This is a genomic window from Tsukamurella sp. TY48 (assembly GCF_019656655.1).
In the GTDB taxonomy this organism is placed as follows: Bacteria; Actinomycetota; Actinomycetes; order Mycobacteriales; family Mycobacteriaceae; genus Tsukamurella; species Tsukamurella strandjordii.
On the sequence record NZ_BPMV01000002.1, the window covers coordinates 113,287 to 170,645 of the forward strand.

The window sequence follows — 57,359 nt, forward strand, 5'->3', positions numbered from 1 at the left end:
GGCGGATGGGTCGCCCAGCTTCGCACCGCGGCCGCGGGTGCGCGGGTCAGGATCGCCACGCCGTTGCGCCCCGGGATCGAACCGCAGTCCACCGCCGCGTGGAAGCCGGGGAACTCGCCCACCGCGTCGGGCGGGCAGCGCAGTTCCTGCAGCGCCACCACATCGGCGCCGCGCCCGGCGAGCCAGGCGTCGAAGCCGCGCCGTCGCGCCGCCCGGATCCCGTTGACGTTGAACGTGGCGACGGTCAGCGTCCCGTCGTCGGTGTTCAGGGCTCGGTGACGGTGCTCGACGGGTCGATGAGGATCTTCGCGTGCGTCTCGGGGTCGCCGAGGGCGTCGAAGGCCGTGGCCACGCCGTCGAGGCCGACGGTGCCGGTGATCAGCGGCTTCACGTCCACCTTGCCGTTCGCCATCATCTGCAGCGTGTCGTGGAACTCGCCCGGGTCGTAGCCGAAGACGAAGCGCAGATCGATCTCCTTGTTGCCCGCCATGGCCGGCTGGAAGGTATCGGGCTCCATGCACACGCCCACCACCACCACGCGCGACCGCAGCGGGGCGGAATTGACCAGCTGGTCGATCATGCCGGGGATGCCGACGCACTCGAAGACGACCGGTCCGGCCGGGGTCTCACCGAACTTCTCCGCGAGCCGGAAGACGTGCCACCACGGCACCGGCCCGGGGACCAGGCGCAGCTTGTTCATCGTGTCCACGCCGAGATCGAGCAGGTCCGAGACCGACCGCAGCTCGTTGCGGCCCGGCTCGTAGGCGTCCCAGGGCTGTTCGGTGCGCGGGTCGACCACCACGTGGGCGCCCATCTTCTTCGCCAGTGCGCGGCGGCCGGGCGAGAAGTCGCTCGCCACGATCTTCTTCACGCCGGAGGCGCGGAGCATCGCGATCACCGCGAGACCGATGGGGCCGCACCCGATCACGATCGCGGTCTGCCCACGGCCCACCTCGGCGCGGCGCACCGCGTGCCAGGCGACGGCCATCGGCTCGGTGAGGGCTGCCTCCTCATCGGAGAGCTTCGCCGGGACCTCCATGGCCATCGACTCCTGCACGAGGACCTGCTCGGCGTACGAACCGGGCGCCCGCTCGGACAGCCCCACGAGCTGGGGTTCGCTGCCGACCTTGATGGTGGGCAGCGCGACGATGCGGGTGCCCACGGCCCAGCGCTTGCGGCACCCGGGACCGTACTCGGCGACGGTGCCCACGAACTCGTGGCCGAGCACGACGCGCTGGTTCATCCGCATGAGATCGGGGTAGCCGGCACGATCCGCGAGATCGGCGACCAGGTCTGCGTGGTGCCGTGCGTGCAGATCGGAGCCGCAGATCCCGGTGCGGGTGACGTTGAGCAACACCTGCCCGCGCGCGGGGCTCGGGGCGGGCAGCTCCTCGACGGTGAGCCGACCCTCGGTGCAGACGACAGCTTTCATGAACCCACTGTATCCGTCGGTCCGACAGGCCCACCGGGCCCATGGCGGCCCGCCGGGCCCCGTTCGACCACGCCCACGGCTCCCGCTGAGCCGGAACCTGGGCGGCCGGGGAGGGGACCTGGTTCGATGAGCAGGTGAGCGCATCGGAAGAGTCCCGCATCGTCACCGCCTCCCGCGATATCGCGGCCGCGGCGGACGTCCTGTTCGAGTTCATCGCCGATCCGGCCCGCCAGCCCGAATGGGACGGGAACGACAACCTCGCCGAGTCGGCCCCCGGCCATCGGGTGCGGGCGGCCGGTGAGGTCTTCGAGACCCTCCTGACGAACGGGCAGGTGCGAGCGAATCACGTCGTCGAGTTCGAGGAGGGACGTCGGATCGCCTGGCGCCCTTCGCCGGTGGGGGAGCAGCCGCCCGGTCATCTGTGGCGGTACGAGCTGGCGCCGCTCGGCGACGGCGGTACCCGGGTCACCCACACCTACGACTGGACCGACCTGCACGACGAGCAGCGGCTGCCCCGGGCCCGGGCCACCACCCCGGACCGGCTCGCATCCTCGCTCGAACGACTGGCCGCGGTCACCGAACAGCGGTGACGGACCTACGCCGCAGCCTGGGGCTCGGCGATGCGGTCTCCGTCGGCCTGTCGGCGATGATCGGTGCCGGAGTCTTCGCGGTCTTCGGTCCCGCCGCGGCTGCCGCCGGATCGGCGCTCCTGGTCGGCTTGGCACTGGCTGCGGCCCTGGCCTACTGCAACGCCAGCAGTTCGGCGCGGCTGGCGGTGGTGTACCCCAGCTCCGGCGGCGCGTACGTCTACGGCCGCGAACGGCTCGGAGCCTTCTGGGGGCACCTGGCAGGGTGGAGCTTCGTCGTCGGCAAGACGGCGTCGTGCGCCGCCATGGCCCTCACGGTCGGGTACTACGCGTGGCCCGCGCACGCACATCCCGTCGCCGCGGGGGCCGCGGCGGCGCTGACCGCACTCAATCTGGCGGGTGTCGAGCGTTCGGCCTGGGTCGCGCGCGTCGTGGTCGCCGTGGTGGTGGCCGTCCTGGTCGGGCTGGCCGTCGCGGCCATCACGTCCGAGGCGGCCGATCCGGCTCGGTTGTTCGACGGTGCCGCCGGTGGCCCGTTCGGGGTGTTGCAGGCGGCCGGCCTGCTGTTCTTCGCCTTCGCCGGCTATGCGCGGATCGCGACGCTCGCCGAGGAGGTGCGCGATCCGTCCCGCACACTGCCGCGGGCGATCTTCCTGGCCCTCGCGATCGCGCTCGCGGTGTACGCACTGGTCGCGGTGGCGCTGCTCGCGGTGCTGGGCGCCGGCGGTCTCGCCTGGTCGCCCGCCCCGCTCGCCGATGCCGCCACCGCGGCGGGTCTGCCCGGCGCCGTTGCGGTGGTGCGCGTGACCGCCGGCGTCGCGGCGATCGGAGCGCTGCTCGCCCTGCTGCTCGGGGTCTCCCGGACCGTGGTCGCGATGTCCCGCGACGGCCATCTGCCGCGCGGACTGGCCGTCGTGGACGCGCGCCGGGGTGTGCCCGTGCGTGCCGAACTGGTCGTGGGTGTCGTGGTGGTGATCGCCTCCGCCACGCTGGATCCGGGGTCGGCGATCGGGTTCTCGTCGTTCGCGGTGCTGGCGTACTACGCGGTCGCCAATGCTGCGGCCTGGACGCTCGACGCCCGCCCGCGGTCGCGGGTGGTGCCCGCGGTGGGAACAGTGGGCTGTGTGCTCGTGGCGTTGTCGCTGCCGGCCACCGCGGTATCGGTGGGACTGCTGGTGCTGGCGGCCGGCGCCGTGGCCTACGCGGTCACCCGCTGATCACCGCGGTCACCCGGTGATCAGCAGCCCGTCTGCGTGAGCGCCTTGAGCCACCCCGCGGTCTGGTAAGCCCAGCCGTACACGGTGGCGCCGAGCGCTCTGCGCTCGGGGAAGTCGGTCATCTGCAGCGTCGCGACTGAGCAGCGTTCGAGGATGAATCGCGCGCGCTCCACGTGGGCGGTGGTGGTCACCACGATCACGCTCCGCCAGTTCCGTTCGGCGGCAAGCCGATTGAGTTCCTGTGCCTCGCCGCGAGTGGTCCAGGGCACGGGCAGGAAACAGGTCACGCTCACATCGCGGATGGGCCGATCGCACAGTTCCTGCATCGTGGAGTCCGCGGCGCCCACCGAATTCGACAGGACGACCTGGGGAGCCAGCCCGCGGGAGGCCAGCTCGAGGCCGTACTCGAAACGATCGTAGGGATTGCCGCCCAGGACCACGATGGCGTCGGCCCGGGCGAGCTGATCGGCGGTCCGTGGGGCGACGTACGCACGATCGACCATCGTGGCCACGAGTGCGAGTACCACGACGACCACGGCCGCGACGATCGCACCGCGTCGGCTCAGTCGGCCGCTCCTCACCGGTTTACCCACGACAGAAGTATCTCCGCGGCGGCCACGACACGCGGAGCCGGGTGGTCACTCGGCGTGCGACGGTCGCTCAGAGTTGCGCGTTCACCGCGCCGGGCCAGGTCGCACGCTCGAGGCCGTGCGTGGCGAGAAGGGCCAGCGCCACGCGCTCGATGCCGAAGCCCAGGCACGCACTGTGCGCCACCGCGCCGTCGACCGTGGTGATGCCGAACTGCGCGCCGAAATGGTCGCGGTGGTAGTTGCTCGACGCGACCGCCACGCCCGGCTGGTCGTCGCCGTAGATCCGCACCACGAGCTCCGTCTTGAGATCGTCCGCACGCTGATCGGCGGCCAGGGCCGCGCCACCACGGCCGAAGAACGGGTCCACGGCGGGGGTGCTCTCGACGGTGAGCCCCAGGTCGGTGAGCAGATCGGCGGCGCGAGCCACCCAGCTGTCGCGGTGCGCGATCGCCGCGCGTTCGGTGCCCACCCGGACGATCTCGTGCATCCGGAAGGTCTGCAGGCGCGTGGGGTCGGCCGACGGCTCGTTGCGGAAGCAGTAGCCGGAGACGTCGACCCAGGCGCCGTCGCGGGGGAGGGTGCCCGTGAGTGTGGGGAAGACGGGGTGGCACGCGGACGGCACCAGCGCCAGCTCGCTGGAGCGGAGGTAGCCGCCCCAGTCGTGGCCCGCCGCGCGACCGGCCAGGAGGAGGCGATGCTCGGCGTCGCCCCCGCTGTACGTGGCCACCGCACCCGATAGGTGCGGGAAGGAGGCGATGTAATCGGTGCTGTCGAGGATCTGTCGCGGCATCACCGGCGGGAAGGCCAGCACGGTGGCGGCTCCGCCGTGCACTTCGTGAATGGCGTCCGCGACGAGCGCGTCGACGGCGGTGACGAGCTTCTCGAACTCGGCGCCGCGGCCGTAGACGCCGTCGATGCCGGTGGGGACGAGGTGGCCGGCGTCGAACAGCGAGGTGCGGAACTGCTCGTGCAGCTCGTCCAGCGGGCTGATGCCGGACCCGCCGTGCTCGGCGATCTCTTCGGAATGGCGGGGTGCCGCGGTCAGAGTCATGTGCGTCGTCTTCCCAGGCCGGTGACTGTAACGCCACTCACGCTAGCAGGCCAACCGACACCGTGGAGCCGCACGGCTCGCGAATGCAAAGGTTGCGGGTCGGCGAGTCTCGGGCGTTCGATCGGGGAGATGTGTCGGCGAAGTTCACAACATGATGAGCAAATCTGGCTGCTATCAGCCCCGACCGGAATCGGCGCGCCGCTGATCCTGCTGCTCCGGCACCGCCCCGGTGAGCGCCGCGCATCACAATCGGCGAGAAATGTGATGTTCGCTATCGTGTCCCGATTCGCGATCGGGTTCCACGGCGAGTATTGGACAAGCAGACCTTCGCGACACCGGATCCGCCCGGGCTACGGTCGCGCAGTGTCCGGTGCCGCGGTCAGCGTCCCTTGCCGAAGACCACGGAGGCCACCGTGAGCAGCAGGATCTTGGTGTCCAGCCACAGGCTCCAGTTCTCGATGTAGAAGTTGTCGTAGGACGCGCGATCGCGGATGTCGGTATCGCCGCGCAAGCCGTGGATCGCGGCCCATCCGGTGAGGCCCGCGTGCACCCGGTGCCGCGACTGATAGGCGGGGATGTCCACGCGGAAGCGGTCGACGAAGTGCGGTCGCTCGGGCCGCGGACCCACCATCGACATATCGCCGCGCACCACGTTCCACAGTTGCGGCAACTCGTCGATCGAGTACCGGCGCAGGAAGGAGCCGAGCCCCTGGGCCCGGTCGGAGGACCAGTCCGCATCGGACACCTCGTCGGGCACGGGAGCCATGGTGCGGAACTTGTACAGCGTGAACAGGCGGCCGTCCTGGCCCACGCGGGTCTGCCGGAAGAGCACCGGTGCCGAGGGCTGCCCCAGCTTGATCGCGAGCGCGACAACCGCGAGGAGCGGCGAGAGCAGGAGAAGGCCGATCGAGGCGGTCGTCAGCGAGGTGATGCGCTTGACCCGCCAGTGGCTGGTGCGGAGCGCGAGCCGCCGCACCAGCACGAGCGGAATCGTGTGGATCCGGTCCATGTCCCGGTCCTGGTGCACGAACTCGTAGAGCCGCGGCACCACGTAGATCTCGCAGTCGAGCGTGTCGCACTCGCGCAGCGGCTCGACCAGAGTGGAATCCCGGTCCCGGGAGAAGGCCACGATCACCGTCTCGATGTCGCGCTCCTGGATCAGCCCGGCGAGATCGTGTCGCCGGGGGATCACCTCGGTGGGGAACACCATCGGGTCGAGCGGGTCGTCGTCCATCACCAGCACCGGGCGCAACCCGTACATCGGGTACTCGATCATCGAATGCACCAGTTCGCCGGCCACCTTGCCGCCACCGATCACCAGGGTGCGCGCACCGTCCTCCGGATGGGCGGCCCGCCGCTTGCGCACCACGGCGTAATAGGCGATCCGCAGGGCGAGCAGGCTCGCCCAACACATCAACACCTGCGGCACCAGGGGGTGGTCGTCGTCCCAGTGCAGGGTGATCGCGAGCGGGGCGAGCAGCCACCCCGCGATCACCAACTGCGGGAGCGTGTCGAGCGCGCTCAGCGTGATCCGCGCACGGTAGAGCCCGAACAGGTAGAACACGCCCACCGTGAGCGCCGTACCCAGAACCACCTTCGCAACGTGGGCCGACGGCGAATCGCCGGGGACGTAGGTGGAGCCGAGAAAACCCGCGACGGTCAGCGAATCGAGCATCGCGAGCGGCCAGGTGTGGCGACGCAGATGGCGGCCGCGAACGCCCCATCGTCCGTTCCCGCTCATGCACCCCCTCCACCGGCGACTGCTGTCGCAACACACCGAATATACCCACGACCCGCCGGTGCTCGTTGCGATCGTGGTGAGGCGGCCCTGACCTGGCCTTTGCCGAAACAGCACGAAATCTTGCCGAAATGTTCCCGGCGGGCGCACCGTGGAACCATGACGAACCACGAGCATGCGCACGGCCTACCGGGAGACCGCGACTGGGCGACGATGACGGCCGAGCTGGAATCCGAGGCGGAGGTTTACCTCCCGTACGTCATGGCGGCCCTCGACGATCTGGATGCCCGGCGGTCGGGAGCAGGACCGTCGCGCATCCTCGATATCGGATCCGGCCCGGGCGTGTTCACCGCCGAGTTCGCGCGCCGGTACCCGCGGGCGCAGGTGACCGCGGTCGACGGATCGGCGGACCTGCTCGCGCACGCCGCGCGTCGCGCCGCGCAGGGAGGGCATCCGATCGACACGCTCCGGGTCGACTTCCCGGCCGGGTTCGCCGCGCTGCCGCAGGCCGATCTGATCTGGTCGGCGCAGACCCTGCACCACGTGGGAGACCAGGCGGCGGCCGTCGCCGCGCTCGCCGGGAGGCTGGCGCCGGGCGGAGTCCTCGCGATCGCCGAGGGTGGTCTGCCCACCCGCTACCTGCCTCGCGACGTCGGCATCGGCCGCCCGGCCCTGCTCGATCGGCTCGACGCGCGGATCGCCGAGGGCTTCACCGCCATGCGTGCGGACCTCGACGATGCGGTCGAGCAACCCGAGGATTGGCCCGCCATCCTGCGCGCCGCCGGTCTGACTCAGGTGCGTGCCCGCACCTTCCTCGTGGACCGTCCCGCGCCGCTCGACGACGGTGCGCGGTCCGCGGTCGCCCGGATGCTGGGCCGCTATCTGCGGCTCGGTGACCGCCTCGATCCCGCCGATGCGCACACCCTGCACCGCCTGACCGACGCCGAGGACCCGGCCTCCGTCCTGCGCCGCGACGATGTCTTCGTGCTGGCTGCACGCACCGTGTACACGGGAATCGCAGGATAGGAGGGCCGGGCCCTCGGGATGAAAGGGTGGTGCTTCGGGCCTAGGAGACCGTCGCGACGCCGTCCTTGAACGTGATCGAGCCGTTCTGGAAGGTCTGCTTGATGGCGCCGTCCTCGGACTTCTCGTCACTGGTCGGGTAGCCGAGCTTGCCGCTCTCGTGGCCCTGCTCGCCCCACTTGGTGCCGATCACGCCGTGCACGACGTGCGCGCCGCTGGCCTCGCTCCAGTAGATGGTGCCGCCCTTGAGGGTGAGGAACTTGCCCTTGCCGTCCGGCAGGTCGGCGACCGGTCCGAGCGGACCGCCGAGGTGGCCCTTCTCGTAGCCGTACTGCGCGTACTCGGCGATGATCGGGGCGTCGGTGATGGTGACGGCGGCGCCGTCATCCGCCGCCGGGATGGTGGTCGACGGGACCACGGGTGCCGACTCGGAGGCGCCGGTGGGGGCGCCGGCCTCGGACGTGCTGGCCGCGGCGGCCGTGCTGCTCGCCGAATCGCCCGACGAGTCCTTGGACTGGTTGCAGGCGGTGAGGCTGACCGTCAGTGCGGCGGCGGCGACGACTGCACCGACCGTCCGGGTGGTCTTCGAGTTCATCTTTGCTCCTTCAATAGCGTGGATTGAACGTGAAAATGTAACCACAATGTCGCAATCGTGTCAGCGCGGTCGCACGGTTTGTATTTGATTGACCGTGCCGAAAGGCCCGTCGACGTCGTGAATCGTCGAGGTCGTGAGGCCGCTACCGTCGGTACCGGTCGACACCCGGGTGTTGAAACCCATGCGATCGCCAACAGGGTCCCGGAACAGGTGAGCGGTCAGATCGAGGTTGGGAAAGGCCACCTCGCGGGGGTCCAGACGGCCGGTCATGCCGTTGGCGATGTCGAGCAGGCGGGCGGCGCGGGCCACCGGACCGACCGGCTCGTCGTCGAGCAGGGGTACCGCGCTGTCGATCCAGTACGCGCCGTCGCCCGGGGCGAGCCGCACGCGCCGCGCCCGGGTGGAGGCGATGAAGCCGCCGGGCCAGACCGTGGTCGGGTCCCAGTCCGGCATCTCCTCGGCGGCGGGGATGGGGGCCAGCGTCGAGCCGGCGATGGCCGTCGTATCGCGACGATCGAGGAGCCAGGCGCGCAGCGTGAGGCCGACCCGGCCGCCGTGGCTCAGCCGCGCCTCGACCAATTCGATCGTGCGGCCCGGCCGGATCACCTCGACCGCCACCTCGACGACGTCCATCGGCAGCGTTCCGAGGATGTCGTAGGACAGGCGCGCGAGCCGCAGATCGTCGCCGCGGCGAGCGTCGCGGTCCTGTTCCACCACGTGGGCTAACAGCCCCATCGGGGGAGCGATGTGCTGTTCGGCGGTGTTCCATCCACCGGACACGTGCTCGGTGGGCCGGAACGAGGTGGCGGAGGTTCGCTCGAAGTACGGCATGGCGTGAGCATACGCCCGCCACCTCGGCATTCCGCCGATCGGGTTAATGGGTAGTAACCGTAATCGGGGTCGCGGAGAGACGCGGACGCCCCGCGTTCGGTGAGAAACGCGGGGCGTCCGGACTGCCGGTCGGTACTCGGTCGGTCAGTTCTTGACGTCGAACCGATCGGCGTTCGAGACCTTGGTCCACGTGGCGACGAAGTCGTTGACGAACTTCTCCTTGGCGTCGTCGGTGGCGTACACCTCGGCCAGCGCACGGAGGATGGAGTTGGAGCCGAAGACGAGGTCCACCCGGCTCGCGGTCCACTTCTTCGTCCCCGTGGCGCGGTCGGTGCCCACGTACGAGGTGTCGTCGTCCGATGCCGGTGCCCACTTGGTGGACATGTCCAGCAGGTTGACGAAGAAGTCGTTGGTGAGCGCGCCGGGACGGTCGGTCAGGACGCCCTCGGCCGACTCGCCGAAGTTGTTCCCCACCACGCGCAGGCCGCCGAGCAGCACCGTCATCTCCGGCGCCGTGAGGCCGAGCTGCTCGGCCTTGTCCACCAGCAGGTACTCGGCGGGCAGGGGCGCGCCCTTGGCCACGAAGTTGCGGAAGGCGTCCCACTTCGGTTCGAGCACCGAGAAGGAGTCGATGTCCGTCTGCTCCTGGGAGGCATCCGTGCGGCCCGGGGTGAACGGGACGCTCACCGTGACGCCGCCGTCCTTGGCGGCCTTCTCGATACCCGCATTGCCGGCCAGCACGAGGGTGTCCGCGAAGGAGACCTTCTTGCCCGTCTCGGCCGTGAAGGCCTGTGCCACACCCTCGATGGCGCGCACCGCCTGGGCGAGCTCGTCGGGCTCGTTGACCTCCCAGCCGGCCTGCGGCTGCAGCCGCAGGCGACCGCCGTTGGCGCCGCCGCGCTTGTCCGAATCGCGGAACGACGCGAACGCCGCCCAGGCGGTCTTGATCAGGCGCGACGACGACAGGCCCGTCTCCAGGACGCGCTGCTTGATCGCCTCGGCGTCCGCATCGTCGATCAGCGGATGATCCACTGCGGGAACCGGGTCCTGCCACAGCTCGGTGGTCGCCGGAACCAGTGGGCCGACGTACCGGGACACCGGACCCATATCGCGGTGGAGCAGCTTGAACCAGGCCTTGGCGAACTCCTCCGCCAGCTCCTCCGGATGCTCGAGCCAGCGCTTGGTGATCTCGCCGTAGATCGGATCGAACCGCATCGTGAGGTCGGTGGTGAGCATCGACGGGTGCGTCTTGCCGGTGCCGAAGGCGTCGGGCACCGAGTTGGCCCAGCCGTTGTCCTTGGGCTTCCACTGGTGGGCGCCCGCGGGGCTCTTGGTGAGCTCCCACTCGTTGCCGTAGAGGATCTCCAGGAAGCTGTTGTCCCACTTGGTCGGCGTGTGCGTCCAGGTGACCTCGATGCCGCTGGTCACGGCGTCGGGGCCGACACCGGTGCCGTTGCCGCCCTTCCAGCCGAACCCCTGCTGCTCGATCGGAGCGGCCTCGGGCTCGGGGCCGTTCTCGACGGGGCCGGCGCCGTGCGTCTTGCCGAAGGTGTGGCCGCCGACGATGAGCGCCGCCGTCTCCACATCGTTCATCGCCATCCGGCCGAAGGTCTCGCGGATGTCGGTGGCGGCCGCGAGGTAGTCCGGAACGCCCTCGGGGCCTTCGGGGTTGACGTAGATCAGGCCCATCGTGCTGGCGCCCAGGGGCTGTTCCAGATCGCGCTTGCCGGTGTACCGGCCGTCGGTGCCCAGCCATTCGTGCTCGGGACCCCAGTAGACGTCCTGCGGCTCCCACTCATCGGTGCGGCCGAAGGCGAAGCCGGCGGTCTTGAAGCCCATGTCCTCCAGGGCCACGTTGCCGGCGAAGACCAGCAGATCGGCCCACGAGAGCTTGCGGCCGTACTTCTGCTTGATGGGCCACAGGAGGCGGCGCGACTTGTCCAGGCTCACGTTGTCGGGCCAGCTGTTGAGGGGCGCGAAGCGCTGCATGCCGGCTCCGCCGCCGCCGCGCCCGTCCTCGGTGCGGTAGGTCCCGGCCGAGTGCCAGGACATGCGGATGAACAGGGGGCCGTAGTGACCGAAGTCGGCGGGCCACCAGTCCTGCGAGGTGTGCATCACCTGGATGAGATCGGCCTTGAGGGCGTCGACGTCGAGGGTCGCCACCTCCGCCGCGTAGTCGAAGTCGGCACCCATCGGATTGCCCTCGACGGGATTGTGCGCCAGCACGCGGAGATTGATCTCATCGGGCCACCAGTCGCGGTTGTCGCCACCGGCGACGGGCGGACGCAGCGAACCGTGCGCGACGGGGCAGCCGCCGGACTCGGACTGGGGGAAGGGGGTCTGTTCCTCGGACACGACGTTCCTTTCGGTACGGGAGTGTTTTCGGCTGTACAGCAATGCCAGCGAGCCCTCCGATGCGCTCCGCCGATGGCGGCCGAGCGCGGGGCTGAGGAGGTCGCTTGCGATCCACCATACGTCCGTCGACCGACAGAATCCAGCTTTTCTGGAATTATTCAAGATTTCGTAGAAATTCGAGGTAGAGCGGCCTATCGGTCCCGTAGGCAGGGCTTATCGACGGCCCCTGTCGGCGGGTCTCGCGGGCACCTGCCCGGCGCGGTCAGACGCTGATCCGGGCGCCCATCAGCACGGTCCGGTCGCCCGGGAGGTTGAAGTGATCGGCCGCATCGGCGGTGAGGTGCGAGGTGGCGATGAACAGCCGCTTGCGCCACGTGGCCATGCCGGGATCGTCGCCCAGGCGCAGGTCCATCTTCGACAGGAAGTAGGTGGCGTCGCTCAGGTCCAGCAGGCCCTCGGTGTCCTCGACGGTGAGCCGCGCCAGCGCCGTCGGCAGGTCGGGCGATTCGGCGTACCCGCACCGGACGGTGATGTGCGCGATCCCGTCGTAGCGGTCGCCCAGGTGATCGACGGTGATCCGCTCGGCGTCGCCGAGTCGGGGCCGGGTGTCGGTCTCGATCGAGGCGATCACCGTGCAGTCGTGGCGAATGTGGTTGCGCTCGACGTTCGCCCGCATCGCGAGCGGCGCGGTATCGGCGCCGCGGTTGAGGAAGACGGCCGTACCGGGAACCCGGTCCACGGGTGGGCGGCGCTTGCGGAGGTCCTGGACGAAGCCGAGCAGCGGACCCTCGAGCGCGGCGCGGCGTGCGGAGACCAGTTCCCGGCCCTGCTGCCAGGTCATCATCACGCAGAAGGCGATGGCGGCGATGGCGAGCGGGAGCCAGGCGCCGTGGGGGATCTTCGTGACATTGGCGGCGAGGAACAGCAGGTCGATCGTGAGCAGGACCGCCGCGGCGGCGGTGAGCAGCCAGCCGGGCACCGACCAGCGGCGGCGTGCGACGTAGAAGAACAGGATGGTGGTGATCGTGATCGTTCCGGTCACGGCCATGCCGAAGGCGTAGGCCAGTGCGGTGGAGCTGCGGAAGGCCAGGATCAGCACGATCACCGACACCATGAGCAGCCAGTTGATCCAGGGCACGTAGATCTGCCCGTAGGTCTTCTCGGAGGTGTGCACGATGCGCAGCCGAGGCAGGTAGCCCAGCTGCGCCGCCTGCGAGGCCACGGAGAAGGCACCCGTGATCACCGCCTGGGAGGCGATCACCGTGGCCGCGGTCGCCAGCAGCACCAGCGGCATGCGCGCCCATTCCGGCGCCAGTAGGAAGAAGGGCGCGGAGATGTTCGCGCGATCCTCGAGGATCAGCGCCCCCTGGCCCATGTAGCTCAGCGCGCAGGCGGGGAACACCAGGAAGATCCAGCCGATCGAGATCGGTTGCCGCCCGAAGTGGCCCATGTCCGCGTAGAGCGCCTCGGCGCCGGTCACCGACAGCACGATCGCGGCCAGCGCGAAGAAGGCGATATCGAAATGGCCGGCCAGGAAGGTGACCGCGTAGACCGGCGAGATCGCCCGCAGGATGCCGGGTTCCTGGCTGATGCCCCAGATTCCGAGGCCGCCGATCACGGTGAACCAGGTGATCATGACGGGCCCGAAGACCCGTCCCACGGACGCGGTGCCGAACCGCTGCGCGAGGAACAGGCAGGTGATGATCACCACCGCGATCGGCACGATCGCCTCTTCGAATCCGGGGTCGACCACCTTCAGTCCCTCGATGGCCGACAGTACGGAGATCGCGGGGGTGATCATGCTGTCGCCGATGAACAGCGCGGCGCCGAAGACGCCGAGTGCGATCAACACGCTCAGGGTCCGGGTGCGCCCGTTCTCCGCCCATCGACGCAGGAGGGCGATCAGCGCCATGATGCCGCCCTCGCCCTGGTTGTCCACGCGCATCGCCAGCAGCACATAGGTGATCGTCACGATGAAGGTGACCGACCAGAAGATGAGCGAGACCACGCCGTACACGTTGTTCGGGTCCGCCGGAACCGGATGTGGATCGCTCGGGCTGAAGATCGTCTGGAGCGTGTACAGCGGACTCGTGCCGATATCGCCGAAGACGATGCCCAGGGCACCGACCACGGTGGCGAGCCGGACGACATTGGCCGGGCGCACGGCGGCAGCGGTCACCGCGTCAGCGTAGGCCCGTTGTTGCGATCGCGCATGCCGAACTCGTCGGCGCGCGTTCAGAACTCCCGCGCGATGGCGTCCAGCAGCACGGCGTGCCGCCCCGACTCCGGATGCGACCCGGGCTTACCGCTGCTCACCACGCCCACGGCGAGATCGCGATCGGGGTCCGCCCACATCGCGATCTCGGTGAGACCGGTGTGGCCGAAGGCGCGGGGCGCGTGGCGACCGAACGGGCCGAAGCGGTCGGAGCCCAGCATGTACCCGGTGCCCCATCGCAGCGGCGCGCCGCCGGTGGCGAAGTCGGGGCGGAGCCGCCGAGCCTGCCGCGTGGCCGCGTCGAGCGTCTCGGGGCGCAGCACCCGCACGCCGTCCAGCTCACCGCCGCGGCGCAGGATCTCCGCGAACCGGGACAGCTCGTGCGCGGTCGAGACGAGGTTCGAGGAGGGCACGATGCCGGTGAGGAACTGCGGTGAGTTCGACATCGGGATGATCTGTTGCATCGTGCCGCCGACCACCTTGCGGAAGGCCGCCTCGATGGCGGGCGGCGCGGGCTTGCCGGTGGCGTAGCTCAGCCCCACGGCGTCGAGGTCCTCCGGCGCCACGCCGAAGTTGGTCCACCGGAATCCGAGCGGGTCCAGGATCTCGGTGGCGGTGATCTCCCGGATGCTGCGCCCGGTGGCGGCGAGCACCAGCTCGCGGACCAGCGGTCCCCAGGTCAGGGCGTGGTAGAAGTGCAGGCGGCCGGGGGAGTACACGGGCTTGATCCCGGCCAGCATCGCCCGCGTGTACTCGCTGTCCTCCGAGCGGCGCAGATCGGGGCGCGGCCCGGTGTTGATGGGAATGCCCGCGCTGTGGGTCAGCACGTGCCGCACCGTGATCCGGTCCTTGCCGTCAGAGGTGAACTCGGGCATGTAGTCGCACACGTGGGCGTCCAGGGCGAGATCACCGCGCTCGATCAGGCGGTGCAGAACCGTGACCGCCACGCCCTTGGCGGTCGAGTACGTGCAGAAGGGCGTTCCGACGGTGACCGGGACCGGCGGCGAGTCGTCGGTGTTCGATTCGAGGTCGGGGCCGTTGCCGCGGGCGTGGCCGATCGCGCGGTCCAGGACCACCCGTCCGCCCTGGCGCACGCACACCTGGATCGCCGGCTGCATGCCCGCCGCGTACCACGACCGGGCGGCGAGCCACACCCGCTCCACCGCACGGGGATCCGCCGCGGAATGGTCCTCGACGCCGATGTCCGTGACCGCGTCCAGATCCCGGGGCACTCGGATGCGTCCCTCGGCCGGTGCTGCCGTGTCGATGCTCACGAATTCACCCTACGGTCGCCGCGGTCCGTCCGCCCGCGGGCACCCGATAGATTGGCGGGCGTGAGTATCAGCACCGTCCTCAAGCTGGCCTACGCGGGCCTCGCGACCGTCGACACGGCGCTGTCGGCCTCGGCGAAACCCTCGCGACACCACGCGCGGCGGTTCACCAAGCCACTGCTCATGCCCGTGCTCGCCGCCTCGCTCGCCACCGATCCGCGGGCGAAGACCTCGCCGCTGCGCACCAGCACCCTCGCCGGACAGGCCGCCGGATGGGCGGGCGATGTCGCGCTCCTCGGCGACGAGCCGAGGCACTTCGCGCTCGGGGCGAGCTGCTTCGCCACCGGCCACGCCGCGTACGTCTCCGGTCTGCTCCGCCAGCGCGGGCCCGAGGTCTCGCTCGCCCGGCCCGCGGCCGTCGGAGCCCTGTGGGCCGTGGGTGCGCCCCGCACCGTGCTGGGCGCGTACCGCACCGCCCCTGCGCTGGCCCCGGTCCTGGCCGGCTATTCGGCGATGCTGAGCGGCACTGCGGCCGCCGCCACCCTCCTCGATCCGGCGATTCCGGCGGACGCCCGGCGCGCCACGCTCGCGGGGGCGGGGCTCTTCCTGCTCAGCGATTCGATTCTGGGCCTGCGCAAGTTCGTCCTCAGCGAGCCGCCGGCCTGGCTGGAGGGGGCCGTGATGGCCACCTACACCGGGGCGCAGTTCCTCATCGCCGAGGGTGCCGCGCGGGCGGGGCTTGACTCTCACACGGTGTGAGCGTGCACGGTGATGAGGTGACCGACACCCCGGCCCTGATGTCCATCGGCAGGTTCTCCTCGCTGAGCCGGATCAGCGTTCGCATGTTGCGCCACTACGACACCCACGGTGTCCTGGTGCCCGCCGATGTGGACGCGACCACCGGCTACCGGCGGTACGCGGCGGCGCAGCTCGCCGATGCCGCGGCGATCCGCCGGCTCCGCGACGTGGGCTTCGGCGTGTCCGCCATCGGAGCCCTGCTCGCCGTCCGAGGCACCCCCGAGTACGACGCCGCGCTCGCCGCGCAGCGCATCGAACTCGCGGCGGCCGCTGACGAGGCGCTCGGCCGGCTCCGTCTCCTCGACCATCTGCTCTCCGAGAAGGACACCGCCATGACCGACACCGTCACCATCGAGACCGTTCCCGCACAGACCCTCGCCTATCTCCGCGGCACCGTCGCCGATTACGCCGCCGAGGGAACCCTGTGGGAGCGTTTCCTGCCCGCCCTCGCCGAACAGGGCATCGCCGCCGGCCCGGTGGGCGGCTGCATCGAGCACGACGACGAGTTCCGCGAGCACGACGTGGACGAATCCGTCTTCGTCGAGGTCGCCGCGGGCACCGCCGCGCAGGCCCCGATCGGGATCCTCGCCGCCCCGCAGCGCCGTGCCGTGGTGGCGACCGTGACCGGGCCGTACCAGGAGGCCATTCCCCGCGCGCACGACCTGATCGGCGCGTACGTCGCCGAACACGGCCTGACGATGACCCGCGCCGCCGGTGATCCGGCGACGCACCACTTCAACGTCTACCTCGACGATCCGTGCGAGGTGCCGGCCGAGCAGCTGCGCACGAGGGTCTACGTGCCGGTGGGCTGAGGTCCGTCGGTCCCGGGCGCCGGAGCCTCGGTGTCCGGGGCCGTGGGCGCCGCGGTATCCGCCGCCGACTCCGTGCGGGCCTCGTCGATCAGGTCCTCGACCTCCGCGGTCTCCGCTGCGACCAGGGCGTCGGGGCCGGCCTCGTGCGCGCCCTTCGAGCGCTTGGGGATGAAGTGCATGACCAGCACCACGATGCCGCCCACGATCACGCCGAAGACGGCGGACCCCAGGGTGTTGGCGAGCCATCCGGTGACGGCACCGATCGCGGGGATCAGTCCCGCGACCCACACCTCGAGGGAGTGCACGATCGCGTACGGGGTGTGCCAGCCCAGAGTGTCCAGGCCCACCAGCAGGATGTGCCCGCCCACCCAGCACATGGCGACCACACCGACGGTCGCCAGCGTGCTGAGCACTCCCGGCATCGCCTTCACCAGTCCGTAGCCGATCTTGCTGACCGTGGGCGAGGACTTCTTCGACAGGGCCAGGCCCACATCGTCCATCTTGACGATGAGCGCGACCACGCCGTAGACCAGCGCGGTGATCGCGATCGCCACGACCACGAGGATCACCGCGCGCTCCCAGAGCACCTCGCCGGCGACCTCGTTGAGCGCGATCACCATGATCTCGGCGGAGAGGATGAAGTCGGTGCGGACGGCGCCGCTGACCACCTTGTCCTCATCGACCGGGCCGGTGGACGAGGAGGGCGATTCGACGCCGCCGTCACCGTGGCCGCTGACCTTCTCCCAGATCTTCTCGGCGCCCTCGTAGCAGAGGTAGGTGCCGCCGAGCATGAGGATGGGGGTGAGCAGCCCGGGCGCGAACTGGCTGAGGATCAGCGCGGCGGGCAGGATGATCAGCAACTTGTTGCGGAGCGAGCCGATCGCGATCCGCTTGATGATGCTCAGCTCGCGTTCGGGCTTGATGCCCTGCACGTAGCGCGGGGTGACGGCGGTGTCGTCGACCACGACGCCCACCGCCTTCGCGCTGGCCCGGCCGGCTGCGCCGGCAACGTCGTCCACCGAGGCGGCTGCGAGCCGCGCGAGCGCGGCGATGTCGTCGAGCAGCGCCGCTAGTCCTGCACTCATGGCGTCAGCGTAGCGGCGGTGTCCGACTTGTGCGGATGCGACCGGCGCGATCCGCACCGTGCCGCCGCGGTCCGGACCGTCGAGCATCACCTTCAGCGAGGAGGGCGACCGCCTCTCGGCGCAGTCCCGGGACGCGGCGCCGGCCGCCGCGGGGGAGCCCCATGTCCTCCGGCGTGATCCGGGCGCGGCGGGTGGTGAGGAAGCCCTTGATGTCCTGCGCTCTGGCGTCGTTCCCGCTCATGCGATCCAACATAGGCGCGGCGTGCGGGGTGTATCCAGAGGTCGTCAGTCCCCCCGATCGGCGGCCCGGGGCGGACCGGGCAGTGGGGTATCGCACGTTTGACGGAGTGCCGCCACAGGCCGCGCGGCGTAGGGGAGGATAATGGGGGAACCGTTACATGGACACAGACCAAGCGTTCGCAAGAGTCGACCGACCAAGACATTCGGGAGAGAAGCAAAAGCATATGAGTGCGCAGCAGCAGACCATCATCTACACGCTGACCGACGAGGCACCGCTCCTCGCCACGGCAGCGTTCCTGCCGATCATCCGCACGTTCGCCGGCCCCGCCGGGATCGACGTGCAGACCAGCGACATCTCGGTCGCGGCGCGCATTCTGGCGGCATTCCCCGAGCGGTTGACCGAGGAGCAGCGCGTCCCGGACAACCTGGCGGCCCTGGGTGAGCTCACGCTGGACCCGTCGGCGAACATCATCAAGCTGCCGAACATCAGCGCCTCGGTGCCGCAGCTGCTGGCCGCGATCGCGGAGCTGCAGGAGAAGGGCTACGACATCCCGGACCTGCCGTCGGAGCCGAAGACCGACGAGGAGCGCGATATCGCGACGCGCTACTCCACCATCCTCGGCAGTGCCGTGAACCCGGTGCTGCGCCAGGGTAACTCGGACCGTCGCGCGCCGAAGGCGGTCAAGGAGTACGCCCGCAAGCACCCGCACAGCATGGGCGAGTGGTCGATGGCCTCGCGCAGCCATGTGGCGCACATGAAGCACGGCGACTTCTACCACGGAGAGAAGTCCACCACCCTCGATCGCGACCGCGACCTGCGCATGGAGCTGGTCACCGCGGACGGCAAGACCAACGTGCTCAAGGCCAGCGTGAAGCTCGGCGCGGGCGACGTCATGGACTCGATGTTCATGAGCAAGAAGGCCCTCCTCGACTTCTACGAGGAGCAGATGCAGGACGCGTACGAGACCGGCGTGATGTTCTCGCTGCACGTGAAGGCCACGATGATGAAGGTCTCGCACCCCATCGTCTTCGGCCACGCGGTGCGCGTCTTCTACAAGGACGCCTTCGCCAAGCACCACGACCTGTTCGAGGAGCTCGGCGTCAACGTCAACAACGGCCTCGGCGACCTCTACGACAAGATCGCGACCCTCCCGGCCTCGAAGCACGAGGAGATCGTCAAGGATCTGCACGCCTGCCACGAGCACCGCCCGGAGCTGGCGATGGTCGATTCGGCGCGCGGTATCTCGAACTTCCACTCGCCGTCCGACGTGATCGTCGACGCCTCGATGCCCGCCATGATCCGCGCCGGCGGCAAGATGTACGGCGCCGACGGCCGCACCAAGGACACCAAGGCCGTGATGCCGGAGTCCACCTTCGCCCGTATCTACCAGGAGATCATCAACTTCTGTAAGACCAACGGCGCCTTCGACCCCCGCACCATGGGCACCGTCCCCAACGTGGGCCTGATGGCGCAGAAGGCCGAGGAGTACGGCTCGCACGACAAGACATTCGAGGTCCCTGCGGCGGGCACCGCCAACATCGTGGACAACGCCACCGGCGAGGTGCTGCTCACGCAGCAGGTCGAGGAGGGCGACATCTGGCGCATGTGCACCGTCAAGGACGCCCCGATCCGCGACTGGATCAAGCTGGCCGTCAACCGTGCCCGTAACTCCGGTACGCCCGTGCTGTTCTGGCTGGACCCGTACCGCCCGCACGAGAACGAGCTGATCACCAAGGTCAAGGCGGAGCTGGAGAACTACGACACCGAGGGCCTGGACATCCAGATCATGTCCCAGGTGCGCGCCATGCGGTACACCCTCGAGCGCGCGATGCGCGGCCTCGACACCATCGCCGCCACCGGCAACATCCTGCGTGATTACCTCACCGACCTGTTCCCGATCCTGGAGCTGGGAACCTCGGCCAAGATGCTGTCGATCGTTCCGCTCATGGCGGGTGGCGGCATGTACGAGACCGGTGCCGGCGGATCGGCGCCCAAGCACGTCAAGCAGCTCGTGGAGGAGAACCACCTGCGCTGGGATTCGCTGGGCGAATTCCTCGCGCTCGCGGTGAGCCTCGAGGAGACGGGCCTCAAGAACGACAACAAGCACGCCGTCACGCTGGCCAAGACGCTCGACTCGGCCACCGGCAAGCTGCTGGAGAACAACAAGGCGCCCTCGCGCAGCACCGGCGAGCTGGACAACCGCGGCAGCCAGTTCTACCTGGCCCTGTACTGGGCGCAGGAGCTGGCCGCGCAGACCGACGACCCCGAGCTGGCGGAGAAGTTCGCGCCGCTCGCGAAGTCGCTCGCCGAGCACGAAGACACGATCGTCGGCGAGCTCGCCGCGGTCCAGGGTGAGCCCGCCGATATCGGCGGCTACTACCAGCCCGACCCGGAGAAGATGGCGAAGGTGATGCGCCCGAGCGCCACCCTCAACGCCGATCTGGCCTCCGTCCAGGACTGATCGCACGCAACCCGCAACGGGCATCGCCGACCTCGGTCGGCGGTGCCCGTTCCGCGTTTCTCCGCGGTCTGGGTGGCGTGCTCGGATCCACGGACAGTCTCGAGGTCGACTTCAGCGTGGTTCCGGACAATTCGCCCGGCGTCGCGAACTGCGATGTGAGCCGGGAAGTCTTCGGGAAGGGGTGGGCAGGGACAGGGCCCTGCGGAACCGCGCCGACGGCCGAGGTCGATGTCCCGGGTGCGGGCCGGGCTGGCCGTAACCGGCCCGGCTGATCCCTTCGGGCATCGAATCAAACTGGTCGGCAGTGGAATTCGCGGAAGGACTCGGCTACGCCCTGTCCGGCGCGGCGTGGGCGCGCCCGCCCGCGCGCGCCCCGGCCGGATCCACTGGGCGGGAGCTGAAACCGTCGATCGAGGGCACGCGGGCGACGAACGTGGGATGCGATCCCGCCGCCGCGCCGCGGCGAAGATTCTCACCGATGCGGGTGAGCCTTTACTGTAGTGGGGTGATTGATGGCTCGAGCCGCCCCCCGCGGCGGACGCAGGAACAGCGGCGGGAGGCCACGCGTACCGCTTTGCTGGACGCGACGATCGAGAGTCTCGCCGAGGTGGGGTACACCGGGATGACGACCCGCGCCGTGGCGGCGCGAGCCGGAGTGACGCACGGTGCGCAACAACACCACTACGGCACGAAGCTGGCTCTCGCGGATGCGGCGCTGAAGCGGTTCGCCGAATCCCTGGCCACCGACGGACCCGCTGCACGGCAGGCGAAGACGCTCGATGAGGACCCGGCGAGATCGGAGTGGGAGCGGTGCGGAGAACTGCTCGACGCGATCTGGGCGCTCTACAGCCAACCCATCATCGGCACGATCGCCGAGATGCTGGCCCTGTCCCGCACGGACGCCGACATCCGCGAGCGGATGGCCGAGAACTCCACCGTGGCGCACTTGATCACGCGCACCACCGGCGCGATGGCGTTGCCCGTGCTGGGGCGGATCGAGGGGTTCGGCGAGTGGATTCTCACGGCGGTCACCGCGATGCGGGGGCTGCAGATGCTCGAACCGCTGCGGCTCGACGGTGACGCGGCGCTGACCTGGACCTCGATGCGCCGCGATCTGATCGCGGCCCTGCGGGTACGGGCCGACGAGGCGGGCGTCACCGTCTGAGCGCCTCCGGCGCGTCGTCGCGCATCACGCGGTCCAGGAATCGCGCGGCGTCGTCGGCAGCGGCGTAGACGGTGCCGAAGTGGTCGGTGGGGTACAGGTGCACGCTCACCGGTTGCCGGTGCAGTCGCAGGGTCGCGGCCAGCGACAGCCCGGAGGCGATCGGCACGTCGATGTCGGTGAGCCCGTGACCGAGGAAGATCGGCCGGTCGTACCCCGAGACGGGGGTGGACAGGTGATCTGCCAGAGCGCGGTACACACCGGGAATGCTGCGCAACGGCCGGGTGACCCACGAGCGCACGTCCGCACCGCGCACCTCCTCGCGCATGTCGTAGAGGCTGAGCGTCTCCGCCAGGGCCGCGATGCGACGGCCCTCCTCGCTGAGCACGTCATCGATACCCAGATCGGGGCGGGCATCGCGGATTCCCGCGAGGATGTACGCCCCGTAGGTGGTCATCGCCAGGGGGAGCGCGGGTGGGAACGACGGCCCGAGGAATTGGACGATCCGTTCGATGTTGGCGGGGGTGCCGGTGGCGACCACACCCCGCAGGTCGAGGTCGTATCCCGCGCCGAACTCCGCGGCGTACCGAGCGCCGTTCATGGCTGCTCCGGCCCCCTGGGACTGGCCCACCAGGGCCCACTTCGCCGATAACTCCGGGTTCAGGCGGCGAGCTGCGCGCACCGAATCGATCAGGTTGTGCGCCTCGATCTTTCCGTTCAGATAGCTCATCAATCCGGGCGTTCCGAGGCCGGCGTAATCGGTGGCGACCACCGCGTACCCGCGGTCGAGCCAGTGTCCGAGGTAGAACTGCTGCCGGTCGGACTGCGGTTGCGCCGAGGGCGTGGCATCGTCGCCCAGCCCGACGGTGCCGTGCGCCCACGCGATCACCGGCCACCCGCCGGGCGGTGGTGCCGACTTCGGGAGGAAGATCGCGGCGGTACTCACGGCCGGGCCGTGCTGGTTGCTGGTGGCGTAGAGGAAGCGGTGTGCATCGGCGGCGGCATCCACCCACAGTCCGGCCGCCAGCGGCACCTGGGCGATCGGAGTTCCCGCGTCGGGGATGGGTTCGGCGTAGCTCCGGGCGTCGAGTCCCGACCAATTCGGCGCCGCGATCGGCGTCACCGGGTCCGGCGTCACCAGGCCGCGGATCAGGCCGGTGAAGCGGTGGGCCAGGAATGTGGTGAGTGGCACACCGTCAACCTACCGGGCCCGGTGAGCGAGCGAGGCTGATGCCGCGGCGCACCGGTCAGCACGGAAATATCGAGATCGAAGAAAGGGGCGATGACGATTCCGTGAAACAAGTCGGAGCGATTGAGAAGAATTCGTGAACTGATCGACATCTGTTTGCCTGACGTTGGCGAACGCGAGCCCGCTGTGGATACTCGAAGGTAGACCGGTTGCGAATGAATCATTGAAAGAGTGCAGCCGGCGAGATATCACGATGGAGGTCAGAGAAATGAATGTGAACGGAAATACGAAGAAGTCTTCCACTGTGATCGGTTGGGTCGGTGCCGGGGTGCTGGCGATGGGGGCCGCGGCGGCCGTGTTCGGTGCCGGCTCGGCGTCCGCCTCGCCTGTTCCGGGCAATCCGAGCGGGTACCACTCGGATCATGTGGTCACCCCGAATCAGAATCAGGGTCCGCAGGGATTCGGCGGTCCGCAGGTCGGCGGTCCGCAGGGCCACGGCACGGTGTTCGCCCCCGGGTCCGCGCTTCAGCCGGGCAATGTCAGCGACGATGCGCGCGATTCGCGGAACGCCGGCCCGAATGCGGCGACGCCGCTCGACTCGGGTGATCACCCGCGGAGCAATCCGGGGTTCGACAGCCCGCTCCCGCCGGTCTGATCGACGATCCGGTCATCCCCCGCCTCGTTGCAGCGCAGCCCCGCTGCGACGCGGCGGGACCAGCCGGGAATTATCGGATTCGAAAAGGGCAGCTGAATGGTGACGCGACCATTCCGAGATATCAACGCAGCGCCCCGATGAATTCATTCCAGGCTGGTTTCGATTGGTATTCGCGGTCGAGGAGATTGGCGCTACCGTAGCCGGAGAAGGTGTCCGGATAATCGGTGATCCAGGATCTCTTGTCGGTGAATCCCCACACCGTGACCCCGGTGCAGGCGGACAATTCCCGGCACAGGCCGGTCATGGTGGCGTACATCCGGCCCTGGCGTCGCAGGTCCTCGGGGGCGGCCGCACCCTTGTCGGTCGGAATCCGTACATCCAATTCGGTCAGGCGAACGTCGAGGCCGGCGTCGGCGAATCGCTGGAGGTTCGCGCGCATGTCCGCCACCCGGGGCTGTTGATCGGCGCCGCCGAGCATGTGTGCCTGGAAGCCCACTCCGTCGAGGAGGGGCTTGGTTACGCGGACGCTGTCGATCTCGACGTCCTCCGTCATCGCGCGCAGCTTCGTCGCGAGGGCGAGCAGTGCGGTCGACTTGTCGCTCACCGTCTCCGAACTGTGCTCGTTGAGGTACAGCTTGGCCCGCGGCGCTGCCTTGCGGGCGGCGCGGAAGGCCTCGGCGATGTACCGGTCGTCGCCGGTGGTGCGCCACCAGGCGTTGCGCTGGAGCTCGCCGCGCTGATCGAAGGGCTCGTTGACCACGGTGACGGTGTTCGCCCGATCCGCATACCGGCGGACCACCGTGGTCACCAGTTCGCGGAGGAAGGTGCGGCGCCCCTCGTCGGTCATCCGCTGGACGTACGGCGGAACGATGCCCCACACCTGCTGGTCCAGCGGGTCCCACACCAGTGAGTGGATGTCGAAGCGTTGGCCGTGTCGGCGCGCCGTCTCCGCCACCGCATCGGCCTCCCGGAAGTCGAATCGCCCGGCCTCGGGGGCCACGGTGTTCGTCATGGTGCCGATCTCGGTGGTGAGCGAGGTGAACGCGGTACCGGCGACCGACTCGTAGCAGGGGTCGCCGTCGGTGAAGGTCGATCGGTAGGCGGTCCCGACATCGATCCCGGAACGCTCGGCGGCTCCGCGGAAGCCGGCGGTGTCCGGCCCGCACGTCGGGGCCGCCGGTGCGGGTGAGTCGGGGCTGCTCGGCGGACTCGGGACGGTGCACGCCGCGGACAGCAGGCCCGCCGAGGCGAGCGCGACGACGATGGGGGCGACGCGGACGGACATTCCCCGACGCTACCGGCCGGCCGGGTCCTCCTCGACGGCGAGCGCGCGGTGATCGACCGGGCACCCGGGCGCGAAAGTGCCCAGTGCGGGCACGCTGAAACCGCCGGGATAACTCTTGATCCGCGCCATCTCGTAGACGTGGAGCGGCGTGCGCCGCGCGGGTAGTCGCGAGACCAGGAGGGCCCGTGCCTTGAGGCCCGCGACGGACACCGCCCGGGCCAGCCGGCCGGGCTTGCGGTACCGGAAGGCCCGCAGCAGCGGATCGTCCATGATCGAGCGGCTGAAGACGTCGATCGCCGGCCGCAGCGGTGCCGGATAGAAGGAGGCGAGCAGCGCCATCGTGGCGTCGGCCACCCGGCGCGCGCCCTCGCTGTATCCGAAGTGCTCCGCCTCGTAGGAGTCCATCAGCGCGGCGAAACCCTCGTAGGTCTCGGGAATCTCCTGGATCGCCATGTGTCGCCCCAGGTCCCGGTAGTACAGCACGGAGGCGGCGACCTCGGAGTCGGTCAGCCGACGCCACCCGAAGTCGTCGATCCATCGCTTCGGGACCACGACGAAGGTCGACAACACGTACAGCATGTCCGCGTCGGAGATGTCGTACATCCGGTGCATCTGGTTGATCCGGCGGACGGCGGAACGGCCACGCTCGTCCTCGAATCCATGCAGCAGCGGCACTTCCAGCAGGAGTGCCGTGTCGTCGTACCGCTTCTGCGTGCGTTCCTCGAACTCGCGGGTGCGGTGCAGCAGATCGCCGATGCTGGGCACCGCGTAGGTGCGGAACAGGGCGAAGCTCAGCGCCTGGTTGAAGTCCCACGGGAACTCCAATGTGGTGAGGTCGCGGTAGATCCGGTGGTAGTCGACCTGCGGATCGAGCTCGGCGTTCCGTGTTCGTGTACGCATCCGGTCCTCCTCGGTGGGGCGCCCTCTCACCATAAGTCGACTTATAGTGATGTGCAAGAGGTCACAGTCGTCGTCGTCGGTGGGAGACTGGTGCGATGGAGGCAACGCGGAAGTCCACGCCCACGCGGTGGGCGCAGCGCCGATTCCTGGACGCCGGTCTCGCGGTGTTGGCGGACTCCGGCCACGCCGGTCTGAAACAGGCCGCGGTGTGCGCCCGCGCCGGCGCCACGACCGGGAGCTTCTATCACGCCTTTCCGAGCTGGGGCGAGTACACCTCCGCGCTGATCGCGCATTGGCGCGAGGATCAGAGTCAGCGCTTGATCGTCGAGGCCACGGAGATCGCCGATCCCCGCGCCCGGCTGGAACGCCTCGTCGAGATCGGCCTGACGCTGAACCCCGATTCCGAGGCGGCGATCCGGGTGTGGGCCGCGCACGATGCCGAGGTCCTCGCGCACCTCGCCGAGGTCGATACGATCCGGCTCGCCGCCATTCGCGACACCTATGTCGAACTCGTCGGCGACGACGGCGCCGCCGACGAGTACGCGCGGATCGCGATGTATCTACTGGTCGGGTTCCAGAGCGGCACACTGCGTTCTGCTGACGCGCTCGAACGTGGTTACCGCACCGTGGTTGCCGCCGCCCTGGCGCCGGTGGCCGATCCGGGCCCCGGAGGCGATCACGCGAGCAGGACCACCGCCAACGCGGACTGACGGGGCAGCGTCACGTCCAGGCCGGTCAGTTCCCGGAATCGTGTGAGCCGATTGAGCACCGTGTTGCGGTGGCAGAATTCGCGGGCCGCGGTCACCGACACGCTCCCCGTGTCGAGGTACGCGAGCACGGTGCCGATCACGGTCTCGCGATCGGTGTCACTGAGCAGATCCAGCCCGGCGAGCTCCGTCTCGCTGAACGGCCGCGTCGCGTCGAGATGCGTCCGGCTCAGGCGATGCCAGACGCGCCGGGTGTCGTGCAGGCCGCGATCGGCGTCCCGGAGGACCGCGAGCACCTGTTCGGCTGCGTCGGCTCCCCGCGCGACGTTCCCCAGTCCGTCCACGTCGTCGACGATTCCGCCGGGGATCCGATCGAGCAGGCGCAGTTGCACCTCGTCGGAGAGCGCACCGGACGACGCGGGCCAGAAGATCACGACGGCGTCCTCGCGCCGCGTCAGGTGCATGGAAGCCCCGCTGTGGGTGGCCGTCTGGACCGCCCGGTAGGCATCGCGGTCGTGCTGGGTGCCGATGGCGACCACCCGGAACACCGATTCCGGATCGAGGTCGAGGGCGCGCGCGATGCGCCCGACCCGCGACTGCGGCGGCCCGCCGGGCTGGACGAGTTCGGTGAGGTAGGACTGCTGCTCGTCGCGCGCCGAGGCGGCCATCGCCGCCCGCTCGTCGAGGTAGCTGTGCTGCACGTTGCGGGCGTACTCGTCGACGATCGACCACAGATCGCCCGCGTGCAACGCCAGTACCGCCGTGTCGTCGCTCGTGGCGCGGCGCAGCAGGTCCGACCAGATCACGCTGAAATCGAGCCGGACGGCGGCGACCAGGTCCTCCAGTGGGACGTGCGCCCGCGCGCGCCGACGTCCCAGTTCGATCGGCACCGACCCCAGATCGGACACGGGGATGCGGCCCGCCACCACGCCGAGTAGCAGATCGATCGACTCCGAGGCCGCCTTGCGGAGTTCGGTTCCCGGCACCGAACCGTCGCCGTACGCGGGAATCGCGGTGACCTCAGCCACGAACGCCTCCACGAGTAGGGGCAGGTCGCGTCGGGTCGATTCGACCAGTTCGAGCCATCGTGCACCGGTTTGCGTGCGCTGTGCGGCGAGGTCACGCATGTCGCCCGTCCTCCGTCGGTCGGTCCGCGTCACGGAGCGCGGCGAGGTTGTGCATCTGCACATCGTATCCTTCGAGATCCGTGGCATCCGTCGATGTCGCGCGGCTCACACATCCGCTTGTATGGGGAGACACGAACCGCAGGACCACGGCGCGTTCCCGTCGATCAGAGGAGTCCACCGTGACAGCCGATACCTCCGCCGCATCCACCTCATCGGATCCCACCGACGACGGCGCTCGTCGCGTCGCCCTCGCGGCCTTCGTCGGGACGGCGATGGAGTGGTACGACTTCTTCATTTTCACCACCGCCGCCGCGCTGGTGTTCAACGTGCAGTTCTTCGTCTCGCACAACGCCCTTGCGGCCACGATGGCGTCGTTCGCGACCCTCGCCGTCGGTTTCATCGCCCGTCCCTTCGGCGGCATCCTGTTCGGCTGGCTCGGGGATCGGATCGGGCGGCGCAAGGTACTCATGGCCACGATCGTCGGGATCGGGATCGCCACCGTGCTGATCGGCGTGCTGCCCAACTACGCGTCGATCGGCATCGCTGCGCCGATCATCCTGGTGGTGCTCCGGATCCTGCAGGGCCTCGCCGTCGGCGGCGAGTGGAGCGGCGCGGTCACCATCACCGCCGAGAACGCCCCCGCCGCGAAACGAGCCCGGTACGCGGCAGTTCCGCAGCTGGGTTCGCCGGTGGGCACGATCCTCTCGTCGGGCGTCTTCTTCCTCACCTCTGCCGCCCTCGGTGATGAGCGGTTCCAGGACTGGGGCTGGCGCATCCCGTTCCTGCTCGCCCTGCCCATGCTGATCGCCTCTGTCGCGCTGCGCAGCAGGCTCGAGGAGTCGCCCGCGTTCTTGGAGCTGAAAGACAGTGGCGCCGTTGCCGAAGCGCCGCTCTCGCAGGTTCTGCGCGGATCGTGGCGGCAGGTGCTGGCGGGGTCCGCCGTGGCGCTGCTCGGTATCGCGGGCTTCTATCTGGTCACCACCTTCGTGGTCAGCTACGGCCAGCGGGTGCTGCATTTGGACACCTCCCTCCTGCTCGCCGCCACCTTCATCGCCGCGTCCTTCGAGCTCATCGTGATCTGGGCGGGTGGACGACTGGGGGAGCGGTACGGATCCACCCGTGTCTCCGCCGGCGCGGGCGTGATCACCGCCATCCTGGCCTTCCCGATCTTCATGGCCATCGGTACCGCGCAACCGGTGCTCGTGGTGGTGGCGATGACGGTCGGCGTGGGCGTTGTCTCCTTCGCCTACTCCGTACAGGGCGCCATCATCACCAGCCTGTTCCCGGCGCCGGTCCGGTACACCGGAGTCTCGGTGTGCGGCAACGCCGCCGCCGTGCTCGCCGGACTGGTCCCGCTGCTGGCCACGGCCATCCTCACCGTCACCGGTGACACGCTCTGGCCCAGCGCGTGCCTGCTCATCCTCATCGCGGTCATCACCATCGCCGGTGCCCTCACAGCGCGCCGCATCAGCATCCCGGAGGCCGGCCTCAAGATCTGACGCGATCGACAAGCCCGTTCCCATCGACCATTCTCTTCTCCCGAGGGGCAACACCATGACCGACAGCACGACCACGACCGACTACCTCACCGATTTCGCGGCCATGTCGCGGTTCGGGGCCACCGAGCGCGGGGGAGTCGACCGGCAGGCCGCCACGGCCCCCGACGGTGCGCAACGGCGGTGGCTGCGGAACTGGCTCGACGAGCACGGATTCGAGACGGGGTACGACGGGATCGGCAATCAGTTCGGCCTGCTCACCCTCAATCCCGGTGCGCCGTACGTTCTCACCGGATCGCACATGGACTCGCAGCCGCGAGCGGGGCGCTACGACGGCGCCTACGGCGTGCTCGCTTCGGCGCACGCCGCCGTGCGCGCGGCGGACCGGTTCCGATCGGAGGGCCGCGTCCCGACGTACAACGTGGCGGTGGTGAACTGGTTCAACGAAGAGGGCAGCCGCTTCACACCCAGCATGATGGGCTCCTCCGTCCACACCGGGAAGATGGACAGGGCACAGGCTCTGGCCACCACCGACGGTGATGGTGTGAGTGTGGAGCAGGCACTGTCCGAGATCGGCACGATCGGGGACTTCGCGATGCCCGCCGTTGCCGGCTACGCGGAGATCCACGTGGAACAGGGCCGAATCCTCGAAGACACCGAGACGACGATCGGGCTCGTCGCCGGCACCTGGGGCGCGCGGAAGTTCGCCTTCACCGTGCGCGGCGAACAGGCGCACACCGGCTCCGCGGTCATGGCGGACCGGCATGACGCACTGCTCGGCGCCTCGCTCCTCGTGGTCCTGGCCCGTGAGCTCGCGGACCAGTTCGCGGATGCGCCCCTGCACACGTCGGTGAGCCGGATGATCATCGAACCCAACTCGCCTGTGGTGATCGCCCGGGAGGCGACCTTCAACATGGACCTGCGATCGCCCGACGAGGAGGTCCTGGAACAGGCGGAACAGCTGCTGCGGTCGCGGATCGGCGAGATCGAGCGCCGGGCGCAGGTTCGGATCGACTGGACCCGTACGCATTCCTGGGGCCAGCTGGCGTTCCAGCAGGAGGGCGTCGCACTCGCCCGGAAGGCGGCCGAGCATCTCGGACTGTCGAACCGGGAACTGCTCACCGTGGCCGGTCACGACTCCGTGAACATGAAGGACGTCGTTCCCACCGTGATGCTCTTCGTGCCCAGCGTCGAGGGCGTCTCGCACAACGAACTCGAGCGCACCACCGACGACGACGCCGTCGCCGGAGTCGAGGTCCTCACCGAAACACTGCACCGCATGATGGACGGAGCCCTGTGATGTTCACCGACGGACGACGCCGACTCGTTGTCGGCACGGTAGCCGTGCTCGCACTCGCCGGATGCGGCGCAGGGAATTCCGGCGAGCCGGCCTCATCCTCGCCCACGGCGGCCGCCACCGGCGACGCCGCCTTCCGTGACACCTTCCGTGAGCTCGTGGAGACCAACACCACGCCCTCGGCGGGCAGTTGCACCCTGGCCGCGCAGCGCATGGCGGACCGGCTCAAGGCCGGCGGGTACTCCGACAAGGACATCGTCCAGTTCACACCGCCGGGGCGTCCCAAGGACGGCGGCCTGGTGGCCACACTCGGCGGCTCGGACACCAACGCCAAGCCCGTTCTCCTGCTCGCACATCTCGACGTGGTCGAAGCGAAACGCGAGGATTGGCAACGCGACCCGTTCACTCTCGTCGAGGAGAACGGCTACTTCTACGGCCGCGGAACCTACGACGACAAGTCGATGGCGGCGATCTTCGTGGACTCGATGATCCGCTACCGCGCCGAGGGCTTCCTACCCAAGGCGCCGGTGCGCATCGCCCTCACCTGCGGCGAAGAGGGCGGAGACCAGGAGAACGGGGTCAAGTGGCTCCGCGACAACCGGCCCGAACTGCTGGACGCACGCCTGGTTCTCAATGAGGGCGCCGGCGGCCAACTCGACCAGGACGGCAAACCCGTCACCCTGGAAGTGCAGGCGGCGCAGAAGCAGTACCAGGACTTCACCCTGGAGGTGACCGACCCCGGGGGCCACAGCAGCCAGCCTGGACCCTTCAACGCGATCGCCGCGCTGTCGGCGGGCCTCGACCGGCTGGCGGCGTACCGCTTCCCGGTACAGCTCAACGAGACCGTGCGGCAGAACTTCACCGCGCTGGCCCCGCTCAACCCCGGCGAAGTGGGCGACGCGATGCGGGCCATCGTGGCCGATCCCAACGATGCCGCCGCGGCGGACGTCCTGTCGAGGTCGCCGGGGTACAACGCCGCGCTCCGCACGACATGCATTCCGACGCAGATCACGGGCGGCCACGCGAAGAACGCCCAGCCTCAGCGGGTGACGGCCAACGTCAACTGCCGGATCGCACCGAACGCGTCACCGCAGGACGTGCAGCGGACCCTGAACGACGTGCTGGCGGAACCGCGGATCGCCGTCACGCCGACGGACCCGTTCTCCACCGACATCGCGAAGGTCGCCGACCTGACGCCCGCGATCGTCGACCCGATCCGTTCGATCGGGCAGCGGATCTGGCCGGGCATCACCGTGGTGCCGTTCATGTCCGCCGGTGCGACCGATGCGATCTTCTTCACCGACACCCCCGTGTACGGAATCAGCGGAATCCTCTCCAAGCCGAACGACACGTTCATGCACGGGCTCAACGAGCGGGTTCCTGTGAAATCGCTGTACGACGGCCGCGCCTTTCTCTACGACCTCACCAAGGCCTACGCCAACGGTTGAGAGCGGCTGATCGGCGAGTCGGAAGCATGAGTCGTTCGTTACAGTGCGTGGCGAAAGTGTCCTGCGACACACTCGGTGACAACGCGCGAATCGGGCGAACGAGACGCGGGCGGTGCCGAGTGCGGCGGCGCACCGGGTGCCGGCGCCTCGGCGGCGGTCCCGCCCTCGTCCCAGCTCAGAAGCCTGAGCCGACCCTGGCTCATCGCTGAGATTCTGCAGCGATGCAGATTCCGTTCCCGAGCCCCGCTGCGGAGGGCGCTCGATCGGCCTCACCGCGTTCGCCATCGCAAGGCCCGCATTATCTGGGGTCCGGCTATCGCATACCGCTAGTCTTCGTTGGCGTCCGAAGTGGTTCGGGACGCGGCGGCCCGCGGGATCGGGGTCGTCGATGCAGCTAGCAGTCAGTGTGAGGGCCCGTGTCGATCGTTCAACGCAGCGTCGCCAGAGCGGCGCAGGGTGGCACGTCCGCGCTGTCGCAGGCCGGCATGATCTTCCAACTGTTCGCGCAGATCGTGCGGAACACCTTCAAGCGGCCCTTCCAGTACCGCGAGTTCATCGAGCAGTCGTGGTTCATCGCCAGCGTCACCATCCTCCCGACGGCGCTCGTCGCGGTGCCCTTCGGCGCGATCGTCTCGCTGCAGACCGGCTCGCTCATCGGCCAGCTCGGCGCCGAGAGCTTCACCGGCGCCGCGAGCGTGCTCGCGGTCGTGCAGCAGGGCGCGCCCGTGGTGACGGCGCTCCTGGTCGCCGGCGCGGCGGGCAGCGCCGTGTGCGCCGACCTCGGCGCGCGCACCGTCCGCGAGGAGATCGCGGCCATGGAGGTGCTGGGCATCGATCCGGTGCACCGCCTCGTGGTGCCCCGGGTGCTCGGAATGATGTTGGTCAGCGCCTTCCTCAACGGCCTCGTCTCGGTGGTCGGTGTGGTGGGCGGCTACTTCTTCAACGTGGTGCTGCAGCACGGCACCCCGGGTGCCTACCTGGCATCGTTCTCCGCGCTGGCGCAGCTGCCCGACCTCCTGGTCGGCGAGTTCAAGGCGCTGATCTTCGGGCTCATCGCCGGCGTGGTCGCCGCCTACAAGGGCCTGCATCCGGGCGGCGGTCCGAAGGGCGTCGGTGACGCCGTCAACCAGTCCGTGGTGATCACCTTCCTGCTGCTGTTCTTCGCGAACATCATCCTCACGGCGGTCTACCTGCAGGTCGTCCCGGCGAAGGGCTCGTGAGATGTCGCTGAACTTCACGAACAAGGCGCGCAAGGCCGCGCAGGCCCCGCTCAAGGTGCTCGACGGTGCCGGCGAGCAGATGTCCTTCTACGGCCGGTCCATCGGCTTCATCCCGCAGTCGATCCGGCGCTACCCCAAGGAAGTCGGCCGGGTGCTGGCCGAGGTCGCCTTCGGCAGTGGTGCGCTCGCCGTGATCGCCGGCACCGTGGGCGTGGTCCTCATGCTCTGCGGCTTCACCGGCATCGTGGTGGGGCTCCAGGGCAATGCGGCGCTTCAGCAGCTCGGCGCCTCTGTGATGACCGGCTTCCTCTCGGCCTATGTCAACACCCGCGAGCTGACCCCGCTCGTCGCGGCCCTCGCGATGTCGGCCACCGTCGGCTGTGGTTTCACCGCGCAGCTCGGGGCCATGCGGATCTCCGAGGAGATCGATGCGCTCGAGGCGATGGCCATCCCGTCGATCTCCTTCCTCACCGCCACTCGGGTGATCGCCGGCTTCGTCGCCGTGATCCCGCTGTACATCGTGGGACTGCTCGCCTCGTACGTGATGACCCGGTTCGTGAACACCACGCTGCTCGGTCAGTCCACCGGTACCTATGACCACTACTTCAATCTGTTCCTGTCACCGGTCGACGTGCTCTGGTCGTTCGGCAAGGTGCTCGTCTTCGCCTTCGTGCTGGTGCTGGTGCACTGCTACTACGGCTACAACGCCTCGGGCGGTCCGGCGGGTGTCGGCGTCGCCGTGGGCCGCGCCGTGCGAACCTCGCTTGTGGCCATCGCGCTGCTCGACTTCTTCCTCAGCCTCGCCATCTGGGGCACCACGACCACGGTGAAGATCGCATGAGTCAGACGGTGCGGCGGCGGCTGCTCGGCCTCGCCTTCTTCGGAGTGTGCGTGCTGTTCCTGGTGGCGACCATCGGGAAGTACCAGCAGCGCTTCGAGACCTTCACCTGGGTCGAGCTCGTCACCGATACCGCGGGGGCGTCGCTGCCGGTCAATTCCGAGGTCCGCGCCCGCGGCGTCGAGGTGGGTACCGTGCGCGATGTCTCGGTCCGCGACGGCAAGGCCGTGATCCGCATGGGCCTCAAGCCCGACGAGGCCCGGCAGATCCCCGGCGCGGTCACCGCGCGCATCCTTCCCAAGACCCTGTTCGGCCAGCGGTACGTGGCGCTGCAGGTCCCGGCCGGGCAGGGCGGCACCGGCACCCCGGGCGCCTCCGCGCTGCAGGACGGTGCCACGATCCAGACCGACACCTCGGGCAATGCCACCGAGCTCAACGAGCTCTTCGATCAGCTGCTCCCGTTGCTGCGCGCGGTCCCGCCGCAGGACCTCAACGCCACCCTGGGAGCGCTGTCGAACGCACTGTCCGGCAACGGGAAGAACCTGCAGACCGCGATCGGGCAGTTCACGAACATCTTCTCCAAGGTCAATGCCGTGATGCCCGATCTGCAGTCCTCGCTGCGCTCGCTCGCCACCGTCTCGGCCACCTACAGCGATGCCCTGCCGGACCTGATCACGGCGCTGGACACGTTCCGCACCACCAACACCACCGTCGTGTCCGGTCAGCAGGCCTTCCACGCGTTCTGGACCTCCGTCGCCGACGGCGCGGGCCGCACCGCAGGTCTGCTCGAGGCCAATCGCGAGGAACTGGTGACGGTGATGAACAAGTCCAACACCACCATCTCGATCCTGGCGCGCTACTCGCCCGAATTGGGCTGCACCTTCGAACGATTCGCCACCCTGCTGCCCGAGGCGAACCGCATCGTCGGTAAGGAGACGAATCAGCCCGCCGCACGGATCTCGATGATCGTGGCCAACTCCCGCGGCCGCTACCTGCCGAACCAGGACGAGCCCCGGTGGTTCGACGATCGCGGTCCCGCCTGCTACAACGCCATCAAGACCAAACCCGCACCGATGTACCCGGGCGGCCCCTACGCCGGTGGCGCGTTCGCCACTCCCGCGCGCAACCCCGGCGTCCAGGATTCGCGGTACCAGCTGCCCGAGCCCCAGTTCCGCGCACCGTCGGAGATGGCCACGGTCGGCGTGGCCGGGAAGAACGCCCGCGCCACCCGCGCGAGCTTCGCGGTGGCCTCCGGCGTCGATGCATCCGAGGTGCCCGACTGGCTGACCACGGTTTTCGTGCCCGCCATGGTGGGTAAGGAGGTGCAGATCCGATGAAGCCGCTCACCGGCCCCCTGCTCAAGCTGATCGCCTTCGCCGTCATCACGGCCACCGCGACCGGCATCCTCGGCGCCTCGATCGCCCAGCTCAACTTCAGCTTCGGCCGTGACTACCACGCCATCTTCTCCGACGCCACGATGGTGCAGAAGGGCGACGAGGTCCGGATCGCCGGCGTGCGCGTGGGGCAGATCACCGGCGTGAAGATCCACGACCGCGGCCAGGCGGATGTCGCGTTCAACCTCTCCGACCGGGACTCGATCCCCGGTTCGGCGACGGCGGCGCTGCGGCTGCGCAACCTCGTCGGACAGCGGTACCTCGAACTGATGCAGGCGCCCACCGAGAACGATCCGGTACGCGGCGAATCCCGTGCCACGCCGTACAAGCCGGGGGACACCATCCCCATCGAGCGGACGCGGCCCGCCGTCAACCTCACTGACCTGTTCAACGGTTTCAAGCCCCTGTTCAAGCAGCTGACGGCGGACGACGTGAACAAGCTCGCCGGCCAGATCATCACGGTCTTCCAGGGCCAGGGCGGCACGATCAACGATCTGCTCGTGAACACCGCATCGCTGACCAACACGATCGCCGACAAGGACGCGGTGATCGGCGAGCTGATCACCAATCTCACGAAGGTCCTCGGCACCATCAACGAGCGGGACAAGCAGTTCACCGATCTGCTCGACAACACCCAGCAGCTGGTGTCGGGCCTGTCCCAGGACCGCGGCGCGATCGGCTCGGCACTGGGCTCCGTCTCGCAGCTCACCGCCGTCACCGAATCGATCCTCACTCCCACGCGCGGGGCGATCAAGGACGATGTGGCGGCGCTGAAGGACCTCACCGACAAGCTGAACGGGCGCAGCGCCGACGTGGCGCACACGCTGAACTTCCTCCCGGAGAAGATCCAGGCGGTGGGCCGGCTCGCGTCCTTCGGCGGCTGGTTCCAGTTCTACCTCTGCGGTGTCGACATCGTGGCGGGTACGGGCAAGGGAGACAACATCGCGCTCGCGATCGACGTGCCCACCGTGAATCAGCCCGTGTACACCAACACCGCCACGCGGTGCTACCGGGACGGGACGCCGCGATGAGCGAGAAGGACGTGACGAAGACCTACCCCGAGCGGCGCCGCGGTGCCCGCCGATCGCCGGTGACCATGGGCGCCATGGGGATCGTGCTGCTCCTCATGGCCACCGCCTCGGCCTTCTTCATCGACCGGCTGCCGCTGATCGGCGCCGGAACCACCTACACGGCACTGTTCAGTGAGGCCGCGGGCCTCCTGCCGAACAACGAGGTGCGCGTCGCGGGTGTGAAGGTGGGCACCGTGCAGGCCGTGGATCTGGATACCAAGGCCGCGAAGGCGAAGGTCACCTTCCGCACCAAGGACGTCTGGCTGGGGGAGAACACCTCCGCGAGCATCCAGATCAAGACGGTGCTCGGCCAGAAGTACGTGGCACTCGAGCCGCGGGGAGCCGATCGGCTGGACCCGAAGCGGCCGATCACCGACACCACCTCGCCGTACGACGTGGTGGCCGCGTTCTCGGACGCCAGCGCCTCCATCGACAAGACCGACACCAAGCGGCTCGCCACCAGCATGCGCACGCTCGCCGACGCCTTCCGCGAGACACCGCCGAACGTGCGGGAGTCACTGACCGGCATCACCCGGCTGTCGGACACCATCAACAAGCGCGACGAGGAACTGCAGCGGCTGCTGGAGCAGACCGGGAAGACCTCGAAGATCCTCGCCGACCGCTCGGATACTTTCCGCAAGCTGATCACCGACGCCGGCCTGTTGCTGACCACCTTGAATCAGCGGCAGGACGACATCACCCGGCTGCTGCAGACCACGCAGTCGCTGTCGGCGACCCTCACCGGCATCGTCCGGGACAACGAGCAGCAGATCGGTCCCGCGCTCACCTCGCTGCGCCAGGTGGTGCAGTTGCTGCAGGACAACAAGAAGGGCCTGGAGAGCACCATCACCCTGCTGGCCCCGTTCTACAAGGTGTACGCCAACGTCTTCGGCAACGGCCGATGGCAGGAATCGGTGGTCACCAACCTCACGCCGCCCGGCCTGCCGGTGTTCCCGGGCGCGCGGCCACCGGTGCGCACCGACCTGCTCACGAACGGGGGACAGAAGTGACGAACCAAACGTCCCTATCGCGCAAGATCATGGGGCTCAACCCCACCCGCGTCGCGATCCTCGTCGTCATGCTCATCGCCGTGATCGTGCTCGCGGGCGCGGGGTGGTGGCTCGTGCGCAGCGCGGGAGCCACGCGCATCACCGCGTACTTCGATCGGGGAGTGGGCATCTACGCCGGTTCCGATGTCCGGATCCTGGGCGTCAAGGTGGGCGAGATCGACGAGGTCACTCCCGAGCGCGACAGGGTGCGCGTGCAGCTGCACGTGAACCGCGACGTGCAGCTGCCCAAGGACCTGTGGGCGGCCCAGGTGACTCCGTCGGTCATCTCCGACCGCTACGTCCAGCTGCTCCCCGTGTACACGGAGGGGCCCACCGCGCAGTCCGGGGCCATCGTGAACGAGGACCACACGATGACGCCGGTCGAGATCGACCAGGTGTACGCCTCGGTCAGCACACTGGCGCAGGCGCTCGGCCCCGACGGCGCGAACAAGAACGGCGCACTCACCGAGGTCCTCGACGTGTCCTCGGAGAACCTCGCAGGCAACGGACAGGCGATGGCCGATGCCATAACCGGCCTGTCGAAGGCGTCGACGACCCTGTCGAATTCGCGGGACAACATCGCCGCCACGGTGAAGGGGCTCAACACCTTCGTCACGATGCTGGCCGAGAACGACAAGCAGGTCCGGGTCTTCAACTCCCAGCTCGCCGAGCTCACCAAGTACCTCGCGGGGGAGCGGGACGATTTCACCAAGGCGATCAATCTGCTCGCCCCGGCACTCGGCGACGTGGGCGCCTTCGTCCGCGACAACCGGGATTCGCTGACGTCCAACGTCACCGGGCTCACCGAGATCACCAAGATCCTCAACGACACCCGGACGGCGCAGGCCCAGATCCTGTCCTACCTGCCGATCGCGGCGAGCAACCTGCAGCAGGCCTACGACGGTGACACCGGCACGCTCACGCTGCGCCCGAACCTGCCCGATCTGCAGGATCCCTTCGGAACCGTCTGCAAGATGGCCGATCTCGGGAAGCTGATGCCCGGCAACCCGCAGTTCGAGCAGCTCACCAAGACCCTCGGTCCGCTGCTGAGCCAGTGCACCGGCCTCGCGAAGCAGATCACCGACGGTGTCCGCGTCCCGCAGCTCAACCTGCCCTTCGGCATCCTGTCCGGCCTGAACTTGCAGCAGGGCCCCGTGCCCGGCACGGTCCCGGGACGGACGGCACCGTCGGTCGAGGGCGTACTGCCGAAGACCCCGGCGGGCACCCGCCCGGCACCCGGTTCGGCCAAGCCCGCCCCGTCGAGCGCCGCCCCGTCGAGTAACGCCACGCCGGTGCCGTCGAGCTCGGCCAAGCCCGCGCCGTCCGTTCCGCCCACCACGAATCCGGGAGGCGCGCGATGAGCACCAAGCGCAGGATCCTCGCCGGCGGCGCACTGGCGACCGCCGCGGTGGTGCTCACCGCCTGCGGTAGCCAGGGCATCTACTCCTTGCCGCTCCCCGGCGGTCCGGCGCTCGGTGCCCGGCCCACCGTGCTGCACCTGCAGTTCGCGAACGTCCTCGATCTGGTGCCCGAATCGTCGGTGCGGATCGGCGGCGCCACCGTCGGCAAGGTGGAGTCGATCGGGATCGCTTCGGACGGCTGGACGGCCGAGGTCACCGTGAAGGTGCGCGACGGCGTGAAGGTGCCGGCGGACTCGCGGGCCCAGATCGAACAGTCGAATCTGCTGGGCGAGAAGTACATCACGCTGGTCTCGTCGGGGGGATCGGACGGCCAGGCCCTGGCCAGTGGCGCCACCATCCCCGCGGCGCAGAACAAGACCACGGCCGGTATCGAAGAGGTTCTCGGCGTGCTCTCCCTGGTCCTCAACGACGGTGGAGTGGGGCAGCTCAAGCCCATCGTCGACGAGCTGAACACGGCCATGAGCAATCCCCAGCAGGTGCGCTCGCTCATCACGCAGACCGACCGCCTGATCGAAGGACTCAACGAGCAGCGGGCCGATATCACCCGGGCGATCGACGGTGTCGCGGCACTGTCCCGCCGGGCCGAGGCGCAGACCACCCAGATCAGTCGCATCCTGGCCGAACTGCCCCGCGGCGCGGCCGTTCTCAACCAGCAGCGCCCGGAGATCATCGAGATGGTCAAGCAGCTCGACCGGCTCGGCAAGGTGGGCACCGATGTGCTCAGCCGTTCGCAACGCGAGACGATCGAGAACCTGCTGGCCCTGCGTCCCACCCTGCGTGCGCTCGCCGGCGCGGCCGACGACATCGTGACCGCCCTGCCCTTCGTGGCGACCTTCCCCTTCCCGGACGCCGGTGTCGATGCGATCAAGGGTGATTCGATGAACCTGTTCATCTCACTGGACACCCGGCTGATCAACCAGCTCGAGGCGCTGGGTGCGGGGAAGCCCGCCCCCGTGTACGTCCCGCCGAAGTACGGCCCCGGTTCGGGCCGAGCGACCGGATCGAGCGCATCGCAGCAGGGAGGCGCTCGATGATTCCCAAGCTGCAGCGCCGCCAGCTGCTGGTCTTCGCCGTGCTCGCGGTCGTCGGCATCGCCTTCGTCGGCGCCCAGTACGCACGCATCGACAAGATGCTCGGCTTCGGCGTCTACACCGTCAAGGTGATGCTCAAGGACTCCGGCGGCATCTTCACCAACGCCGAGGTCACCTACCGCGGTACCCCGGTGGGACGGGTCGGCCAACTGCACCTGGTTCCCGAGGGCGTCCAGGTGGACCTGCAGCTGGACACCAGTCGGCCGAAGGTGCCCGCCGACGTGCAGGCCACCGTCGCCGAACGCAGCTCGATCGGCGAGCAGTACATGGACCTCGTGCCCAAACAGGTGCCCGAGGGCGGCACCCCGTCGGACGCCGTGCTGGTGGACGGCTCGGTGATCCGCGACGTGAAGACCCAGGAGCCGATCGAGGACTTCCTCAAGAACGTCACGGTGCTCAGCAAGTCGGTCGACCCGGCCAAGCTGAAGACCGTGGTCACCGAGTTGTCGGTGGCGCTCGGTGGGAACGGACAGAACCTGCGCGCGCTCATCGACTCGCTCTCCCGGCTCGGGCAGACCGGAACCGACAACCTGGACGCGACCCTGTCCTTGATCACCAACGGGAAGATCGCGCTGGGCACGCAGGCCGCGCAGTCGTCGGCGATCCGGCAGTGGGCCGACAGCCTCAAGGTGGTCACGGAGACGCTCGCCAACAGTGACCCCGACGTGCGGCGCCTCCTGCAGACCGGCAATCTGTCGGCCACGCAGCTGAGCGCGCTGGTCCAGCAGGCCGGCGGAGACGTGACGAAGGTGGTGCACGATCTGTCCGCGCAGCTCACCGCTGTCGATCCCGTGGCACCGAACCTCAAGCAGGTGCTGATCCTGTTCCCGATGATCGCGGCCGGCGCATTCTCCACCTCGCCGGGCGATGGTCTACTGCACTACGGTGTGGTCCTGGAAGTGAACAACCCGCCGGCGTGCACCGTCGGATACGAATCGACGCAGAAGATGATCGACGAGATCAAGAAGAAGAACCCGGGTTTCGACATCAACCGGGATCCGTTCCCGTTCAACACCCAGGTCGGATGCGATGTCCCGCAGGGCAACCCGACGGGCGTGCGCAGCGCCGATCGCGCCCGGTACGCCGATCCGCGCGTCGCACAACCCTGGGACGGCAAGCCCAAGGTGGTGGCGCCGGATCGCATCGACCTCGGACCTCTCGCGCAGGCCGCGGCCGTGATGCTCGGAGGCCACCCCAAGTGACCGACGATCCGAGCGAGACCGGCACCGAGACCGAAACGAGTACGCCCGGCACCGACCGCCGGCGCGTGATCGCGCTGGCACTGCTCGGCGTCGCCGTGATCGCGGCCATCGTGGTGGGCGTCCTGTGGTGGGGCTGGTTCTCCGACCACCGGCGGGCCGCCGATCGCGACGCCGCCGTGGACGGTGCCCGTCAGGCGCTCGTCGACTTCCAGACCTTCGACACCAAGGACCCGGAGGGCACGCTGCGCCGGATGGAGGGCGCGATGACGGGGGACCTGCTGGACAGCTGGCAGAAGTCGCAGCGCGCCTACACCGCGGATCGTCTGAAGGAACGCGCCGACACCGACCTCAAGACCGACCCCGTCGTGGTCGCCGCCGCGCCCACGGAGTTCGACTACGACGGCGGCACCGCGAAGGTGCTGGTGTACTCGGTGGTCAAGTCGACGGAGAACGGCAAACTCGCAGCGGACGCCTACCGCTGGACCTACGTGGTCACGGTTTCGAAGACCGACCGCGGATGGAAGGCCTCCGAGATGGTCCCGCTGCAGCAGCGCGGCGCCACCGGTTCCAACGACCCGAACACCCCGGCCACCGCCGTGGTCCCGACGGCGGACGCTCCGGCACCACCCGCCCCGGCACCGACCCCGCAGGGAGGCACGCCATGACGGACCGCGAACCGGTCGACGAGAATCCGCCCGTGAGCGCCGGGAAGGTCGCGAACACCGAGGGTGAGGGCGAGTCGACCGCGGCCGCCGACCAGGCCAAGCCCGCCCGCAAGCGGGCCGTCGCCCGCGGCACCTCGCTCCGCCGGCCCGACGCGGAGCGCGCGACAGGACATTCGGCGGCACAATCGGCGACGTCCGACGACCCCGCGCCGGCACCCGAGCGGCCGCAGCGAAAGCCCTCGTCCACGAGCCCGGACGATGCCGAGACGCCGGAGGGCGCCGCGAAGTCCGGGTGGACGACCTACATCGTGATCGCCGCAGCGGTCGTGATCCTCGCGGCCGCGGCAACGTTCGGCCTCGCGCGCCCCTTCGCGGGCACGGTGGACAATCGCGCCTTCGTGGACACCGCGCTCACCACGCAGGTGGTCTCGACCGCGAAACAGGCGGCCAAGGACATCTACTCGATCGACATGAACAACGTCGGTCAGTGGGAGCAGCGGATGAACGAATTGCTCACGCCGGGAATGGTCGACGAGGCGAAGAAGATGCGCGCGGGCATCACCCAGGCCGCGGGACAGCTGCAGGACGTGACCATCACGGTCGACGACGCGGGGCTCACCACCGGTGTCGCCTTCGCCTCGCCCGACCACGCCGAGGTACTGCTCAACGTGGTCCGGCAGGTCACCGAGCGCGGCGTCCCCGGCGTCACGGGGCAGTCGCCGATCAAGTTCGTCCTCGACCGGTTCGACGGCGCGTGGAAGGTCTCGTCGATCACCGAGATGTGATCGCGTCCGGAGTCAGGCGGCGGCGGACTGCCGGGCGGCCAGCCGGCGGCCGGCGACCGCGCCGATCGACGCGGAGATCACCAGCAGCAGCGTGGTGAAGCAGGCCCCGATCACCAGCTCGAAGGGCAGTGAGCCCTGGCCGATTCCGGGAAGCAGCCAACTGCCGAGGGCCCAGCACACCGCGCCGGAGACGACGCCGCCGAACAACGCCGCCTTGAACCACCGGGCCGTGAGGTCAACGCCCTTGTCGGCATCGGGAAAGCGGCGCGCGTCCATCAGGCCGTCGTAACCGCCGAAGATCACGGCGACCGCGATCACGAGCGCGATCGCCGCGAATCGCTGGGACGTGCCCGTCGTGGGGAAAACGGTGATGCCCCAACCGAGCGCGCACCGCGCCGCCACCATCAGGGCCGCCATCGCGATGCCTCGCACGAGCCACGGTTTCATATGGAGATTCTATAGGTGCGATGTTCCCGGTGCGCCGCGGCGGTCTCCCATTCCGGCACGTGCCGGCGCGCGGGGCGATACTGTGCGGTCGTGAACGATCCCGAGGGGCCTGAGCTGCGGCTCGGGGCGAACGACCGGCAGCTCCGCGCGGCCTCCCGGGTACCGGTGCGGCACGTGGTCGATCGGCGGACGTACCGCGCGGTGCGGGGCGCGATACGGATGCTCGGCCTGGTTCCATCGCCCGGGGTCGAACGGCGCGCACTGTCCCGTGGTGCGACGGTGCGGATCTTCCGGCCGAGCGGCTCGCCGGGGGAGCGCCGCCCCGGTGTGCTGTGGATCCACGGCGGTGGCTACGTGGTGGGCACCGCTCGCCAGGACGATCACATCTGTCGGCGGATCTGCAGGGCGACCGGGAGCGTGGTGGTCTCCGTCGACTACCGGCTTGCGCCCGAGCACCCGTATCCCGCTGCTGTCGAGGACTGCCGCGCGGGCCTGGAACTGCTCGCATCCCTGCCCGGCGTCGACGAATCGGCGATCACCGTCAGTGGCGCCAGCGCGGGTGGCGGCCTCGCCGCACAGCTCGTGCACGAGCAGGTTCGACGGGGCGAACGGGTGCCGGTCCGCCAGGTGCTGTTTTATCCGATGCTGGACCCGTCGGTCCGGTCGGCGCAGCAGGAGCCCGCGGGAGTGCGGGTGTGGGACGCCCGATCGAATCGATTCGGCTGGGACTCCTACCTGCGTGGTTCCGCAGAGTTCGTACCGGTGCTCGATTCCGTGTCGTCGCGGATTCCTCCCACCTGGATCGGTGTGGGGACCACGGATCTGTTCCACCGCGAGGCGATCCTGTACGCGGAGTCGTTGCGGGCCGAGGGGGTCGAGGTCGAACTGGTGACGGTGGAACACGGCTTCCACGGATTCGACGTCGCCGCGCCGTGGACCGCCAGTGCCAAGGCCTTCACGCGATCCGCGTTGGCGGCGATGCGCCGTGGCGATCGGTCCTGACCGGCACGTGCGGGTGTGGAAGATGTCACACCTCTGTTTCGTCTAAGTAACGATACTGTGAGGGGCGTGGGCTCCGACGTGTGAGCCCGACGGGAATCCACACAGGGAGGTGTCGTTCGTCATGCGCCTGCGCAGCCACTTGGAATCATCGTCCACCATGCTCGTCAGTGCCGTGAGTACGCAGACCTCGTCGGCGTTGTCGCTGCAGACCTTCGGCCGAGCCGGACCGGTGCCGGCATCGGGGCTCCGGATGGCGGGCGCCGCAGTCATGATGTGTGCGTTGACCCGGCCGAACCTGCGGAGGGTGAGCACCGGTGAGTGGTCGACGATCGTCGCCTTCGGGGTGGTGATGGCGACGATGAACGTGTGCCTCTATCAGGCGATCGATCGCCTCCCTTTGGGCGTGGCGGTCACCTTGGACTTCCTCGGCCCCTGTGGGCTCGCGTTCGTGATGGCCAAGCGCTGGCGGGAGCGCTGCTGCGCACCGATCGCCTTGCTCGGTGTCGCGCTGATCGCGGGGCAGGGGAGCGGTGTCAATCTGGTGGGCGTCGGGTTCGGGCTGGCGGCGGGGCTGTGTTTCGCGGGCTACGCCCTCCTGGCCGAACGTGTCGGACGCCAGAGTGAACCGCTGTCCAGGCTCGCCCTCGCGGTCACGATCGCGGCTGCCGCGACCGCTCCGTGGTCGCTGCGGGCGATCGGCGATCTGAATCTACGGACCGTGGCGCTGCTGCTCGCCGCAGCCTTCTTCGGCGTGGTCGTCTCCTACACCTGTGACGCCATCGCCGCAGCTCGCGCTTCGGCGACGATGATCGCCCTGCTGTTCGGTCTCGACCCGGCGATCGGGGCCGCGGTGGGCGCGCTGTTCCTCCATCAGAGCCTGGACGCCGCGGCGATCATCGGAATGGTGCTGGTGGTGGGTGCCGGCGTCGCCGTCAACTGGATGATGGCGCACCGGGCCGCGGCGACCGGGAGCGCCGCCGCCGACACGGGTCCGATCCTCGGTGAGGAATCCTTTTCTGGCGCAACGATAGTGGATGCTGCAGCGGAGAGGTGACGCACTGCATGCCGCGCCGTTCCTCGCGGCAGCGGGCGGGCGCTAGCGGGCCGGTGCGACGACGCGGAGGATGAAGCGGACGCCGTTGGCGGCGGTCAGGCGCATCTCGTGCGGCGGTTGGCCGGGCTCGGCGCGCGTCAGCTCGATATCGTCCGCCGTCATCAGGGCCCGATGACTCAGGGCGGTCCGGTTCCAGGCGAAGCGATTCGTTCGATCCTCGCTCCCGACCGGGTGGCGCAGGCGTGCACGAGGTCATGGATCTCTGCGGTGTAGTCGGAGGACCACGGCAGCCATCGCCCGGACCAATCCCGGTGCACGCGAACGACGATCAGACGAACAGGTACCGCCGGGGCCGGAAAGGGCTGCGTCAGCCGTGCCTCGTTCGCCACGTGGACCCGGTTCGTGATCTCCCTGACCAGGTGTTCGTTCACGACGACGGCGAGGGCTGAGGGGGACGGGACGGGGGAGCGTGGCCGCCCTCGGATTCCCACTCGCGCTCGGCCGCGTGGCGTTGATGAGTGGCCGACGTGGTCGCGATCGCCTCGACGTTGAAGGCATGGGCGCTCTGGCTGGTGGCCCCGGTCATCGCGAGCAGTGTGGCCAACTCGGCCACGTCGGTCTCCGCGCCGGGCGGGATCACCGCGAGGGTGAGCGTGACGCCCCCGCCGACGAAACGTACGGTGTCGAGGGCCTGCAGGTAGTACCCGTCCAGGCGAGTGAGCTCGCCCTCGATCCAGATCTTGCGCGGTGCAGGATCCCAATCGGAGTAGCGGTAGCAGACGCGTTCGAGGTGGGCCATGCGGGCGTGAAGTGTTACGACGATGCGGTTCACTTCGGCGGGCAGATCGCGGGACTGCGGCCACCACACCCCGTCGACGGCGCCGAGAATCGACCCCGCCGGTTTGATGTGCAGCCGACCGGGCTGGATGGGAGGACTGAGTGGATGCGTCATCGGACGCTCCGATCCGGGAGTCATACTCCCGCTGAGCAAGTCGGGAGCACCAAGGGGATCCCGGTGGAAGATCGACTCACTCTCAAGCCTACGCCTGATCGCTCTTGCGGTACAGCGGCTGCGGGCGTGGCCACCAACGAGAAGTGGCCTCCCGGTTCACCGGGAGGCCACTCGAGCGGACGCGTCGCTAGGGGAGGATTTCCGTCCCCTCATCGCCACGGCGGTGATACTCGTCCACCGCGCGGCGGATGCGGCGCCACCACGACGCCTTCTCGCCGTCCGTATCCGTTGATCCCGAAGCCGTCTCCGTCACAGGGGAGGTCGCGGAATCGGAACGGTGGGGCAGGTCACGCGATGGTCTGCACCGAAACGGCCTGGGGGCCGCGGTCGCCGGCCTGCGAGTCGAACGAGACGCGGTCGTTCTCCTCGAGGTTGCGGAAGCCGCCGTTGTCGACGATGCCGGAGAAGTGGACGAAGAGGTCCTTGCCGCCGTCATCGGGGGTGATGAAACCGAATCCCTTGTCGCTGTTGAACCACTTCACGGTGCCTTGAGCCATGGGTATCTCCTAAAATATGTGCGGCAACGAGACATTCGATGCCGGGTTTGCGGAGGCCTACGAGTCACGATGCTGAGGCACAGAGAGGGTTTTCGTCCGCCGCATGAAATCCTTGCGAACGTACCACCAAGAAAGTCAACCGATTTCAGACTAGCAGACGAAGCTGCTCTGCGCCAGGTGTCGCTCGCTCCTCGGCGTCGCAGCTCGTTACGGAGTCGCCGTCGGACACAGGCGCGAGGTGGCGAATCGCAACGCGACTCCGCGCTGGTCGTGCCAACCGCGCTCAGTGATCTGCCGATCGGTGGATCGATCGGCTGCGCTGCGACAGGCGGTGCCGTCCTCCGCGGCAGCCACTGCACCGAGGGAGTCCAGGATGCGTGGGGTGAGCGACGCGAGTGATGCCCGCAGCTTCGGCAGGTCGGCAACGGCGGGATCCGGGTTGCGCTGGGTGGACCACTGGGAGTGGAGGAAGTACTGCACCGATTCGCTCGCGGCGATCTGGTCGGTGAAGACCGCGGACACGTAGTCCCGCGGGAGCCCACGCGAGTCCCCTTGCTGCACGGCGGATTCGACGACGGTGGCGGCCTGGACCGCGTCGCGAATCGGGCTCCGATTGCGCCACTTTGCCCCTGCGACGTCTTCGGCGAGGGCGAGCCGCTCGCTCACCAGGCCGACGGCCGAGTCGATCGCGGTACCGACTGCAGCGGCCGGTGGCGCAGCTGCCACCGCAGCCGTGCCGGCGCTCAGAGCAAGGCTCGGCGCCACCACCGATGCCGCGGTGAACTGGCGCAACCTGCGGAACGACATGGAGCCGAGACTACCCGCCCGGGATCACGGCGGCTTCTCGCCGCGGAGCCGACGCCGGGGCGGCACACTGACAGCAGGTCCGGCGGGATTGCTGCGGCAGCTCGTAGGATCAGGTGATGGCGGAGGCGGCAGGGGAGCGCCGGAGCGGTGCGCCGATCCGGCGGCGGATCGCCGCTCGTACGACGGCGGTGACCCTGCAATTCCATCCCGATTGGCCGCACCGGGCGGGCCGGGTGATCGAGTCGATGGCGGCCGACCGGCAGTACCGGTCGCAGTTCGTCACGGGCATCTCGAACGGTGGCTTGACCGCGTTTCCGGGAGGGGACCGGTGGCGGTGGGAGAGTCGGCTGTTCGCCGGGGAGTACGACGATGCGTCGGCCTCGGAGCGCCCGGTGTACGGGGCGTGGAACCGGCGAGCCGATCCGTTCGGTGGTGCGGTCCGGTTCGGATCGTCGTACCTTCGTCTCCGGCCAGACGTGGTCGCGCGGTCGACCTTCTGCTTCCCGGACTCGGTATTGGAGCCGACGGACGTCGGCGGCGCGGCGGTACTGGCACGCCTGTGCCGGATAGCTGACGAGTCGGGCTTCGACGATCTCGACGACTACGTGGAGGCGCACGTGCACGGCACGGTTCGCTTCGCCGCCGATGTGGCCGCGGTCGTATTGGATCCGTCCTTCATCGGGACGGAGGTGGAGGACGCAGCGGGGCGGTTGGGGTGCCCCGTCGAGTTCCACTCCGGATTTCGAGCATCCCCCGATGATTTCGATTCCGACTACCGGGGATCGCACATCGTCGAGCTGGCCCGATCCCTCGGTGATGAGCTGACCCCGCGGATCATCGGCGACGCCGCCCGGGCGGGGGTGCACCCGGCGCAGTCGCTGAAACAGGTGTGGCACTGTCTTGCGCGATTCGGCCGCCGATGACGAGGTGATGCCGCGGAGGATGGCGGTCAGCAGCAGTCGGGGTCGAGCACTTTGCAGAGAGCGGTGAGCGCCTCGCGGCGGGGGGAGTGGTGCACGCTCATCCCGTGCCGCTCGGATGCGATGAAACCGGCTGTGCGGAGTTGGCCGAGATGGTGACTGACGGTGGATTCCGCGAGCCCCACCGCGGCCGCCAGCGATCCCGTAGTGCACGGTTCGCCACAGGTGAACAGCAGCGATAGCAGCTTCACCCGGACCGGGTCCGCGAGAGCCTTGAGTCGCAGCGCCAGATCGAGCGCGGCCGCATCGTCCGCGGCAGTCGAGGCGACCGGAGCGCAGCAGACCGGGTCGGTCATGTCGATCACGGGCAGGGCCTTGGGCATGGAACCGACTGTACGCACCTCATTGACATATGTCGAAGAGGTGGCGTAGAACAGGTGCTGCAATGGATTCGACATAACACCGCGCGATTTCCGGAGGTCGACACGATGTCCCGCAACGCCGCCGTGTCCGACTGCGGTCCGCAGTGACCGCATCCGCCACGGAGCAGCCGGTCGTCGGCAAGCTCTCAACCCTCGACCGATTCCTACCGGTGTGGATCGGCGTCGCCATGATCGCCGGCCTGCTGCTCGGCCGGACGGTCCCCGGATTGAATTCCGCACTGGAGCGGATCCAGGTCGACGGCGTCTCGCTGCCGATCGCGCTCGGACTGCTGATCATGATGTACCCGGTGCTCGCCAAGGTGCGCTACGACCGCCTCGACTCCGTGACCGGTGACCGGAAGCTGCTCGTCGGATCACTACTGCTGAACTGGGTCCTGGGCCCGGCGTTGATGTTCGCGCTCGCCTGGTTGCTCCTTCCCGATCTGCCGGAGTACCGGACCGGCTTGATCATCGTGGGGCTCGCGCGGTGCATCGCCATGGTGATCATCTGGAACGACCTGGCCTGCGGAGATCGTGAGGCCGCCGCGGTACTGGTCGCGCTCAACTCGGTGTTCCAGGTGGTCATGTTCGCGGCACTGGGGTGGTTCTACCTGTCCGTACTCCCGGGCTGGCTGGGGCTCGATCAGGCCACCATCAGCGCTTCGCCATGGCAGATCGCCGGATCGGTGCTCGTCTTCCTGGGGATCCCGTTGGTCGCCGGATACCTGTCTCGGCGGATCGGGGAGCGGGCGAAGGGGCGCGAGTGGTACGAGTCGACGTTCCTACCGAAGGTGGGTCCGTGGGCGTTGTACGGTCTGTTGTTCACCATCGTCGTCCTGTTCGCGTTGCAGGGGGAGCAGATCACGTCGAGGCCGTGGGACGTCGCGCGGATCGCCGTGCCGCTGCTGGTGTACTTCGCGGTGATGTGGGGTGGCGGCTACCTTCTCGGCGCCGCGATGGGGATCGGATACGAGCGCACCACCACGTTGGCGTTCACCGCTGCGGGCAACAACTTCGAGCTCGCGATCGCCGTCGCGATCGCGACCTATGGCGCCACTTCGGGACAGGCGCTTGCCGGTGTCGTCGGGCCCCTCATCGAGGTGCCCGTCCTCGTCGGCCTCGTCTACGTCTCGCTCGCCCTGCGCAAGCGATTCCCCGCCACTCTGGCGGCCACGTCGGAGTCTCCGAGGAGTGGGAAGTGATGTCCGGCCAGCGGATTTGGGCCGAACTCGACACGCCCAGTGTGCTGTTCGTGTGTGTGAAGAACGGTGGCAAATCGCAGATGGCTGCCGCTCTGATGCGCAAGGCTGTGGGCGACGCGGTCGTCGTGCATTCGGCGGGTACTCGTCCCGGCGAGACCGTCAACAGCCTCTCCGCAGACGTCATGGCTGAAGTCGGTGTCGACATCTCCCGTGAGACCCCGAAGCTGATCGATCCCGATCTACTGGCTCGTGTCGACGTGGTGGTCACCCTCGGTCGCGAAGCAGTCGTCGAACCGCCGGCCGGGGTGCGTCTGGTCAACTGGGACACCGTCGAGCCCTCGGAACAGGGGATCGATGGAATCGAGCGCATGCGTCTCGTCCGCGACGATATCGCCGCTCGTATCGAGATCCTCGCCGCCGAGCTGAAGGGGTCGAAGTGAGGTGTCGGACGGGCGAAGCGCCATTGGCAGATACTGGTAATCTGCGTGTTCGATCGCCGCAAACTCCCGCGCTGAGCGCCGCCGCCACGTGGTACGGATTCCACCGCTAGGCTCTACAGCGTGACGTCTTCGGCGAGGCTAGTTGGCGGAGGTAATGATCGTGACTGCTGGTAAGCCTTGCCCAGCGCCGCGACAAAAGACGCCCGCTGAGCTGACTGACGACTATGTCTGGTGGACGAGTGCAACCAAAAAAGTGGACCGGCTTCGAGATGCCATTGCTCACGCGCTTCCAGGGGCATCGGAGTTCGCTCGCCGGAGGACTCTATACGAGCTTCTCCTTGCTGACTATCTTGGCGATGATTGGGTCAGACGCAACGTCGACCGAGCGACGAGTGAGTCCGAGGATAGAGCGCGAGGAGGTAACGGTGCGCGGTACTTCCGTCGGGATCGGGAGTGGGGGGTGCGCACTGCTGCGATGCAGTATCGCAGGGCTGGGGAATTGGCTCGGCGGTTGTTCGAATTTACCCGTGAAGACTTCTTTGACTTACTGCTCAGCAACTTGCTCCGGAGAGATCTTGAGGGAGCCGCATTCGAGTCCGACGTGATTCACATGCTCATGGCATTGCCGTCCGTAATTGAGCTGCGGAAAGAGTCCGGCGTCAAGGGCGACGACTATGACATCGACCTTTGGTTCGGTAGACACGCACCGTGGCCCATCGAAGTGAAGACGCGCGCCGAAGATGTCAAATACTCAGAGAAAGCATTTCTCAAGACCCTCGATCGTGCGCGACAGCAGCTCCCCGAGGGCGGTGTGGGGTCCGTCTTTATGAAGCTCCCCGAGAGTTGGGTGGACTCTGCGATCTTCCAGAGCGAGCGGGATCAGGTGTTAGCCCGATTCTTCGGTGCTACAACTCGGGTTCACGCGGTTGTGCTGGTCTGGGAGGTCTACGTGTTCGGTGATCCGCCTTCCGTAGCATGGCAGTACGAGAAGGGCTGGTCCATCCATCGATCCCCGTCGGTCGACGCGGGCTTCGACGAGCTTCTGGGTAGCTACGAAAGAATTTGGGCGCAGCCTATCCAGATCGCCGCGCCCCGGGCGCCCTTCTGACGCTCAATGTCTGGCCAAGGACAGGTGGACGCTCAATGTCTGGCCAAGGACAGGTGCAATATGAGGTGGCCGACTCGAGCTGAATACGCAGAGCACGTAATGTCATAATGTAGATTATCGGCGAAACGCGAGTGCTGGTGATAACGCCTGTCGCTGCTGCGGTTGCCGCGTCTGTGCGTGGCGGCGCCTCGAAGATCTCGCGCACACTGCGTCGCCATGATCGTCCGCGTCCGTGTTCCATGGCCGCGTTTCGCTTCGTGGCCGCCGTGATCCCGTCATACATGCGAAGGTCGTGCGAACGGCAGCTATGTGCGGGTCATCGTCCGCCGCCTCCGTCCGGTGGGCGACGAACATGCGAATCATCCTCCGGGGTGGCATGTTTGGGACTTCGTGCCGCTCTCCCCGATGTCCAGCCATACTCGACCAATACGTCACAGTGACGTATTGGTCGAGGGCGGGGGTTGATCAGTACGGCAGATCGGGTTCGTTCAGCTTCGCCTTGATGGTGGTGAACACGACCTCGTCGCGTGCGGCGGCGATCTTGTCGCTGGAATGCTTCGCGAAGATCGCGTCCAACTGATCACTGATGTCGGTGATCAACTCATCCGACGCGGACGTGATCGTGCCGAGGTCCGCCCACCACGCTTCGAGCGCCGGTGCGAACTTCGACATCATCGCCTTGAAGCCGCCCGGACCGCCGCCGAGGCTCGAATTGACGAACTGTCCGAGTACCGCCCAGCGCAGTCCCGGCCCCTGCGACAGCGCCTTGTCGATGTCCTCGACCGAGGCGACGCCCTCCTGGACCAGATAGAAGACCTCACGAACGACGGCAGCCTGGATGCGGTTGGCGATGTGGCCCTTCATCTCCTTACGGAGGTGCACCGGCACCTTGCCCTGCGCGGTGTAGAACGCGAGGGTGCGATCGACCACATCGGGGCTGGTCTGTTCGCCGCCGGCCACCTCGACGAGCGGCACCACGTGCGGCGGATTGAACGGGTGCCCGAGGATCATCCGCGCAGGGGCCGTCAACGCGGACTGCATATCGGTGACTTTGAGCCCGGACGAGCTGCTCGCGATGATCACATCGGCACCGATCGCCGACTCGATCTGCTGCAGCAGAGCGTGTTTCACATCGATGCGTTCTGGACCGTTCTCCTGGACGAAGTCGACGCCCGCCAGGGCCTTGCCGAGATCGGCGTCGAAGGTCAGCTGCGCGGCCTCGGCACCGGGCTGCAGGAGGCCCTGCTCCCGGAGCTCCGCGAGTGCGGTGTCCACGTACTCGCGCAGGCGACCCTCCGCACCGTCGGCCGGGTCGGTGGCGGCCACGTGAAGCCCCCGGGACAGATAGAACGCCGCCCAGCTCGCACCGATCGTTCCGGTGCCGACGATGCCGACGGTCTTGATCTCCGATGCCATGTTCCCACTCCCTTAGTCGTTCCGATGTCGTGAAACCGATCAGCGCAGGCTCGCCGCGTAGGCGATCCCCGTGAGCATGCCGAGCTTCGCGATCACCCGGGCGGCGTGATCGCCGTCCAGCTCGACCGCGAGGATGTTCCCCGCCAGATCGCTGACGAAGGCCCGCCGTCCCGCGCGGTCGAGGGCCAGACCGATGCCCTCCTGCAACCCGGACGCGAGCACCTCCTTGGGGCCCGGAACCGTGCCCGTGAACCGAATCCGGTTGAGCGTGTTGCCCTCTGGCAGATCGCCGCGATCGGTCCAGTAGAGCGCGTTCTCCGCGTCGTCGTACTCGAGATCGATCGGCTCGGGCAGATCCTGCTCGATGACCACGATGTCGGAGCGGTCGTCCGGCGTTTCGCCGGCCGGCAGATCGATGCCGGCGGCGAAGATCCTGCCGGTGCCGCTGTCCGGCGCGCCCTTCTGCGTCCAGAAGACCCGCTCGTTGCGGTGATCGACGGCCACGCCCACACAGTGCAGCGCGGCATCGGCGGAGTCCTTCGGGAAGATCCCGGTGCGCGCCAGCACGGTGACGTTCGAGCCGTCGAGGTTCGACCGCATCAGGCGCATCCCCTCACGGTCGCCCCAGTACAGGTGGCCGCGCGTGAAGTCCGCGGTGAGCTGCTTCGGGGTCACGATCTGGCCCCACCCGATCAGCGGCGTGGTCGCACCGTCGGGCGTGGTGCGCAAGATGGCGCCGTCCATGTCGAAGAACTCCCCCTTGGGGACGTCCGTCGGGGTTCCCATGTGCGTCCACAGGATCGACGAGGTCGATTCGTCGATCACGATGCCGTCCGGGAAGTAGCCGGTCACGTCCGCGACCGTCCGGACGCCGGAACCGTCCGGGGCGAGTTCGATGATCTCGGCCCGCGGGCGGATCTGAAGAACGTAGAGCTTCGACTCGGTCACGCGGATCTCCTTGGGTCGGAACTAGAGCCAGCTCGGTTTCCACGAACCGAGTGGCGTCAACGGATAGGCGTACGCCCCGGGAGTCGCGGACATCCGCACGGTCTCGGAGACCCCGGTGTAGGTGCCGAGCGGCGTCTCGACGGTGAACTGCTCGGGGTCCGGGTAGATGTGGCCGGGGCCCGACCCTGCGACACTGCGGGCGAAGTCGCGGTCGAAGACGCCCATCTCGGGGAGCCACAGTGCGCACCGCGACAGCGAGACGCGCACTCGGTACGAGCCGCCCTCGGTGGCCCGCCGGAGCAGGGCGGCCACAGCGCCCGCGGTAGCGAGCCAACCGACCACGTAGTCGCAGATCACGTAGATCGGTGGATGCTCGGGCCGGGAATCGGTGCCCTCGATGTTGTTGAGGCCCCACGCGGCACCCGCGCTGATGTCGAAGCCGACACGGTCGGACCAGGGGCCCGATTCACCGGCGTAGAGGACCTGTACATCGATCAGGCCGGGGTTCACCGCGCGCAGCTCGTCCGCGGAGATCCCGAACCGCTCGCGCCAACCGGGACGGCGATTCGAATAGAAGACGTCCGCCGTGGATGCGAGGTCGAGGAAGGTCGCGCGCTGTTCGGCATCGGCGATCTCGAGCGTGGTGGACCGGGTGCCCACGTGGGACGTGTAGTGGAACAGCTCCTGCTCGACATCGCTGGGGCGCCACACGTTCAGTACATCGGCACCGTGCAGTGCCAGTCCCCTGCCGATGGAGGGCCCGGCGATCACATGCGCCGTACCCAGCGCACGCACGCCGTCGAGCGGTGAGCGTGCGTTCGGGGCGAACGGCACCGGATCGCCGTCGGCCACCTTCTCGATGCTGATCAGCGGCATTCCCCCGACCGAGTCGGTGAATGCGGGGAGTTCGACGACCTCCGCCACGGGGCGCGCCAATGCGCCGACGACGCCGGCTGCGGCCGCGGCCTCCTCCAGATCTGCACCGTTCCACTGCGCGACGGCTTCGGCGATGGCCTCCCCCGATCCCCCGGCGCCGAGCAGGCGGACGGCGCGTTCTCGGATCGCGGGATAGATGTTGAGCAGCATCATCCACTGCTCATCCTTGGTCCGGTGGAACAGCGGATTGGGCGAGCCGAAGGGATTGTAGGGATCCGCTTTGCCCGGGAAGCCGTTCACGAGCTCCCACTTGCCCTCGGCGAACGGCGAGAACCGGCGCAGCGCCAGCGGGACGTCGACGTGGATGTCCTGTCCGATCCCGGTACGGACCCGCCAGGCCTTGGCCATCATCACGGCCTTGGCTGCGAGCCCCACCGCGGACATGGTGCCGAAGGGCAGCCTGCTCGGGATGATCGGATCGGCGCCCGAAATGCTGAGGCTGCCACCGGTGTCGGCGACGGACGCACCACACGAACGGAGCACCTCGTCCAGGTGTGGGCGTACCGAGACCGCGGCCGACTGCAGCGGATCGCTCAGGTTGGACAGGAGCCGTGCCGCGAGTGCGGCGCTGGTACTGCTCACCGACATTCCCCCGCTTTCACAATAAAGTGTGAGTTGCGGCGAAGCAGTGCGAAAAGACGTGGGCGCTGGGATTCGCAGAAAATCGCCGCGACCGGTCCTTTGCTTCGCGTAGCGCCGAGCCTACAGCGCCGGACATCGTTGTGCGCGGGCTCTTCTCGGATATCAACCGGTATTTGGGATTGCATATTGCGACGAGGATGGAATTGCAGATATGCAATCGCAATCGCCTGCGGGGTGTCGTACACCCCATGGTGCGCGCTGGGGCCGGGGGTGCCCTTGCTCGGCAGCGGCGCGCACTGAGGGTGCGGTGACGGTCACGCGGGCAGGTGTGTGTCGAATGAACTTGTCCGGCTCGACGTCGCCCAAGCGCGCGATACTTTGCGATCACAAATGGCTGTTGGAATTGTTGTTGAGCAGCTTTGCTTGAACGGACTTGCATTTCGTGGAAGTGTCACTTTTGGTTGGAAATGGTTGGCGCGGCTACTGATTCGGAACGGTCAACACCAATCCTCGATGGCCGTCTGATGTTATTGTGAAAATCATGGCCAATGAAGAGCTGTCGATCCTGCGTCGTGCCCAAGAACTCGTCAAGAGTCACGACGAAGAAGCCCGCGCACAACGAATCGAGCGCGAAGGAAAGGTCCGTCAGGTCGCGGCGATGATCGCCACCTACAGCAACGACTGCTCGCAGCGGCTCGCCGAAGTGCTGGACATCCCCGAGAAGGACAAGGCGACCGCGGCGATGAAGTGGCGCCTATCGGCCTCCGGCGAGAAACTGATCTCGTTCAACCCCGTGGACAACGATCTCATGGTCGACATGCACCGGATGCCCATGCTGGTCACCAATGTCGAGGGCTACGCCGTGGGCGCCAAGCATCTCCTGGGAACCGATGTCTACGAGTTCGGGCTCACCTGCGGCGCCGACAACTGGAGCGGGTTCGACGATCTCGAATCGTTCGGTCGCTCCACGCTGGATTCGACGGGCGGTCGGTACAAATGGGGCGACGCCAAGTTCTCCCAGTACAACACGTGATCGTCGGCGCGGGGCGGTAGCCTGGAGCGGTTGCCCGCACGTTCACACAGGAGCGCCCATGGCCAAGCCCGCCCCGCACGTCGCCGACTCCCACGAGAAGATCCGCGTCCACGGCGCTCGCGAGAACAACCTCAAAGACGTGAGCATCGAGCTGCCCAAGCGGCGGCTCACCGTGTTCACCGGCGTCTCAGGGTCGGGCAAGAGCTCATTGGTCTTCGGCACGATCGCGGCGGAATCGCAGCGGCTCATCAACGAGACCTACAGCGCCTTCGTCCAGGGATTCATGCCCACTCTCGCCCGGCCCGACGTCGACGTGCTCGACGGGCTCACCACGGCGATCATCGTCGGCCAGGAGCGCATGGGCTCCGACCCCCGATCCACCGTCGGCACCGCCACCGATGCCAACGCGATGCTGCGGATCCTGTTCAGCCGGTTGGGTACCCCGCACATCGGCTCGCCGCAGGCCTACTCGTTCAACGTCGCCTCCGTCAGCGGAGCCGGTGCGGTCAAGCACGACAAGGGCGGCCGCGAGATCAAGGAGAAGGTCAGCTTCAGCATCACGGGCGGCATGTGCCCGCGATGCGAAGGCCGGGGCAACGTCACCGACATCGACCTCACCGCCCTCTACGACGCCGACAAATCGCTCGACGACGGCCCGTTCACCATCCCCGGCTACAGCATGGACGGCTGGCAGGGGCGCATCTACCGGGGCAGCGGCTTCTTCGACACCGCCAAACCCATCGCGAAGTACACCAAGCGCGAGCTCAACGACCTGCTCTACAAGGAACCGACGAAGATCAAGGTCGAGGGCATCAACCTCACCTACGAGGGGATCATCCCCAAGATTCAGAAGTCCTTCCTGTCCAAGGACGTCGAGGCGATGCAGCCCCACGTCCGTGCCTTCGTCGAACGCGCCGTGACCTTCGCCGTCTGCCCCGACTGCGACGGCACCCGGCTCTCCGAACTGGCCCGTTCGTCGAAGATCAACGGAGCCTCCATCGCCGACTGCTGCGCCATGCAGATCAACGAGCTCGCCGACTGGGTGCGCGCCGTGCAGGACCCGTCGGTGGCTCCCCTGTTGGAGAACCTGCAGCAGACCCTGGACTCGTTCGTCGAGATCGGCCTCGGCTACCTCTCGCTGGATCGGCCCGCCGGCACCCTGTCCGGCGGTGAGGCGCAGCGCACCAAGATGATCCGGCACCTCAACAGCTCGCTCACCGACATCACCTA

At 68.4% G+C, this 57,359-nt stretch carries 53 protein-coding genes and 1 pseudogene (2 of these 54 only partly in view); 30 read left to right on the plus strand and 24 right to left on the minus strand.

The annotated features are described in order from the left end of the window. Both TTY48_RS16330 and TTY48_RS16335 read right to left on the minus strand, forming a co-directional pair. On the minus strand, positions 1-248 hold the 5' portion of the coding sequence (locus TTY48_RS16330; RefSeq protein ID WP_220659587.1) for an exodeoxyribonuclease III. It extends 628 nt beyond the left edge of the window; 248 of the gene's 876 nt are visible here — the first part of the coding sequence; its start codon is at positions 246-248; its stop codon lies beyond the left edge, outside the window. Between the two features lie 17 nt (positions 249-265). Next, positions 266-1,432: a zinc-binding dehydrogenase gene (locus tag TTY48_RS16335; RefSeq protein WP_220658721.1), complete on the minus strand. Its 1,167-nt coding sequence runs from the start codon at positions 1,430-1,432 to the stop codon at positions 266-268. 134 nt (positions 1,433-1,566) lie between these two features. Between TTY48_RS16335 and TTY48_RS16340 the strand changes: the two genes are divergently transcribed. Both TTY48_RS16340 and TTY48_RS16345 read left to right on the plus strand, forming a co-directional pair. Beyond that, positions 1,567-2,022 carry an SRPBCC family protein gene (locus TTY48_RS16340; protein WP_220658722.1) on the plus strand — a complete coding sequence of 152 codons (456 nt, stop codon included), beginning with the start codon at positions 1,567-1,569 and terminating at the stop codon, positions 2,020-2,022. Further along, positions 2,019-3,236 carry an APC family permease gene (locus TTY48_RS16345; RefSeq protein WP_220658723.1) on the plus strand — a complete coding sequence of 406 codons (1,218 nt, stop codon included), beginning with the start codon at positions 2,019-2,021 and terminating at the stop codon, positions 3,234-3,236. Before TTY48_RS16340 ends, TTY48_RS16345 begins: the two co-directional genes overlap by 4 nt. Before the next feature lie 20 nt (positions 3,237-3,256). Here the strand turns inward: TTY48_RS16345 and TTY48_RS16350 are convergent, their stop codons facing one another. The 3 genes from TTY48_RS16350 to TTY48_RS16360 all read right to left on the minus strand — a co-directional run bounded on the left by TTY48_RS16350 (position 3,257) and on the right by TTY48_RS16360 (position 6,618). After that, positions 3,257-3,817, minus strand: a complete 561-nt coding sequence (locus TTY48_RS16350; RefSeq protein ID WP_255585782.1) for a YdcF family protein — start codon at positions 3,815-3,817, stop codon at positions 3,257-3,259. Positions 3,818-3,896: 79 nt separating this feature from the next. Next, positions 3,897-4,877, minus strand: coding sequence for an amino acid--[acyl-carrier-protein] ligase (locus tag TTY48_RS16355; RefSeq protein ID WP_220658724.1), 981 nt, complete (start codon positions 4,875-4,877; stop codon positions 3,897-3,899). 379 nt (positions 4,878-5,256) lie between these two features. Continuing rightward, positions 5,257-6,618, minus strand: a complete 1,362-nt coding sequence (locus TTY48_RS16360; protein ID WP_220658725.1) for a sugar transferase — start codon at positions 6,616-6,618, stop codon at positions 5,257-5,259. Positions 6,619-6,774: 156 nt separating this feature from the next. On the opposite strand from TTY48_RS16360, the gene TTY48_RS16365 reads away from it, so the two are divergent. Continuing rightward, positions 6,775-7,641, plus strand: a complete 867-nt coding sequence (locus TTY48_RS16365; protein ID WP_220658726.1) for a trans-aconitate 2-methyltransferase — start codon at positions 6,775-6,777, stop codon at positions 7,639-7,641. A 40-nt stretch (positions 7,642-7,681) separates the two neighbouring features. Here the strand turns inward: TTY48_RS16365 and TTY48_RS16370 are convergent, their stop codons facing one another. The 5 genes from TTY48_RS16370 to TTY48_RS16390 all read right to left on the minus strand — a co-directional run bounded on the left by TTY48_RS16370 (position 7,682) and on the right by TTY48_RS16390 (position 14,908). Further along, complete coding sequence (locus TTY48_RS16370) at positions 7,682-8,233, minus strand: LGFP repeat-containing protein (protein WP_220658727.1); 552 nt, start codon at positions 8,231-8,233, stop codon at positions 7,682-7,684. A gap of 60 nt (positions 8,234-8,293) precedes the next feature. Then, on the minus strand, positions 8,294-9,064 hold the full coding sequence (locus TTY48_RS16375; protein ID WP_220658728.1) for a thioesterase family protein: 771 nt from the start codon (positions 9,062-9,064) through the stop codon (positions 8,294-8,296). Between the two features lie 144 nt (positions 9,065-9,208). Further along, positions 9,209-11,419 (minus strand): catalase/peroxidase HPI, encoded by a 2,211-nt coding sequence (katG, locus tag TTY48_RS16380; protein ID WP_220658729.1) that lies wholly within the window; start codon positions 11,417-11,419, stop codon positions 9,209-9,211. Between the two features lie 262 nt (positions 11,420-11,681). Next, complete coding sequence (locus TTY48_RS16385) at positions 11,682-13,598, minus strand: potassium transporter Kup (RefSeq protein WP_255585783.1); 1,917 nt, start codon at positions 13,596-13,598, stop codon at positions 11,682-11,684. Between the two features lie 56 nt (positions 13,599-13,654). Further along, complete coding sequence (locus TTY48_RS16390; RefSeq protein ID WP_220658730.1) at positions 13,655-14,908, minus strand: serine hydrolase; 1,254 nt, start codon at positions 14,906-14,908, stop codon at positions 13,655-13,657. 60 nt (positions 14,909-14,968) lie between these two features. Between TTY48_RS16390 and TTY48_RS16395 the strand changes: the two genes are divergently transcribed. Further along, on the plus strand, positions 14,969-15,664 hold the full coding sequence (locus tag TTY48_RS16395) for a lysoplasmalogenase (protein ID WP_220658731.1): 696 nt from the start codon (positions 14,969-14,971) through the stop codon (positions 15,662-15,664). 17 nt (positions 15,665-15,681) lie between these two features. After that, positions 15,682-16,515: a GyrI-like domain-containing protein gene (locus tag TTY48_RS16400; protein WP_220658732.1), complete on the plus strand. Its 834-nt coding sequence runs from the start codon at positions 15,682-15,684 to the stop codon at positions 16,513-16,515. Here the strand turns inward: TTY48_RS16400 and TTY48_RS16405 are convergent. Then, positions 16,497-17,600, minus strand: coding sequence for a DUF808 domain-containing protein (locus tag TTY48_RS16405; protein WP_255585784.1), 1,104 nt, complete (start codon positions 17,598-17,600; stop codon positions 16,497-16,499). The genes TTY48_RS16400 and TTY48_RS16405 overlap by 19 nt on opposite strands. Before the next feature lie 94 nt (positions 17,601-17,694). Continuing rightward, positions 17,695-17,841: pseudogene (locus TTY48_RS16410) on the minus strand (transcriptional regulator); the annotation flags it as partial. A gap of 223 nt (positions 17,842-18,064) precedes the next feature. Between TTY48_RS16410 and TTY48_RS16415 the strand changes: the two are divergent. Both TTY48_RS16415 and TTY48_RS16420 read left to right on the plus strand, forming a co-directional pair. Further along, positions 18,065-20,302: an NADP-dependent isocitrate dehydrogenase gene (locus TTY48_RS16415; protein ID WP_220658733.1), complete on the plus strand. Its 2,238-nt coding sequence runs from the start codon at positions 18,065-18,067 to the stop codon at positions 20,300-20,302. Between the two features lie 505 nt (positions 20,303-20,807). Next, positions 20,808-21,467 (plus strand): TetR/AcrR family transcriptional regulator, encoded by a 660-nt coding sequence (locus tag TTY48_RS16420; RefSeq protein WP_255585785.1) that lies wholly within the window; start codon positions 20,808-20,810, stop codon positions 21,465-21,467. Here TTY48_RS16420 and TTY48_RS16425 read toward each other — a convergent pair. Continuing rightward, complete coding sequence (locus tag TTY48_RS16425; RefSeq protein WP_220658734.1) at positions 21,457-22,656, minus strand: lipase family protein; 1,200 nt, start codon at positions 22,654-22,656, stop codon at positions 21,457-21,459. The genes TTY48_RS16420 and TTY48_RS16425 overlap by 11 nt on opposite strands. A gap of 301 nt (positions 22,657-22,957) precedes the next feature. On the opposite strand from TTY48_RS16425, the gene TTY48_RS16430 reads away from it, so the two are divergent. Further along, positions 22,958-23,308: a hypothetical protein gene (locus tag TTY48_RS16430; RefSeq protein WP_220658735.1), complete on the plus strand. Its 351-nt coding sequence runs from the start codon at positions 22,958-22,960 to the stop codon at positions 23,306-23,308. 121 nt (positions 23,309-23,429) lie between these two features. Here the strand turns inward: TTY48_RS16430 and TTY48_RS16435 are convergent, their stop codons facing one another. After that, positions 23,430-24,593, minus strand: a complete 1,164-nt coding sequence (locus tag TTY48_RS16435; protein WP_220658736.1) for an endo-1,4-beta-xylanase — start codon at positions 24,591-24,593, stop codon at positions 23,430-23,432. A gap of 9 nt (positions 24,594-24,602) precedes the next feature. After that, positions 24,603-25,493, minus strand: a complete 891-nt coding sequence (locus TTY48_RS16440; protein WP_220658737.1) for an oxygenase MpaB family protein — start codon at positions 25,491-25,493, stop codon at positions 24,603-24,605. Positions 25,494-25,588: 95 nt separating this feature from the next. Here TTY48_RS16440 and TTY48_RS16445 point away from each other — a divergent pair, with 95 nt between their 5' ends. Next, the gene (locus TTY48_RS16445; RefSeq protein WP_220658738.1) at positions 25,589-26,203 is read left to right on the plus strand and encodes a TetR/AcrR family transcriptional regulator; all 615 of its coding nucleotides are present in this window, start codon (positions 25,589-25,591) and stop codon (positions 26,201-26,203) included. Here the strand turns inward: TTY48_RS16445 and TTY48_RS16450 are convergent. Then, positions 26,170-27,327, minus strand: a complete 1,158-nt coding sequence (locus TTY48_RS16450) for a helix-turn-helix domain-containing protein (RefSeq protein WP_220658739.1) — start codon at positions 27,325-27,327, stop codon at positions 26,170-26,172. The two genes, TTY48_RS16445 and TTY48_RS16450, sit on opposite strands and share 34 nt — an antisense overlap. 179 nt (positions 27,328-27,506) lie before the next feature. On the opposite strand from TTY48_RS16450, the gene TTY48_RS16455 reads away from it, so the two are divergent. The 13 genes from TTY48_RS16455 to TTY48_RS16515 all read left to right on the plus strand — a co-directional run bounded on the left by TTY48_RS16455 (position 27,507) and on the right by TTY48_RS16515 (position 42,303). Continuing rightward, positions 27,507-28,826: an MFS transporter gene (locus TTY48_RS16455; RefSeq protein WP_255585786.1), complete on the plus strand. Its 1,320-nt coding sequence runs from the start codon at positions 27,507-27,509 to the stop codon at positions 28,824-28,826. A gap of 55 nt (positions 28,827-28,881) precedes the next feature. Then, on the plus strand, positions 28,882-30,123 hold the full coding sequence (locus tag TTY48_RS16460) for a M20 family metallo-hydrolase (protein ID WP_220658740.1): 1,242 nt from the start codon (positions 28,882-28,884) through the stop codon (positions 30,121-30,123). After that, positions 30,123-31,568 carry a M20/M25/M40 family metallo-hydrolase gene (locus TTY48_RS16465; RefSeq protein WP_220658741.1) on the plus strand — a complete coding sequence of 482 codons (1,446 nt, stop codon included), beginning with the start codon at positions 30,123-30,125 and terminating at the stop codon, positions 31,566-31,568. Before TTY48_RS16460 ends, TTY48_RS16465 begins: the two co-directional genes overlap by 1 nt. Before the next feature lie 485 nt (positions 31,569-32,053). Further along, positions 32,054-32,788: an ABC transporter permease gene (locus tag TTY48_RS16470; RefSeq protein ID WP_220659592.1), complete on the plus strand. Its 735-nt coding sequence runs from the start codon at positions 32,054-32,056 to the stop codon at positions 32,786-32,788. A 1-nt stretch (position 32,789) separates the two neighbouring features. After that, entirely contained in the window at positions 32,790-33,629 is an 840-nt protein-coding gene (locus TTY48_RS16475; protein ID WP_220658742.1) for an ABC transporter permease, read from the plus strand. Then, entirely contained in the window at positions 33,626-34,963 is a 1,338-nt protein-coding gene (locus tag TTY48_RS16480) for an MCE family protein (protein ID WP_220658743.1), read from the plus strand. Before TTY48_RS16475 ends, TTY48_RS16480 begins: the two co-directional genes overlap by 4 nt. Next, positions 34,960-36,051 (plus strand): MCE family protein, encoded by a 1,092-nt coding sequence (locus tag TTY48_RS16485; RefSeq protein ID WP_220658744.1) that lies wholly within the window; start codon positions 34,960-34,962, stop codon positions 36,049-36,051. The genes TTY48_RS16480 and TTY48_RS16485 overlap by 4 nt, the downstream gene beginning before the upstream one ends. Further along, positions 36,048-37,100 carry an MCE family protein gene (locus TTY48_RS16490; RefSeq protein ID WP_220658745.1) on the plus strand — a complete coding sequence of 351 codons (1,053 nt, stop codon included), beginning with the start codon at positions 36,048-36,050 and terminating at the stop codon, positions 37,098-37,100. Before TTY48_RS16485 ends, TTY48_RS16490 begins: the two co-directional genes overlap by 4 nt. Before the next feature lie 29 nt (positions 37,101-37,129). After that, positions 37,130-38,500, plus strand: a complete 1,371-nt coding sequence (locus tag TTY48_RS16495; protein WP_220659593.1) for an MCE family protein — start codon at positions 37,130-37,132, stop codon at positions 38,498-38,500. Then, a complete protein-coding gene (locus TTY48_RS16500; protein WP_220658746.1) occupies positions 38,497-39,594 on the plus strand; it encodes an MCE family protein in 1,098 nt (365 codons plus the stop codon). Before TTY48_RS16495 ends, TTY48_RS16500 begins: the two co-directional genes overlap by 4 nt. Further along, positions 39,591-40,853, plus strand: a complete 1,263-nt coding sequence (locus TTY48_RS16505; RefSeq protein WP_220658747.1) for an MCE family protein — start codon at positions 39,591-39,593, stop codon at positions 40,851-40,853. The genes TTY48_RS16500 and TTY48_RS16505 overlap by 4 nt, the downstream gene beginning before the upstream one ends. After that, complete coding sequence (locus TTY48_RS16510) at positions 40,850-41,518, plus strand: hypothetical protein (RefSeq protein ID WP_220658748.1); 669 nt, start codon at positions 40,850-40,852, stop codon at positions 41,516-41,518. The genes TTY48_RS16505 and TTY48_RS16510 overlap by 4 nt, the downstream gene beginning before the upstream one ends. After that, on the plus strand, positions 41,515-42,303 hold the full coding sequence (locus TTY48_RS16515) for a hypothetical protein (RefSeq protein WP_220658749.1): 789 nt from the start codon (positions 41,515-41,517) through the stop codon (positions 42,301-42,303). Before TTY48_RS16510 ends, TTY48_RS16515 begins: the two co-directional genes overlap by 4 nt. 12 nt (positions 42,304-42,315) lie before the next feature. Here the strand turns inward: TTY48_RS16515 and TTY48_RS16520 are convergent, their stop codons facing one another. Beyond that, positions 42,316-42,750 carry a B-4DMT family transporter gene (locus TTY48_RS16520; RefSeq protein ID WP_220658750.1) on the minus strand — a complete coding sequence of 145 codons (435 nt, stop codon included), beginning with the start codon at positions 42,748-42,750 and terminating at the stop codon, positions 42,316-42,318. A gap of 90 nt (positions 42,751-42,840) precedes the next feature. Here TTY48_RS16520 and TTY48_RS16525 point away from each other — a divergent pair, with 90 nt between their 5' ends. Continuing rightward, positions 42,841-43,752 carry an alpha/beta hydrolase gene (locus TTY48_RS16525; protein WP_220658751.1) on the plus strand — a complete coding sequence of 304 codons (912 nt, stop codon included), beginning with the start codon at positions 42,841-42,843 and terminating at the stop codon, positions 43,750-43,752. Positions 43,753-43,873: 121 nt separating this feature from the next. Beyond that, positions 43,874-44,806 carry a DMT family transporter gene (locus tag TTY48_RS16530; RefSeq protein WP_220658752.1) on the plus strand — a complete coding sequence of 311 codons (933 nt, stop codon included), beginning with the start codon at positions 43,874-43,876 and terminating at the stop codon, positions 44,804-44,806. A gap of 427 nt (positions 44,807-45,233) precedes the next feature. Here the strand turns inward: TTY48_RS16530 and TTY48_RS16535 are convergent, their stop codons facing one another. From TTY48_RS16535 to aroQ, 3 genes are all read right to left on the minus strand, one after another. After that, positions 45,234-45,758: a DUF5994 family protein gene (locus tag TTY48_RS16535; RefSeq protein WP_220658753.1), complete on the minus strand. Its 525-nt coding sequence runs from the start codon at positions 45,756-45,758 to the stop codon at positions 45,234-45,236. Between the two features lie 347 nt (positions 45,759-46,105). Next, complete coding sequence (locus TTY48_RS16540) at positions 46,106-46,315, minus strand: cold-shock protein (protein ID WP_220658754.1); 210 nt, start codon at positions 46,313-46,315, stop codon at positions 46,106-46,108. 207 nt (positions 46,316-46,522) lie between these two features. Next, positions 46,523-47,122: a gamma subclass chorismate mutase AroQ gene (aroQ, locus tag TTY48_RS16545; protein WP_220658755.1), complete on the minus strand. Its 600-nt coding sequence runs from the start codon at positions 47,120-47,122 to the stop codon at positions 46,523-46,525. A gap of 116 nt (positions 47,123-47,238) precedes the next feature. On the opposite strand from aroQ, the gene TTY48_RS16550 reads away from it, so the two are divergent. Next, positions 47,239-48,045, plus strand: a complete 807-nt coding sequence (locus TTY48_RS16550; RefSeq protein WP_220658756.1) for a DUF3626 domain-containing protein — start codon at positions 47,239-47,241, stop codon at positions 48,043-48,045. A gap of 26 nt (positions 48,046-48,071) precedes the next feature. Here TTY48_RS16550 and TTY48_RS16555 read toward each other — a convergent pair whose 3' ends face one another. Beyond that, positions 48,072-48,425 (minus strand): Rv2640c family ArsR-like transcriptional regulator, encoded by a 354-nt coding sequence (locus tag TTY48_RS16555; RefSeq protein WP_220658757.1) that lies wholly within the window; start codon positions 48,423-48,425, stop codon positions 48,072-48,074. Positions 48,426-48,568: 143 nt separating this feature from the next. Here TTY48_RS16555 and arsB point away from each other — a divergent pair, with 143 nt between their 5' ends. The 3 genes from arsB (at position 48,569) to TTY48_RS16570 (ending at position 51,214) form a co-directional block, all read left to right on the plus strand. Continuing rightward, positions 48,569-49,666, plus strand: a complete 1,098-nt coding sequence (gene arsB, locus TTY48_RS16560; RefSeq protein ID WP_220658758.1) for an ACR3 family arsenite efflux transporter — start codon at positions 48,569-48,571, stop codon at positions 49,664-49,666. Continuing rightward, on the plus strand, positions 49,666-50,106 hold the full coding sequence (locus tag TTY48_RS16565) for a low molecular weight phosphatase family protein (protein ID WP_220659594.1): 441 nt from the start codon (positions 49,666-49,668) through the stop codon (positions 50,104-50,106). Before arsB ends, TTY48_RS16565 begins: the two co-directional genes overlap by 1 nt. A gap of 460 nt (positions 50,107-50,566) precedes the next feature. Then, entirely contained in the window at positions 50,567-51,214 is a 648-nt protein-coding gene (locus tag TTY48_RS16570) for a hypothetical protein (protein WP_220658759.1), read from the plus strand. A gap of 465 nt (positions 51,215-51,679) precedes the next feature. Here the strand turns inward: TTY48_RS16570 and TTY48_RS16575 are convergent, their stop codons facing one another. Genes TTY48_RS16575 through TTY48_RS16585 form a run of 3 tightly spaced genes read right to left on the minus strand, consistent with a single transcriptional unit; the run spans position 51,680 to position 55,096 of the window. Further along, positions 51,680-52,630, minus strand: coding sequence for a 3-hydroxyacyl-CoA dehydrogenase NAD-binding domain-containing protein (locus TTY48_RS16575; RefSeq protein ID WP_220658760.1), 951 nt, complete (start codon positions 52,628-52,630; stop codon positions 51,680-51,682). A 39-nt stretch (positions 52,631-52,669) separates the two neighbouring features. Further along, the gene (locus TTY48_RS16580; RefSeq protein ID WP_220658761.1) at positions 52,670-53,578 is read right to left on the minus strand and encodes a 3-hydroxyacyl-CoA dehydrogenase; all 909 of its coding nucleotides are present in this window, start codon (positions 53,576-53,578) and stop codon (positions 52,670-52,672) included. Positions 53,579-53,599: 21 nt separating this feature from the next. Next, positions 53,600-55,096 (minus strand): CoA transferase, encoded by a 1,497-nt coding sequence (locus tag TTY48_RS16585; protein WP_220658762.1) that lies wholly within the window; start codon positions 55,094-55,096, stop codon positions 53,600-53,602. 541 nt (positions 55,097-55,637) lie between these two features. Here TTY48_RS16585 and TTY48_RS16590 point away from each other — a divergent pair. Then, positions 55,638-56,129, plus strand: a complete 492-nt coding sequence (locus TTY48_RS16590) for a hypothetical protein (RefSeq protein WP_220658763.1) — start codon at positions 55,638-55,640, stop codon at positions 56,127-56,129. Between the two features lie 58 nt (positions 56,130-56,187). Further along, positions 56,188-57,359, plus strand: partial view of an excinuclease ABC subunit UvrA gene (locus TTY48_RS16595; protein ID WP_220658764.1) — the 5' portion only. It continues 1,195 nt past the right edge of the window; the window shows 1,172 of its 2,367 coding nt (coding positions 1-1,172); the start codon lies at positions 56,188-56,190; the stop codon falls past the right edge of the window.

Excerpts from the sequence above, each read along its gene's own strand:
- TTY48_RS16405 (WP_255585784.1), bottom strand. The coding sequence starts at position 17,600 with ATGAGTGCAGGACTAGCGGCGCTGCTCGACGACATCGCCGCGCTCGCG.
- TTY48_RS16445 (WP_220658738.1), top strand. The coding sequence starts at position 25,589 with ATGGAGGCAACGCGGAAGTCCACGCCCACGCGGTGGGCGCAGCGCCGA.
- TTY48_RS16365 (WP_220658726.1), top strand. The coding sequence starts at position 6,775 with ATGACGAACCACGAGCATGCGCACGGCCTACCGGGAGACCGCGACTGG.
- TTY48_RS16590 (WP_220658763.1), top strand. The coding sequence starts at position 55,638 with ATGGCCAATGAAGAGCTGTCGATCCTGCGTCGTGCCCAAGAACTCGTC.
- TTY48_RS16335 (WP_220658721.1), bottom strand. The coding sequence starts at position 1,432 with ATGAAAGCTGTCGTCTGCACCGAGGGTCGGCTCACCGTCGAGGAGCTG.
- TTY48_RS16370 (WP_220658727.1), bottom strand. The coding sequence starts at position 8,233 with ATGAACTCGAAGACCACCCGGACGGTCGGTGCAGTCGTCGCCGCCGCC.
- TTY48_RS16470 (WP_220659592.1), top strand. The coding sequence starts at position 32,054 with ATGATCTTCCAACTGTTCGCGCAGATCGTGCGGAACACCTTCAAGCGG.
- TTY48_RS16440 (WP_220658737.1), bottom strand. The coding sequence starts at position 25,493 with ATGCGTACACGAACACGGAACGCCGAGCTCGATCCGCAGGTCGACTAC.
- TTY48_RS16565 (WP_220659594.1), top strand. The coding sequence starts at position 49,666 with ATGTCCGGCCAGCGGATTTGGGCCGAACTCGACACGCCCAGTGTGCTG.
- TTY48_RS16575 (WP_220658760.1), bottom strand. The coding sequence starts at position 52,630 with ATGGCATCGGAGATCAAGACCGTCGGCATCGTCGGCACCGGAACGATC.
- TTY48_RS16505 (WP_220658747.1), top strand. The coding sequence starts at position 39,591 with ATGATTCCCAAGCTGCAGCGCCGCCAGCTGCTGGTCTTCGCCGTGCTC.
- TTY48_RS16450 (WP_220658739.1), bottom strand. The coding sequence starts at position 27,327 with ATGCGTGACCTCGCCGCACAGCGCACGCAAACCGGTGCACGATGGCTC.
- TTY48_RS16495 (WP_220659593.1), top strand. The coding sequence starts at position 37,130 with ATGGGGCTCAACCCCACCCGCGTCGCGATCCTCGTCGTCATGCTCATC.
- TTY48_RS16540 (WP_220658754.1), bottom strand. The coding sequence starts at position 46,315 with ATGGCTCAAGGCACCGTGAAGTGGTTCAACAGCGACAAGGGATTCGGT.
- TTY48_RS16490 (WP_220658745.1), top strand. The coding sequence starts at position 36,048 with ATGAGCGAGAAGGACGTGACGAAGACCTACCCCGAGCGGCGCCGCGGT.
- TTY48_RS16360 (WP_220658725.1), bottom strand. The coding sequence starts at position 6,618 with ATGAGCGGGAACGGACGATGGGGCGTTCGCGGCCGCCATCTGCGTCGC.
- TTY48_RS16535 (WP_220658753.1), bottom strand. The coding sequence starts at position 45,758 with ATGACGCATCCACTCAGTCCTCCCATCCAGCCCGGTCGGCTGCACATC.
- TTY48_RS16465 (WP_220658741.1), top strand. The coding sequence starts at position 30,123 with ATGTTCACCGACGGACGACGCCGACTCGTTGTCGGCACGGTAGCCGTG.
- aroQ (WP_220658755.1), bottom strand. The coding sequence starts at position 47,122 with ATGTCGTTCCGCAGGTTGCGCCAGTTCACCGCGGCATCGGTGGTGGCG.
- TTY48_RS16515 (WP_220658749.1), top strand. The coding sequence starts at position 41,515 with ATGACGGACCGCGAACCGGTCGACGAGAATCCGCCCGTGAGCGCCGGG.
- TTY48_RS16550 (WP_220658756.1), top strand. The coding sequence starts at position 47,239 with ATGGCGGAGGCGGCAGGGGAGCGCCGGAGCGGTGCGCCGATCCGGCGG.
- TTY48_RS16555 (WP_220658757.1), bottom strand. The coding sequence starts at position 48,425 with ATGCCCAAGGCCCTGCCCGTGATCGACATGACCGACCCGGTCTGCTGC.
- TTY48_RS16530 (WP_220658752.1), top strand. The coding sequence starts at position 43,874 with ATGCGCCTGCGCAGCCACTTGGAATCATCGTCCACCATGCTCGTCAGT.
- TTY48_RS16415 (WP_220658733.1), top strand. The coding sequence starts at position 18,065 with ATGAGTGCGCAGCAGCAGACCATCATCTACACGCTGACCGACGAGGCA.
- TTY48_RS16355 (WP_220658724.1), bottom strand. The coding sequence starts at position 4,877 with ATGACTCTGACCGCGGCACCCCGCCATTCCGAAGAGATCGCCGAGCAC.
- TTY48_RS16480 (WP_220658743.1), top strand. The coding sequence starts at position 33,626 with ATGAGTCAGACGGTGCGGCGGCGGCTGCTCGGCCTCGCCTTCTTCGGA.
- TTY48_RS16500 (WP_220658746.1), top strand. The coding sequence starts at position 38,497 with ATGAGCACCAAGCGCAGGATCCTCGCCGGCGGCGCACTGGCGACCGCC.
- TTY48_RS16520 (WP_220658750.1), bottom strand. The coding sequence starts at position 42,750 with ATGAAACCGTGGCTCGTGCGAGGCATCGCGATGGCGGCCCTGATGGTG.
- TTY48_RS16375 (WP_220658728.1), bottom strand. The coding sequence starts at position 9,064 with ATGCCGTACTTCGAGCGAACCTCCGCCACCTCGTTCCGGCCCACCGAG.
- TTY48_RS16475 (WP_220658742.1), top strand. The coding sequence starts at position 32,790 with ATGTCGCTGAACTTCACGAACAAGGCGCGCAAGGCCGCGCAGGCCCCG.
- TTY48_RS16460 (WP_220658740.1), top strand. The coding sequence starts at position 28,882 with ATGACCGACAGCACGACCACGACCGACTACCTCACCGATTTCGCGGCC.
- TTY48_RS16485 (WP_220658744.1), top strand. The coding sequence starts at position 34,960 with ATGAAGCCGCTCACCGGCCCCCTGCTCAAGCTGATCGCCTTCGCCGTC.
- TTY48_RS16435 (WP_220658736.1), bottom strand. The coding sequence starts at position 24,593 with ATGTCCGTCCGCGTCGCCCCCATCGTCGTCGCGCTCGCCTCGGCGGGC.